This is a genomic window from Pseudoalteromonas sp. BSi20480 (genome assembly GCF_000241365.1).
GTDB lineage: Bacteria > Pseudomonadota > Gammaproteobacteria > Enterobacterales > Alteromonadaceae > Pseudoalteromonas > Pseudoalteromonas marina.
Map to the genome: position 1 here is coordinate 1 of NZ_BADX01000151.1, position 42,747 is coordinate 42,747.

A 42,747-nucleotide genomic window follows, 5' to 3' on the forward strand; every position below is an offset into this window, starting at 1 on the left:
AAAATAATCTCTAAAGCGTAGCGTCTCTTAAGCGAACCACCTCTTTGTGAGCGGTGTTTTGGTTATTAGTAGCGCACCGACTTCAAATAAGAAACACCCGCTAAATCAATGTAACGGATTTTTTGCTTTCTGGGGTTTAAAACACCAAACCTTCAACACTCAGATCGGGCGAGCAAAGTGACACCTGACACCAAAAAACATCGATTATAATTATAGTGTTCTTATTTCAAGAGCAGGATTACCAGCAACAACTGTATTCTCCTTTACATTTTTGGTGACGAGCGATCCCGCACCAATAACACTGTTATCGCCAATAGATACGCCTGCTAAAATAATTGCACCTGCACCAATCCATACGTTGTTGCCTATTATAATCGGTGCTGCAAAGTTTTCTTTATTCAGTCGCAGTGTAGGGTTAACAGCATGGGATACCGCTAGTAATTGAACATTGGGGCCTATTAAGCAGTCATCACCGATGGTAATTGCCCCCTCACTAATTGGAGCATCTAATACCGTACAGTTAATGTTTATGAAGCTACGATCACCAATAGTTATTTGATTACCATAATCGCAATGAAAACCTGATTCTATAATTACCCCTTCACCGCATTGAGCGAACAGCTCTTTAATGCGTTTTAAATTACCTTTACTTGGGCTTTTATTAAAGAGTCGGCATATTTCGCCAGTTTGCTTTCGTAGCGCTAATAGCGTTTTATCTAAGCTGTTAAATGACTGCATTAAGGCTTCTTTGATTGATTAACTGATCCTAGCGCTATTTTACCTTTATTATTCCTTGTTGAAAGCTGCTTTATTTTTGCTCGTTCACTTGCCATTTAACTAGTTTCGTTTAGAATTACACATCTTTCGAAACGAAACTTAATCTACGAGCTTTATGACTAAACGAAACACACAGCAACGCCGCCATTTAATACTTACTCAGATAAATGAGCTAGGTGAAGTGGCTGTTGAAAAGCTCGCTGAGCAGTTTCAAACATCTGAAGTAACCATTCGTAAAGATTTAACCGCGCTTGAAAAAAGCGGCTTGTTACTGCGCCGTTATGGTGGAGCTATTGCACTGCCTAAAGAAATCGTCACCGACGAAATAGACTCTAAACGCAAAGTAGCAATAGCTAAGGCTGCAGCAGCACTCATAAAAGATCATAACCGCATTATTATTGATAGCGGGCGCACTACGGCCGCTATGATCCCAGAGCTTGCAAATAAGCGAGGGTTAGTTGTAATGACCAACGCGATTAAAGTGGCGAGCCGTTTACTATCACTTGAAAACGAGCCAACACTTTTAATGACCGGTGGTACATGGGATCCACATTCTGAGTCGTTTCAGGGGCAAGTTGCTGAAAACGTATTATGCTCTTATGACTTCGATCAATTATTTATTGGTGCAGATGGCATAGATGTAAAGCGCGGCACGACTACCTTTAATGAGTTAGTTGGCTTAAGCCAAGTAATGGCAAAAGCAGCTCGCGAAGTAATCGTTATGGTTGAGTCAGATAAGATTGGCCGAAAAATACCAAATTTAGAATTACCGTGGAAAATAGTAACCACTTTAATAACCGATACTGGCTTAGCAGATGATAAACGCAAAGCGATTGAGGCGTGTGGTGTAAAACTAATTTGTGCAGAGATTATTGATTAGTAACTAAAAAGCGAGTTACTAGAATTAAAAAATTAATGGAGACACTATGTGTGGAATAGTTGGGGCAGTTGCAGAACGTCCAGTAAACAAAATTTTAGTTGAAGGCCTTAAACGTCTTGAATACCGTGGCTACGACTCTGCCGGTGTAGCACTTTTAGAAGGCTCTACACTAAATACTGTAAAAGCAGTCGGTAAAGTAGTTAACGTAGAGGCTGCACTTGAGAAAGCAGGTGTTAGCGGTCATACAGGTATTGCACACACACGCTGGGCAACACACGGCAGCGTTACTGAAGAAAACGCTCACCCGCATGTATCAAATAACCAGCTAGCACTCGTGCATAACGGTATTATTGAAAATCACGCAAGCTTACGCGCATCGCTTAAAGAAGAAGGCTACGAGTTCCTATCTGAAACCGATACCGAAGTAATGGTGCACTTAATTCATAAGCTTCGTAAGCAACACACTACGTTACTTGCATCTGTTCAAGCCGCAGTTAAGCAATTTGAAGGTGCGTTTGGTACCGTTGTATTTGATAAAGCAAACGACAATGAAATCATCGTAGCGCGCTCAGGTAGCCCACTTGTAATAGGTTTAGGCCTTGGCGAAAACTTTATTGCGTCTGATCAGTTAGCACTATTACCAGTTACACGTAGCTTCATCTTTTTAGAAGAAGGCGACGTAGCCCGAATTACACGTGATACTGTTGAAATTTTTGATGAAAATGGCGACGCTGTAGAGCGCGAAGTTATTGAATCAAATATCACGCAAGACGCTTCAGGCAAGGGCGACTACCGCCACTACATGCTAAAAGAAATTTACGAGCAACCACTTGCGGTACGCAATACCCTTGAAGGGCGTTTAAACGACGACCGCGTAGCAATTGACGCCTTTGGCGACAGCGCTCAGCAAATATTTAAAGATGTAAAACACGTACAAATTATTGCCTGTGGTACGTCATACCATTCAGGTATGGTTGCCCGTTACTGGCTTGAGCAATTTGCAGGCGTTAGCTGTAATGTTGAGATTGCCTCTGAGTTTAGATACCGCCAATCGTATGTACACGAAAACAGCCTACTTGTGACTATTTCACAATCGGGTGAAACAGCCGATACGCTAGCGGCATTACGCTTAGCTAAAGAGCAAGGTTACATGGCATCAATGACCATTTGTAACGTACCGGGTTCATCGCTTGTGCGCGAATCTGACCTTGCCTTTATGACTAAAGCCGGCGCTGAAATTGGTGTAGCTTCTACTAAAGCATTTACAACACAATTAGTTGGTTTGTTAATGCTTACTGCGTCTATAGCTCAAGAAAAACAACTTGATCAAAGTGCTATTGTAGATGCTATAAAAGTACTTCCTGCTAAGCTTGAAGAAACATTACTGCTTGCTGATGGCATTGCAGACCTTGCAGAAGAGTTTGCCGACAAACATCACTCACTGTTTTTAGGTCGTGGCTCGCAATACCCAATTGCAATGGAAGGTGCGCTTAAACTTAAAGAGATTTCGTACATTCACGCAGAAGCCTACGCAGCGGGCGAGCTTAAACATGGGCCACTTGCACTTATTGATGCCGACATGCCAATTATTGTTGTAGCACCAAACAATGAGCTATTAGAAAAGCTTAAATCAAACGTAGAAGAAGTACGTGCACGTGGCGGCATTATTTACGTATTCGCAGATAAAGATTCACACTTTGAGTCAGACGACACAATGCGTGTAATCAACGTAAACCACACTGACGACATTATTGCGCCAATTGTTTACACACTGCCATTACAGTTATTGTCGTACTATGTAGCCGTAATTAAAGGTACCGACGTTGACCAACCACGTAACTTAGCTAAATCTGTTACGGTTGAGTAAAATCAATAAGTTATTGTTTGTTAGTTAAAACTAAAAAGGCGCTCAACGCGTCCTTTTTTTGTACCTCAAAGCCTGTTAGATTAAATAACCCACTATTTTCAAAAGGATTAGTAATGCGTTTATTAGCCGTTATTTGTTTTGTTAGCTTTTTTGCTTTTAGTTCACAAAATGCCTTTGCACAATCTGGCACTAAACAGCAAAGTGTAGATTACTCTCAGTTCATGCACTCTATTAAATCGGCTGTTTTAAACGAAGAGCGTACTGTTGTAGTCCAGCTACCAAAGAACTACCAAGCTGAGCCAAACAAAGTTTATCCGGTCATTTATCGCCTTGATGGCGCGGGTAACATACCGCTTATAAGTGCTGTGATGGAGCGCTTGCAAAATGATAATCGTGCGCCCGAGGCTATTATTGTCGCTATTGAAAACAACAATCGACTCAGAGATTTATACCCCACAGTGAATAAAGAGCCACAAGGCCCGGTAGGTGAAGGCGGTGGTGCAGCAAAGTTTTTAGCATTTATTGAGCAAGAACTTATGCCCTTAATTAATAAAAGTTATCGTACGCACAATTATAATGTGATTGCAGGGGCCTCTGCTGCAGGCGTGTTTGCACTTTATACAATGCAAGCTAACCCTGATCTTTTCCAAGCGCATATTGCGTATAGCCCAGCGGTTTGGTGGAACTATGGTGCATCGGTAAAAGCAACTAAGGCGTTTATTAATAAATCAACAGACCTAAATAACTATGTCTACATTAATATAGGCGAAGAAGCAGGCATAATGCGTGAGCGATACAATGAACTTCAGCAAGCTTTGCAATCTAATAGCTTGCCAAATTTACGCTTTTTTAGTGATGCGTTTGATGGTGTCTCGCATAACCTGACTTCGGTTGCTGGTTCATTTAATGCCTATCACAACTTATTTTTGCCTAAAAAAATGCCCATAAGTGCTTTAACTGACGATGTAACCTCTATTGATGCTTATTATCAAAACTTATCTCGACAATGGGGCGAGCAGATTGCGCCATCGGATCGCGCTGTTAGATCACTCGGGTATAACTTAACGGGCAGCAAGCAATTTTCCCGCGCTATTGAAGTGTTTAGGTACAATATAAAAAACCACCCAAAATCAGTCGATGCGTTTTCAGCCTTATCTTATGGCTATGAAATGCAAGGCGATACTCGCCAAGCGCTTGAACAGATGGAATCTGCTTTAGCGATAGCAGACGACTCATATCCTTATATACATTACTTAAAAGAAACAAAAGCTAGATTACAAACGCAGCTAAGCAAAACGCAGTAATGTAAAAGGATAAAGCGCAGAAGGAGCCTGGGCTTACAGTTACCTTTACAACACGCAGCTGTTACCTATGAAAACATTTAAATCACTAATTCCTACTTAATAAGCGCTAAATACGCTAAGATTACAGGCTACTTTTTTAGCAATAAGCCCACAACTTTTATGACCTCAGCAACAAGCCCTAGCACTTTTAACGAACTTGGCCTTATTCCAGAGCTACAAGCTCGTTTAACCGATTTGGAATATAGCCAACCTACGCCAATTCAAGCTAAGGCGATTCCAAGTGTACTGGCTGGTAGCGATTTAATTGCGGGTGCAAATACTGGCTCAGGTAAAACAGCAACGTTTGCTTTGCCTATGTTGCAAAAGTTATTTTTAGAGCAAGGCGCTAAAAAAGCAGCGAGCAAAGGTAATTTTGTCACTGGGCTTATTTTGGTACCTACCCGTGAGCTTGCTACGCAGGTGGCCGATAGCGTTAAATCGTATTCTGCTAACTTTAATGGCGCGATTAAAACGGTGGCGGTATTTGGTGGTGTGTCGGTTAATACACAAATGCAGGCTCTACGCGGCGGCGCCGATATTATCGTGGCAACACCAGGGCGCTTGCTCGATTTAATCTCAAGCAATGCGATTAAGCTCGATAAGGTAACGACCTTAGTGCTTGATGAAGCCGACCGCATGTTAAGCCTTGGCTTTACCGAAGAGCTTACTGAGTTATTAGCGCTTATGCCTGCTAAAAAACAAACTATGTTGTTTTCAGCAACCTTCCCAGAGCAAGTCACACAATTAACGCAAGAGCTGTTAACCAGCCCAGTTGAAATACAAGTTCAAAGTAAAGACGAAAGCACGCTTGTACAGCGCGTATTTACAGTTAATAAAGGCGAAAAAACTACGGTTTTAGCGCATTTAATTAAAGCGCATAAATGGCGCCAAGCACTTATTTTTGTAAACGCTAAAAAAGACTGTGAGCACTTAGCAGGTAAGCTTGAAAAGCGTGGTATTAACGCACAGGTATTTCATGGTGATAAAGGCCAAAGTGAGCGTACTCGCGTAATAGAAAAATTTAAAGCCGGTGAAATAGAAGTACTTATTGCTACCGATATTGCTGCCCGTGGTTTAGATATTGCCAAACTGCCCGTTGTTATTAACTTTAACTTACCGCGCAGCCCCGCCGATTACATGCACCGTATTGGCCGAAGCGGCCGTGCCGGTGAAGTTGGCTTAGCGTTATCGTTAATTGATTATGAAGACTTTCATCACTTTAAAATAATCGAAAAGAAAAACAAACTTCGCTTAGAGCGTGAAGAAGTAACGGGTTTTGCAGTTAACCAAGCAAACCTTGATGCAGCTGATGCGCTTAAAAACGACAAGCCAATGGCAAAACCAGAAGGCACAGGTAAGAAAAAGAAGAAAAACAAAGTTAACCCAGAAGATGATGCATGGAGTGGTTGGCGAAATCGTTCTAAGTAAGGTTTTATAGTCACTTTATATTAGGCAGCTACCTTTATGAGGCGCTGCCTTCTTTACTGTTTGGGCACATAAAAGTGTAACTGTAGTTTATAAAGGGAAATTAAGTGAATTTACCAACCAAATGGCTATTGCTGCTTTGTGTATTAACTTGTTTTAAATTAAGTGCAAATACGCCATATGAAATTCCTAGAAGTAGCGTTATTCAGCTAACAGAACCTTCTAGTAAGCGTGTTTACCCTGTTTTTATTCAACTCCCTAAGTCATATAAAAATAAGCCAGGTAAAACATATCCAGTTATTTATTTAACCGATGCGCCGTATACCTTTCCTATAGTGGCAGGGGCTACACGGTTTCCTATGAATAGCGGCAAAATGCAGCAAGCAATTATTGTCGCCATTGGTTATGAAAAAGGGTCTATTGGATCTGCCAGTCGAATTAGAGACTACACACCTACCTTTGCAAAGGATTGGAAAAAACAAACAGGTAATGCACAAGGGCACATTAAGTTTATTAAAAGCACCGTGTTCCCTTATATTGAGCAAAACTACCGAGCAAGTCACACACAAAAAACCTACATAGGTAACTCGCTAGGCGGCTTATTTGGTGCCACTGTTTTATTTACAGAACCCGATTTATTTAGCCATTATATTATTGGTAGCCCGTCTGTTTGGTTTGATAGCAACGCAATCTTAGCGCTACAAGCAAATAAACCTAAAGTGCCTACAAAGGTTTATATATCGGTGGGAGCAAAGGAAATCCCAGCTTTTGGTGAAGGGCAAAATATGGTTGAGGGTGCCAAGCTATTGGTACAAAAAATTAATGCACTTAACAGTGACAACATACAATTAAAAAGTGTTGTTATTGAAGGGGCGAGCCATGTAACCGCATTTCCTACTACTGCAATACAAGGGCTTGATTGGGTGCTGGGAATAACAACGATCGACTCAAATATTTAATCATTCTAGCGTGCTAAATAGAGCGCTAACAGCGTTATGAATTTCTCATTTAGAACAACTACATGTCGATATTTATGCGTTGTTATCACGCTATTTATCTGTCGCTATAAATGCTTAATAACTTAACACGATTGGTGCAGCCAATAAGCCCTAAAGGGCACTAAAAGCTTAAGCGCTTTCAAGTTCCTGTTTCCAGTTTACCAGCACTTCAATAAACTCTGGGCCTATACCACAGCAACCCCCAATAACAGTTGCACCCTGAGCGTGCCACTTCTTTGCAAAGCCTAGGTATTCTGAAGGTGAAATATCACGATATGCTTGCGAGCCTTGATTGGCTTGATAGTCATGGGCAATAGGCGTAAAGCCGTTTGCAAAGGCGCCCAAAGCCACGGTTTTATTAAGCTTCGATAATACCTTATTAGTATCTATTAAGGCTTGTTCTATTACTTCGGGGATCGAGCAATTAAATAAAATACCTGCAACATTGTGATCAAGCAGTTCAGTTACGGCGTCAGTTACAAATTCGCCTGAGCGCAGGGTTGCTAGTTCGCTAACTTCATCATTTAAGGTAAATGCGTAATAGCATGGTTTGTTTGAATTTTTAAATACGCTTGCCATTACTTGTGCTTCTTCAATGCTAGAAATAGTTTCGCCAATCCATAAATCTACATACTCGTTTTGTGCTTCATAAAGTGTATTTAAAATAGTAAAACCACGCTTACGTTCAAATAGCTCCGGGCGGTAAGAGCCAAATACCGGAGGAAGCGAACCTGCTACCAGTATATTTTTATTTGCACTTTGAGCCGCTTTTTTTGCAATGATTGCAGCTTGGTTAGCAAGCTCGGCACCCTGTGCATCATAAAGCGCTTCGCCTAAATGAAACGGTACACAGGCGTAACTATTTACAGTAATTACTTCAGCGCCAGCATCTATAAACCCAGAGTGTGCTTGAGTAACAAAGTGTGGCGCTTCTATAAGTGCCTGTGCACTCCAAAGAGGTTGCGTAAACGGAGCGCCAATGCGTTTAAGTTCGCGGCCCATGCCACCATCTAAAATAATTACTTTTTTCATAATAAGCTTCCGCTGTTCTATACAATATGACGTCATTCAAGCATGTTTTGCTTAAAAATATAGTGAAACTTCATCAGGTTTAACATGAAAATAGCTCAATACTTTTTAATAGACACAAAAAAAGCGACTGCCTAGAGGAGTCGCTTACTTTTAAATAAGGATTAGCTTATTTGTAAAACGCTTCTACCTTGCCTTTTACTTTCATAAGCAATGGCTGACCGCGGCGATCTAACGCTTTAGGTGCTGCTACTTTAATCCAACCTTCGCTAATGCTGTATTCTTCAACGTCAAAACGTTCTTTGCCATTTAGAGTAATACCAATTTCATGTTCAAATACTTCTTCTACATAAAATTTGCTGCGTGGATTAATAGAAAGTTGATCTGGTAATTCAGGTTTGTTTGTATCAGTCATAATAGGGATCTGTATAGAATATATTGTGCGCTATTGTAGGCAATACAGGAGTTATGCTCAAGCAAGACTGAAATAAATGTTTGAAGGGGTTTTACTAATACTTATAAGAGGTAATTAAGGGGGTAATAAATGCGTTAAAAAACGCATTTATTTAAAACATGTTAAATGCTAACAATGTTTTCAGCTTGTGGGCCTTTTTGACCTTGAGTAACAGTAAACTGTACACGTTGGCCTTCAGCAAGGGTTTTAAAACCGTCGCCAGAGATTGCGCTGAAATGTGCAAACACATCAGGGCCAGACTCTTGCTCGATAAAACCAAAACCTTTTGCTTCGTTAAACCATTTTACTGAACCAGTAGTTGTAGTAGACATAATATGTATCCTAAAAAATTAATATAAGTGTGCCTGAAAAGAGGCGATTGAGCCGGAAAAAATAGTTAACTTGAGGATAACGCGCAGGATTATTACTAAAACAACGGGGTACTAACAAATAAAACAAAACTTCTTTCAAACTAGTATTCAAAATGGGTTATTGCTAACCCATTTAATTGTTTAGCAATTAGATGCTAACAATGTTCTCAGCCTGTGGGCCTTTTTGACCTTGAGTAACAGTAAACTGTACACGTTGGCCTTCAGCAAGGGTTTTAAAACCGTCGCCAGAGATTGCGCTGAAATGTGCAAACACATCAGGGCCAGACTCTTGCTCGATAAAACCAAAACCTTTTGCTTCATTAAAAAATTTAACTGTACCAGTTGTTGTATTAGACATAATAGATCCTAAAAATAAATAAAAGTGTGCCCTAAATAGGCAATTTAACAGGAAGAAAACGTGCATTTAACTGAGGATAACGCGAAGGATTATTACTAATATCAACGAGGTACTTACAAATAAACTGGGTTTTCATCAACCCGATGCCGAGCAGGATAACAGCATGTTTGATAATACACCAAGCTTTATTGTTATTTTATTTTTTAGCCTAGGGTAGTTTACTCTTTGTTGCGCCGTTTTTACTTATTATTACGTGGGTACGAGTCAGTAGATTAATGAAGAAGCAGTTATCGCGTTTACTACGTTACAAACCTCACGCCGCGATTAAATCGCCATTATATTCAACAAACTTCAATCCACAAAGATCAACACACCCTAGTTATTAGCAGTTAAAGCGCGGTTTATTAATCAAGTTGGATTTGGTAATGGTAATGATCGCTACGGCACTTGCTTTGGCGGTATTCTATGCGTTTACCTTCAATTGATTCGGTAATGCGTGACACTAATAACAGTGGTTCGCCAGTTTTAATTGCGAGCATTTTTGCATCAGTTTCGTCGGCTAATACCGCTTTAATACTGTCTTGGGTTTTATGTACGGTTTGATTAAATTTGGTTTGGTAGTAGTGGTACAATGTATGCGGAATATCGCTAATTTGATGTATATCAGGAAAGTAGCTTTGTGGAAGGTATATAGTCTCGCTCATACAAAATTCGTTATCAAGAATACGCCTACGCACAAGCTTGGTTACTTTGTCTTTTTTATTAAGTTGTAAGGCATCGATAACATCGTGTGTTGCGGGGCATAGCTCAACCGATAGAAGCTCTGCCTTGGGTAAGTCTGCACCTTTACCATCGGCCTGAAGCGGGAAAAATCTAAACAGTGCGTCTTGCGCAGTATGCTCAGATACAAAGGTACCAACACCTTGACGGCGGGTGACTATTTTATCGTCGGTTAGTAAGTTAAGGGCTTTACGAACAGTGCCTTGGCTTACATTAAATTCTTCAGCAAGGCGAAACTCGCTAGGTAATGATTCGCCAGGTACCCAGCGTCTTTCAACAACGAGCTGTTTAATATAATCAGCCACTTGTAAGTAAAGTGGTTGAAAAGCCAAGCTTGGGCCACTTAATTTGTGATCAAACATAGAGTTACTCATTGTTATTTACCGTTAAATTCAATCCACCTGTAGTTATAACATAGGTGGTACTTTTTGCGCATCTTTGCGTAAGCCCAATTAATTATGAGCTATTGCAATACAGCTTACATTTACATTGTTATTAAAAACAATTTGTTACGCTACAATAGCGCATATCTAGGAAATTTAAGATGCTCAGTATCTCGTTAGAACTCATATTGCTTATGGCGCTTTTTCTTGGCATTGCCACCATAATGCAAACGCTTAGTGGGTTTGGTTTTGGGTTGCTGGTGGTTGCCAGTTTTACGCTCTTAGATGTATTGCCATTAACGGCAACCACGTTTTTAGTAAGTCTGTTAGGTCTTGTTAACTCAACCATTGTGGTGATTAAAAACCGTAATGCGGTAAAAATCCCCGAACTAAAACTGATGCTGTACACGGGTATTCCGCTAATGTTGCTAGGGTTTGTTTTGCTTGAATATATGTCGGCGCATTTAACGCAGCTTTTAAACTTTATTTTAGGAATTAGTATTTTGCTGTGTTGTGGCTTAATGCTAGTTGGCCGTGAAAAAGTTAATAAGGAGAGCGGGCGTAGCTCATTTTTAATCGCAGGCGGCTTAAGTGGTTTGTTGGGCGGGCTGTTTTCAACCTCGGGACCACCGCTGGTTTTTCAGTGCTATAAACAAAGTTGGTCTATTGAGGCCATACGCAGCACATTGCTTGCTGTATTTACCATTAGCGGCTTAGTGCGTGTAGGTATTGCAACATTTGGCACCTTACCTGAGCCCGACATTATGTTTTTAATTGCAGCGGCAATACCTCTTGTGCTTTTAGTTACACATTTTGCCCGTAAATTAACCCATTACGTTGATGCAAAATGGGTTTATATAATAGCAATTACATTGCTCGGCTTAAGTGGTGTATCGCTGGTGGCCACATCAGCAGCGAGTATATTGTAAATTTAGTGGGTAACTTAACTTAAGTTTATTTACGTTGATATGGGAATTACAGTAGTTTAACTAGTGTCTTATGAACAGTTAGTGGTTGGTTAAGAAGCCCCTTAAATGCATTTGAATTACGTGAGCCAGACTTTGAAGCCACGGCTTGTTAGTACATAAATCAGCAATAAGACGATGCCTTTAGAGTATCGCTTATTGCTAAAAACTTAACAGACGAAAGCTATGCAACAACCTACAGTGGCGATAATTTCCGTTACCAAATACCGCGTGATGCAGAGCGCTACTTTGGGGTGTCGTTTAAGGCGCGCTTTTAATAGTTAAAAATTTTCCCTTGTATAACAACAAGCGCAGCGTTAAACCGCTGCGCTTTTTTGTGTCTTATTTTTGTAAATCTTTGGTCACTTTTTCTTCATTAAAACGTCCTTTATTAGTCATATGTATTTTCTATAGTGCAGCGGTTACTTATTTGAGGTTTTAGCTTCAAGCAAAAATAACCACTACATAATGGGAATAATAAAGGATGAAAATTAAAAAAGTCGCTGCGGCGGTTGGGCTAACATTTATGTTAAGCGCTGCAAGTCATGCCAATGTATTACCACAAAGCCAAACAGACAATAACTGGTATACAAACGCACAAACTACGTTAGCTACTAAAAATACTCTGGCACAAAGTGCACAAGTTACAAAAGCAAAAAACGTAATTTTATTTGTGGGTGACGGCATGGGTATTTCTACCCTAACGGCAGCACGTATTTTAAAAGGCCAACGAGCAGGCAACCCAGGTGAAGAAGGCTATTTAAGCTTTGAAGAGTTCCCGTATTCTGCGCAAGTTAAAACGTATAACGTAGATGCGCAAACGCCGGATTCTGCAGGCACAATGACCGCAATGATCTCAGGTGTTAAAACTGATGTAGGCGTAATTGGTGTAGATGAAGACATTGAGCGCGGTGTATGTTCAACTGTATCGGGTAACGAGCTTTTAACTGCAACAGAACTAGCTGAAATTAAAGGCCTTGCAACAGGGGTTATCTCTACAGCGCGTATTACCCATGCAACGCCAGCGGCCACGTATGCTAAATCGGCAGACCGTAACTGGGAAGATATTTCAGATATGCCAGAAGGGTCAGAAGCCTGTGAAGATATTGCATCTCAACTGGTTAACTTTGAAAAAAACCTAGAAGCGCGCTTTTTAGGTACCGACGTAGACGGTCTTGATTTTGTAATGGGCGGCGGTCGTCGTCACTTTTTACCAAAAGATGCTGCGGCTAATTCAAGCGATGCAACAAGCGCCGTTGAAGGCGATCGTACCGATGAGCGTAACCTTGTCACTGAGTGGCAAACACAATATCCAAATGCAACGTACGTCATGGACCAAGCAGGGTTTGATGCTATTGCCGATGACGCTACGAAAGTATTTGGCTTATTTAACGAATCGCACATGCAATACGAAGCTGACCGAGCAAACGACGTAGCAGGCGAGCCATCACTGACCGAAATGACCACAAAAGCAATCGACGTGCTGGGTAAAAACGACAATGGCTTTTTCTTAACGGTTGAGTCGGGTCGTATTGACCATGCGCACCACGCAGGTAATGCTTACAACGCACTTAACGACACCATTGAATTTGCCAATGCAGTTCAAGCAGCAATCGATAATACCAACCCAGAAGAAACCCTTATTTTAGTGACTGCCGATCACAGCCACGTATTTACTATTGCTGGTTACCCTAAGCGCGGTAACCCAATTTTAGGCCAAGTAGTGGCGGTAGGCCAAACAGCGCCAAGCCTTGCTGCCGATGACATGCCATACACTACAGTAGGTTATGCAAATGGTTTAGGTTTTAGAGACCTAGGTGATGAAACAAACGCTGATGCAACCTACGTAAGCGGCCCAGTAGCTGGGCGCGTTGAGTTAAATGGTGTTGATACAACAACCCCAGGTTTTCACCAAGAAACAACGGTGCCACTCGGTTCTGAAACACATGCCGGTGAAGATATTTCACTGCATGCTAAAGGCCCAGGTGCACAACTTGCTCAAGGCGTTATTGAGCAAAACGTTGTATTTCATCTAATTAACCAAGCTCTTGAATTAACTCAGCAATAATGGCGGCGAACATGAAAAAATTAACAGTACTTTCTTTAGCAGTAATGGTCGCGCTAGCGGGTTGTTCAAGTGATGACGATAAAAGTGATAACAACATTATCGCAGTAGACAACGCCATAGCCGTGGGCTCAGCGCAATGTATTAATGGCGGTGTAGAAACCCAAGTGGGCGTAGATACAAACGAAAATGGCGAACTCGATAGCGACGAAGTTAACTCATCTAACCTAGTGTGTAATGCGCCGGCAACGTCGCTAACTACTGAGCAATTAGCTAACCTTACAGGTAATGCCTGGTATAGCGACGCACAAACAAAGTTATCAGCAACGCAGCAAGCTAATACCGAAGCGGTTACAGAGTCGGGCAAGGCGAAAAATGTTATTTTATTTGTAGGCGACGGTATGGGTATTTCTACCGTTACGGCTGCACGTATTTTAGCGGGTCAGCTTGAAGGCGGCATGGGTGAAGACTACCAACTTAGTTTTGAAACCATGCCTTACTCAGGCTTTGTTAAAACGTACAACGTAGATGCACAAACACCTGATTCAGCAGGCACAATGACGGCGATGGTGTCAGGCGTTAAAACTGATGTTGGCGTAATCGGTGTAGACGAAGACATTGAGCGCGGTGTTTGTTCAACTGTTGCAGGTAATGAGCTGGTCACCTCGCTTGAGCTTGCTGAAATAGCAGGCAAAGCAACAGGCCTTATTTCAACGGCACGTATTACTCACGCAACACCCGCGGCAACGTATGCGAAGTCGGCTGATCGTAACTGGGAAGATAACTCTGATATGCCAGCAGGTTCAGACGCATGTGAAGACATTGCATCGCAACTTGTTAACTTTGAAGCTAACCTAGAAGCACGCTTTGCAGGCATTGATGTAGATGGTATTGACGTAGTAATGGGTGGCGGTCGTCGTCACTTTTTACCAAAAGATGCCGCGGCTAATTCAAGCGATGCAATTAGCGCAGTTGAAGGGGATCGTACCGATGGCCGTAACTTAGTAACCGAGTGGCAAGCTACTTACCCTAATGGCAACTACGTAATGGACCAAACAGGGTTTGATGCAATTAGCGACGATGCTACAAAGGTGTTTGGTTTATTTAACGAATCTCACATGCAATACGAAGCAGACCGTGCAAACGATGTAGCGGGCGAGCCTTCGCTTTCACAAATGACTGAAAAAGCAATCAACGTGCTTAACAACAACGAAAACGGCTTTTTCTTATCGGTAGAGGCCGGGCGAATAGATCACGCACACCACGCAGGCAATGCATACAACGCGCTTAACGACACCATTGAATTTGCTAAAGCCGTTAAAGCCGCTATGGACAGCACTAACCCAGAAGAAACGCTGATTGTGGTGACTGCCGATCACAGCCATGTATTTACTATTGCAGGCTACCCAAAACGTGGTAACCCAATATTAGGTAAAGTGGTTGCAGTTGGCCAAACCGAGCCAAGCCTTGCAGCCGACGACATGCCATATACTACAGTAGGTTACACCAATGGTTTAGGCTACAGAGACTTAGGCGATGAAACCAATGCCGACGCTTCTTACTTAGCTGCACCGGTTACAGGCCGTGTTGATTTAACAAATGTTGATACAACCACACCGGGCTTTCACCAAGAGTCGTTAGTACCACTTAGTTCAGAAACCCACGCGGGTGAAGATGTAGGTGTTTACGCAATGGGCCCAGGTGCACATTTAGTAACAGGCACAAACGAGCAAAGCTTTTTATTCCATGTAATGGACTTTGCCGCAGACCTAGTTAAAACAGCCGATGAAACAGTGGCTCAGTAAATAGAGCCTATTAAAAGCCCGCATTATTTTGCGGGCTTTTTTATGTCATAAAAATGCCATTGTTAGTGGTTATGTTATGGCAATAACAGTGACGTTAAATATAGAGAGCACCATGAAAACAGCATTATCATTACTCGCAACCATGTTGGTTGCCACACTAACAAGCGCCAGCGCAGTTGCCACTCAGTGCAACCTAAATAGCCAGTATTTAAAAGCCGACTACACAATTACCAACACCCACAAAAATAAGCAAAGTAGTCAGGTACTTACACTTTGGCGTAATAACCAGCAAGTCGCACATCAAAGCGATGTTACTACTGAGCTGTGGCAACATTTAGCTAATAAACAAATTCGTCCAATACGTTATTTTAATGCCCAACAACGCGGTATTGAGTATCAGCCATCGGAAGTGCGCGGCGTACAAAATTGGAGTGCTAAAAATCAGCTGGTGGATAATCACTTAATTAAAAAAATGACCCTTACAAAAACGCAAGGCACAGGCTGTGATGAGGTAAAAAACTACACCTACCAAGAGGGTGAAAATACCTACACACTTGCTTTTTATAGCCAAACCCAGCTTGTTAAATCTTTTAGTGTAAACAACACAAAAAACCAAGCAATCACGTTACTAAGCTTAAATAACGTAAGCTACAACAAGCAGCAAGTTACTTTGCAATTTGCACAGTGGGACCGCTTTCAAACCACCGATTACGCCGACATTGGCGATAACGAAAACGACCCGTTTTTAGCAAAAATGATAAACCTAGGTTTTATAGAGCACGGTGCAACAGGGTTTTATAACCAGCAAGGTGAAGCGATTCAAGGTGGGCACCACCACTAGGGTTTAGATGAGTTTTAATATGGTGTAAAACGAGCTTGCTGTGTTGGGGATAAATTTATACTTCAATCAGCAAGCTGTGGTGAGCTACCAATCACCCTGTAAAATTTAAAATACCCCTGCCCAAATAAGACCTCGAATAATCGGCTCTTCTTATAAATAAGCAGCCACTTACAGCCAAATATTTTTAATTGGCAAAAACTTGCGCTATTTGATACTAATAGAAGTCCACACAATAGGGACGTTTGCAAAAATGCCTCTTAACAAAGCTGTTATATTGGACTTAAATGCGAGCACTTTTAGTTATATGTTTTTTCTGGACTAACTCATTATTCGCCTGCGGTGATGATGAACTAGGTCAACTCGCATCTTTTGCAATAAATGAAGACTATAGCGTAGGTAACGTTACAGGCTATAATGTATATGTACCTGAAATGTTTAATAATTATTATTTAACGTCATTTACTCTAGTGATAAAAGATACTTTCTTAGGAGACTTAAACTTTACTGAAGCTAATAGTTATAAAGGTTATTACAAAGCTTTTTTTCAAGTTAATCCTGAAGAATTAGATTTACTAAATATAGTACTCGGTTACTCAACAACACAGGACAAAAAAGGAATTGTGATGTGTGGTGAAAGAATACAGTTAAATTTAAAAGAGTTGCTCAGAGCAAATCGGCCAGAAGCGATCATAGCAATACCACCGCCGTTAAAATAAAAATTATGTTCTTTTTTACAACGTCGCTCAGAAAGTTTGAAGTAGCTTGGTTGAGTTTTTTACGGCGCTTCAATTGTTCGCAATGTTTAAACAAAGTTAGGAGTTACTTTTAATGAGAAAGTACGTATTTAGTCTTTTATTTATCTTATTACTAGCCGGGTGTGATTTTGAAGTACCTGGAGCCGATGAAAGGTTTGGTACGCAAAACTTTGTATCTGCTATTTCTCTCATTGAACTACATAAAACCCGCAATGGCGTATATCCAAACACTTTAGCCGAACTGGATTTTTTAGGTGATTGGGATGGTATTTGGTTGTCCGCTGTTAAATATGAAAAAAATGATGACGGCTACAATTTATACCTTGAGAGAGGATGGGCTGGTAAGCCCTCATTAGAGTTTCCTGAGAGATTCAAGCAAGGTTTAGGTATTAAAGAAACCAATATTAAATGGGTAAAAAACTAATTACCAAAGCTTAAACAGTTGCTTATAAGGAGTTTGCATCGAATATGCGCATTATGAATTTTATTGAAAAAGCTAATAAGGTATTACTATTTATTGCTGCGTTAGTTGTAATTTTTGCTATTGGTAAGAGCCTTATTAGTGATCTTTTTAAAAGTGGCTATTCTGCGCCTAAGGTTCAGGTGATAGAACATAGTGCAGCCCTTGATGAAGAACCAAAGTTACAAAAAAATTATATTGGTCAAATCAAAGATGTTCACATTTTAGAAATCACATCTGACAAAATAGTAAATCAAAAACCTTACGGCGCTAATGCTGAAATTATTGTTTCCTCAGCACTGAATTTTAGTCGTAATGCAGTAAATTTAATGTTTACTAAAGCTGGCGAGAAAAACAAAGTGTTATTCAAAAATAACGTATTAATTGTAGGCTTTTCTCCGGTTCAATTAAAAGAAACCAGTTACCAAAGCGTTTTAAGTAAAAATATTTACTCAGTTGTACAAAACGATACAAACAAAGATGGCTTTTTAAATAGTGAAGACCAAAAAGAGTTATTAGTTTCTGAATACGACGGCTCTGGCTTGAAATCCATTATGGATAATATTGAGGGCTATCAGTTAATTAGTAATAATACGGCCTTAATTTATACCAAACCGGAGAGTGAAACACTTTATTATATTTTTGATGTACTATCAGGTGAGCTAGTTAAGCTTGATACACGCTTGTAGTTAGTAATTAACTTAAACACACAACCTAATTGTGCGCTGAAAGGCGTTTTATATGGACATGACAATGCTCAAATCTATTACTGTTACTAAAAAGAATTATACCGACTACGCTGATTTTATAATAAAAAAGTTGTGTGCGCCTAAAGATAATAAAGGTCTAGGGTTTATAAAAAATGTGATTGCATGGTTCGTGCTAACTGTTGTTTTTATGACTTTTTTTCAGGTTGAGTCTATTCGCCTTTCTGACTTTCATTGGCCAAGTGGGTTAATTGTGGCAGTGCCATTTTTAATATTGATTATTGTATTTTTATACAATAATCATAAATTAAAAAAGCAATCAATCCCCAATGAAAATGGCGTAATGATTGGCAATAAAACAATTGAGTTTCAAGCTGATGGTATTTGCGAAACTAATCATCTAGGACGTTACTTTTATAAATGGCAAGCCTTTGAATCAATAGAATAAAATAAAGGCGACTTATATATATTTGTAGACAAGCTATTGGCTTTAATAATTCCAGCTAGTGCTTTTACAAGCGAAGCCGAAAAAGAAGAACTAAAAGCTTTAATTAAAGCCTATATCTAGTTATGTATTAATTTATGAATATTTACAAAGCTTTAGCGCTTATTTTAATGCTTATACCTATTTCATCAATGGGAAGTGAAAAACAAGCTAACACTACCGATGAACAACAAGATAAGTATCTTGAGCATAGAGCTGCTTGGGAGAAAATGCTAAAAGAGCGCTATGACAAAGAGTTAAAGCACAACCCACCAATACCGCCTTGGATTAAATTTCCAGATTATCACCCAAGCGAAATTTTTTGGAGAATGGGGGAAGGCGAAAGCTACATAAGTGACTACGTCTTTACTTATTTTAAGTACGCTTCTAAAGCTGAAATAAATGCTTATAAGATTAAATATCCAGAACCCGCAGATTGGGGAGGAATATATAAGCGTTTTGAACACTAGCTAAAGTTCGGCTATGTTTTTAGGTAACTTATGTGAGTGTGGTATTTATTAAAAGTGCTATTAACTCATGCTAATAGCACATATCAATTTTTAGACACTACTCCAAATGAGCATCATCAGGCTTTTTAGGTTTATCAGCGAGTTCTGTTAGGCCGTCTTCACAGTCGCCGCTATCGCAGGTATTTAAATCGCTTTGTGCTTGCCTGTCTTGCTGTAATACTTGCTTTAAATCTTCCATACGTTGGCGCACGGCTACGCCGTAGCTGGCATCGTCGCCCCATAGTTCGGCAAGTTGTACAACCGCAGCGCGATCGTGTTCTCTAAACAGCTTACCGGCGCGCTCGGCGTCTTGTTTGTTGTTTCCAAGTAGCTCGAGTGCTTCTACGGCTAAATTAATAGCTGAGTCGACGGTTTCGCGGTTAAAGGCATCTACTTTTAAATTAAGTAATTTGTAAGCGTGGCGACGGTCTATTGCGCGGGCAACAATTTTTAATTGTGGGTAGTTTTTGTGGGCAAGCTCAATTATTTCAATAGTTTTGTCAGGGTCATCAATGGCAACAACCAGCATTTGTGCGGTATGAGCGCCTGCAGCTTCAAGGAGTTCTTGGCGGGCGGCGTCGCCATAAAATACGGTATTACCAAAGCGGCGTAGTAATTCTATTTGGCTGGGGCTGTGATCGAGTACTGTTATTTCGTAGCCTTGGGCGTGTAATAAACGGCCCATAATTTGTCCAAACCGTCCGTAGCCCGCAATAATAACGTGTTTAGCTGTGCTAATTTGTTCAGGCTTGTCGAACTCTGGCGCACTGGTATGGCTGCGCTTTTCGAGTTGTTCGTACATCATTAACAACAGCGGCGCTACTAACATGGATACGGCGACGACCAGGGTCACTAAGCTTGTTTGTTCTGGTGTTAAAATGGCCAGTGTTGTGGTTACGCTTAATAATACAAAGGCAAATTCGCCGCCTTGTGCAAGGGCTAATGCAAATAGTAAGCGCTGTTTTTTACTGATGTTAAAGGTAATGGCAAGGGCATATAAAATACAGGCTTTTACCACAATAAGTAATGCAACAAGTGCGATAACAGTTGAAAACTCACTAGCCAATAACTCAAAGTTAATAGAGGCACCTACGGTTATAAAAAATAACCCGAGAAGTAGGCCTTTAAAGGGCTCTATATCGGCTTCGAGCTCATGCCTAAATTCACTTTCGGCAAGGACTACCCCTGCTAAAAACGTTCCTAATGCTGGTGAAAGCCCAATACTTTGCATAACAAGAGCAATAGCCACCACTAAAAATAGCGCAAAAATAGTGAATATTTCACGCATGTGAGTTTTAGCTATGTATCTAAATAATGGGGCTGATACGTATTTACCACCGGCAATAATGGCTGCGATCACGCCTACTGATACAGCAACTTGTTGCCATACTGGCCAGTTGGCAATAATAGAATGGCTGATTTCTTTAGAGCTACTTGGTGGAGCAAAGGCAAGCAATGGCAGCAGTGCCAAAATAGGAATAATGGCTATGTCTTGAAATAATAAAACTGAGAATGCATTTTGGCCGGCTTCGCGCTTTAGCCAGCCTTTTTCTTCAAGGCTTTGCAGTACAATAGCGGTTGACGATAACGCGAGCATTAAACCAATAGCGAGTGCGGTTTGCCAAGGCATGGTAAAAAACCAAAAACAAAACGCAAAAATAACGGCGGCAGTTAGCACTACTTGCAGGCCACCGAGTCCTAATATTGAGTGGCGAAGCTTCCATAAGCGGGAAGGTTGCAGTTCAAGGCCAACTAAAAATAGCATCATCACTACGCCAAATTCGGCGAAATGCATTACATCGGTTTGATCGCCCACTACCCCTAATGCATAGGGGCCAATGAGTATGCCGGCAATTAAGTAACCCAGTACCGAGCCAAGGCCCACTCGCTTGGCGATAGGAACCGCCACAATAGCCGCAGCTAAGTATATTAACGCTATTTCTAACACGTGCTTACCTTATTAACGTTGAGATAAATAGCATGGCTTAGGTGCGTATAAAATACAATGAGTTATGTGGATATATGCTGTTATTTGTTGTGTGCGTTTTAAAAACGCACACAACAAGGCTAAATATTACATATGTTTATAATAGCTGATCTTGGATCGTCAGACGCTGAATAAAAAATAGTAATAGGCCAATTATAAGTGTTCTCAACGTTGCTTTCGGTTACCGTCACCTCAAATTTAGCAGTTGCTGGTAGGTCTATAAGCAGTTCGCTATCTAGGTAGGTGCTTCCTGATTTTTGCAAAACGAGTGCCTGAGTTTGGTTAAATTGATATTCAAAACGTGCAGAGGCTAGCAGTGTTTCGGTCATGTTAAAGTTTACGTTAATGGTATCTGGCCCGGTAAACTCAGGACATACAAATACGGTAACCTCCACGCTTTGAAATACGGGTAAACTGTTTTGTTCTAAGTCTATCGTAAAGTTATTTTGGGTAATTGCGGGAGAGTTATAGATGGCATTAGCAAGGCGCGGATCGTTGCTGGTTATAGTAATGTTTTCACCTTCAGCTAAGTTAAGTGTTTCGTTAAACTGACCTGCGCTATTTGTGGTGTACGGCACATTGTTAATTGTGAGTTTGGCATTACTAATTGCGGTTCGTTGCACGTTGGTAATTTGCCCTTTTATGTTGCCCGTTATTTGCGATGAATTAGTAGCTGTAACCGAAAACTGAGTAATGGCTTGGTAGTTGTCAACATCAGTTACCGTGAAAGTTAAGGTGTAGTTACCAGTTAGATCAGGTGTTAATTCGGTTATGTTTTGGTTGGTGCTACTTAAATTAGCAGATGAATCTGTTGGTGTAGACAGCTCCCAGACATAACTGAGCGAGGTACCTTCTGGGTCATAGCTTTGGCTTGCATCAAAGGTAACTGTACTACCAACGGTGCTATAACGGACTAGCTCACCGGTATACATAATAACGGGCTGGGCGTTTTGCGTAACATTAATAGTGAGTGTTTGCGTGTCTGAAAACTGCTCGCCATCATTGGTTTTAAGTGAAACAACAACTTGCCCTTCCGTCGGCGCACTAAGTGTGGGCGCTGAGCTACTTGTACTGCTTAATACAGCTTGATTTGACGACGAAACTATTTCCCAATGGTAACTTAAAACGGCGCCTTCAGGGTCGTAACTGGCTGAGGCATCTAAGATGGCTTGCTCGTCAACACTAATTGAAGGTTTGTAACTTACTAAGGTAACTGGTTTTTTATTATCCTTTGCATGTAGCACCGAGGTTGCTTGTGGTGAGCTGAGTTCACCGTCAGATACAACTAGGGTAACAACGTAATCGCCTTCAACATCAGCAGTAAGCGAAGGGGTAGCCGATGTGCTTTGCTGTAATTGCGCAGTGCTGTTTTCAGGCTTTGCTTGCAGTTGCCAATTATAAGTTAGTGGATCGTTATCGGGGTCGCTACATTGCAGGCATTGTAGGGTAGTTAATGTATTTAAGGTTATGTCTGCTTGTTCTGTAAGAACAGCAATAGGCGCTTTGTTTTCGGTGGCAACGGTTAGGGTTACTTGTGCGGTATCACTTAGGTTACCTTCATCGGTTACGCTAAGATAGATTATGTAATCACCTAACTCATTCGATGCAAAGCCTGCATTTTTGGCAATTGCATCAGATAAACTTGGAACGCTGTTCTCAGGCTTAGAGGTTATTGCCCATTGATAACTTAGCGTGTCGTTTGTATCCGGATCGGTACTTTGTTCACCATTTAGCGTTACGAGTTGGTTGGGTGAAAGTGTACTGTTTTGAACCGAAATCACGGCATTTGGCGCAGAATTTACAGTAAGCTGCTCACTTTTTATAAGTACGTTACTGCTGGCAGTATCGCCAACTGAGTTAGTAATAGTTAATTTAACGCTATACTCGCCTACTTTATCGGCAATAAATTGGCTGTTAACTCGGTTGCTGTTTTCAAGCAGTGTGGTGCTTGATGTCGGCTTGTTGGTAAATTGCCATTGGTAGCTATTAATTACCGCATTAGTAGCGGTGCTTTGTGCTGCTGTTAATTTAACTACATCACCTTGTTTTACAGTTTGTGTGCTGCCTGCGTTTGCAATGAGCTGTGCGTTTGAGGTAACGGTAATTTGTTTGCTTACTACAGAGCTTGAAATTTTGCCGTCGCTTACTACAAGTTCTAACGTGTAGTCTTGCGCCTGCGATACCGAAAATTCAACAGTGCGTTGGTTGTTGGTATTAAGCGATATGTTTTGTTGATTATTTGTGCTACTGAGTTGCCACTGGTATGTGAGTGTGTCGCCGTCAGGATCGCTACTATTTTCTGCACTAAAAATAATAGGTGTATTGATTTTATATTCTGATTGTTCAGTACTTATAACAGCCACAGGTTGCGCATTTGTGCTGACAGGAGGAGTGACTTGCTTAGTGTCAGAACTACCTGAGCCACAAGCAGCCAATGTAAACAAAGTGGGTAATATAATTAAAAGTGTCCGTTTCATATTAATATCCTTATAAAGTTGATATCAATATGTACCCAAAATAGATATAAAGCAAAAAATAAAAACAAACTTTTGTAGTTACTGTTAGGCGCTATGCAGTTATTTGGGTTTTAGTTGCTGATTTAGTTAAATAAATGCATTTACTATGAGTCAAAAAATTAATCAAAAATCCGCTTAAGTGACCGTATTACTGTTATGGTATCGTTTATATAACGGGCCGTATTTTTATTACAGGAATAACCTTTCTTTTATGATTTCGCTAAATAATGTGTTTTTTACACGCCAAGATGGTGGCACAAAACGACAAATAATTAATGATTTATCGTTAACTATTTTACCCGCTGCACACATTGCTTTACTGGGTGATAGTGGCTCGGGCAAAACAACATTATTAAATTTATTAGCCGGTTTACTGTCTCCTGATGCAGGAACTATTACGGTTAATGAGCAAAAAATTAGTGAATTGACTACCAGTGAGCTTGCACTTTATAGGCGTAAAATAGGGATTATTTTTCAGCATTACCAATTACTCAGTCCGTTAAATGTAAAAGACAACATGTGCTTTCAAGCAAGGCTTAATGGGTTATCGCCGAGCGACGATGAAGTAAATACAATGGCTAAAAAGCTAGGTTTAGAAGGCAAGCTTACAGCGATGCCTGAACAGCTATCAGGTGGTGAGCAGCAACGAGTAGGAATAGGCCGTGCGCTATTAAATAAGCCCAAGCTACTATTGGCTGATGAACCGACCGGCAACCTTGATGCGGCTCGCTCACTCGATATCGTTACGCTATTAAAAAGCTTGTGTGAAGAAGAGCAAATAATACTAATTATGGTCACTCATAGTCAGCAATTGGCTAATCAATTTACTACGCAACTATTTTTAAAAGATGGCCAAATTAATGGCTGAACTTAAACTTATATTAATAACGTATATGCAGTTTTATCGCCGCCATGTAGGGCTGTTATTACTGTTTTTTATTGGTTTTAGTTTAGGTGCGGCATTACTGACTGCAATACAAGGTTTAAACCTGGAGGCCGGTAAGCGCTACCAACAAACTACAGCGTTGATTGCAAACCCTGTGACGCATTTTATACGCCCTGTATTAGGTGAAAACAGGTTGCCCAACAGTATGTGGTCGCGCATTAGGGCCGCTGGTTTTACGCAGGTTCAACCCGTTTTAGAAGGTGTAATTGAAACCGATAAGCAGCAAAAGCTCGCACTGAGAGGTGTCAATTTATTGCAATGGCTTACACAAAATACCGACAGCTCAGCATCAGCATCAGCATCAACAGCAAACAATAGCTACTCCGGTTTTGAACAGCTACTAAATACTGTTTATATCGATCCTAAATTAATGCAGCGGCTAAATTTAAAAAACAGCCGTATTAATATAAAAATGGGCGATGCCACCCGCACTTTAACGGTAAGTGAACTGCAAGGTTTAGGCATGACCATGCTGGTGGACATTAGTCTTGCTGATAAATTACTGCGTGCAAATGGGGTGATAAGTTACTTTGAAGTAAGTGGTTTAAATAGTAAACAAGCAGCTAAGTTAAACGCGTTGCTAGGCGAGCAAGCACGCCTTGAAGCTGCGCAAGAGCAAGCTTTTGACGCGCTATCGGAGGCGTTTTTCTTTAATTTACAAGCGCTGGCATTGTTGGGTTATGTGGTAGGTGCGTTTTTAAGCTTTAACGCAATTAAGCTGGCATATAATGCGCGCGCTCACTTACAGCAGCAAATGTGGGTGTTGGGGTGTCAGCGGTCGGCGTTAATTAAGGCGCTGGCTATTGAATTAACGTTACTTAGTTTGTTTGCGGCTGTGTTAGGTGCGATATTAGGCGCGGCACTAGCAAACGCCTTGGTTATGGATGTATCGGCCACTCTTCGAGGGCTTTACCAACTAGATAGAAGCTTTGTAGTCAGCCTTGATAGCAGCATGGTTGCCAGTGGCTTTACACTTAATATTTTTGTTTTGTTAGGATTTTTAGCCAGCCAGTCGGCTCGATTAAGTACTGTTTTAGCGCGTATTAAATGGCCAATGTTAATACTTGCCATTACAGCAACCAGTTATTTAGCGCTAACGGCAAATACCAAAATGGGCGCCTTGTTGCTGTGTGTTTGTGTGCTACTGCTCTTTTTTGTGGTTACGCCACCGATAGTTAAAGCTGTATTTAAGCTGCCATGGCCTACGCAAAACCCGATTATTCAGTGGTTAAAAGCCGATAGCATAGTGCAATTACCTGCATTGTTGAGCTCAGTACTCGCTATTTTAATGGCGATGGGTGCCGCTGTAGGTATGCAAATTATGGTTGGCAGTTTTAGCGACACCTTAGATACACACCTTGAAAAACGCCTAAGCGCCGATTTGTACGTAAGGCCAGACCAAAACATTCAAGCATTAGGAACCAAACTGACTGAACTCCCAGAAGTTGAAAAGGTGGGCGTATATTGGTCAGCTAACAGTGAGCTTAAAACACCTAAAACCATGGTTGCTGTTGATGTTATGGCATTTGGTGCAACGGCCAGTTACAACCAACATCTTACTTTGTTAAACAATAAAGCACCTACATCTACAGTATTTGAAAAAACAAAAATGGGATTGTGGGTTGCTTAGTGAATGAACCCGCCTTGCTGCAGTACTCGCTTACAGTCGGTGACGTAATAACCCTAAGGCAGCATATTAATACACTAACGTGCCAAGTACGCGCTGCCTATTATGATTACGGCGAGCAAGGTTTAAATGTGGTAGTCACTACAACTGCGCTAGTAAATAGCAGCTTAAGTTACACCGAGTATGGTTTATCGCTATGGCTAAAGCCCAATAGCGACGTAGACGCCATAGCCGAATATATTCAAAAACAGCACCAATTAGATAGCCAACAAGTCATTGCCAATCAGCAGTTTAAGCGCTTTGCTAAGCAGTTATTTGGTAAAACTTTTTATGTTACTCAGGCGCTTAATATATTTATTATGCTGATTGCATTATTTGGTATGTGGGTGAGCTTTTTAACCCTGGGGCGGGGGCAATTGCAGCCTATGGCGGTATTACAAACGTTGGGTGTGACTCAACTGCAATTATTGGGTGCAAAAATATTGCAAGCCGCGCTTATTATTTTAACCACCTTGTTATTGGCTATACCTTTGGGACTTTGCCTTGGGTGGGTATTATTAACTTACGTAATGCCAATTGCCTTTGGTTGGACCATGGCCATGACCGTTAATTGGCTGCAATTAGGTGGTTTTACTGTGCTTATATTTATTTTAGCCTTATTTGTGAGTGCGTTACCGCTAATAAAATTAACGCGAAGCGCAGTTGCCGATAATGTCGCCAAGTTATAGGACTTACATGAATAGACTAAAAGCAGCCGTTATCTTTGTTTTTATTGGCACATTAAGCGCGTGCCAGCCAGAAGTAGAGCAATTAAGTAAAAATAAACCAATGCATAGCGGATTTGCACAGCAATTTGGTGAACCTGTAAATAAACACCAAGGGCTGAGCTTTCCACGCGACCATGGGGCGCATCATCAGCAAGGTATTGAATGGTGGTATGTTACTGCTAATTTAAAGGCCGATAATGGCGACACCTTTGGTGTGCAATGGACTTTATTTAGGCTCTCTGTTGATGATCAAAACACTGCAACTGAAACGTCGCCATGGTGGAACGGGCAGCTGTATTTTGCTCACTTTGCAATACAATCAGATACCCAGCACCATGCGTTTGAAAAGTATGGTCGCTCGGGGCAAGTTAATATTACTGCGCAGCCATTTGAGGCTCGCTTAGATGATTGGCAGTTAGCAAGTAAAGAGGCAGCATTTTTACCGCTTAACTTGAAGGCGCAGCAGGAAAATTACAGCGCTAATTTGGTGCTGGCTAATAGCCCACTTGTAAAACATGGCGAGCAAGGTTACAGCCAAAAAACGCATCAGGGGCATGCCTCTTATTATTACAGTTATCCGTTTTTACAAGCCAAAGGCAACATTACATTTGCGGGTGAAACGTATCAAGTAACCGGAGATGCTTGGTTAGACAGAGAGTGGTCTTCGGCGTTAATTGATCCGAGCCAAAATGGGTGGGACTGGTTTAGCATTCAGGCTGATGATAAAAAGCAGGGTGGTTTGATGGCATTTTGTATTCGTAATGGCAAGCAAAGTTATGATTACTGCAGTGCATCGCACATTACTTCCGGTGGGGTTGTGCGCGCTATTGCAAATAATGACGTGACCTTACAGGTATTAAAAACATCTGAGCTTACAACCCAAACGGCGCAAACAACGCCAAGTAATAAATCCTACCCTATTAAATGGCAGCTTAATGTTGAGGGGTTTGAGCCTATAACCATTGAAGCGCGTAACCCCGATTCACGTAATCAATTGAGTATTCCCTACTGGGAGGGGCGAATTAAAACCCAAGGTGGTTTTAAAGGTAAAGGTTATGCAGAGTTAGTTGGCTATTAGTGGGTTATAAAGTTTTTAAAAAGAAATGCACTTAAGCCCATGCTAAGTGCATTTTATTATTTAAAGCTTGATACACCTGATCTTATTGGTTGTATTTTACAGGGCCGTTAATATTATCAATGCTTACATCGCCCGAGCCTGCTTCAGTAATAGTCAATGATTTTGCATGATTAACACGAATACTGCCCGAACCATCTTCGATGGTAACGTTTGCATCAACATGCTCAATGGTTAAGTCGCCCGAGTTATCTTCAACGTCTACAGCGCCATTAATATGTTGTATTGCTATGCTGCCCGAACCGTCTTCAACGGTTAATGTACCACGTACATTGCTTACACTCATATCGCCTGATCCATCATCAATATTTGCATTGCCATTCACGTTATTAATAGTAATGCTACCTGAGCCATCGTTAAGCTCTAGGTTGCCGGTAATGCTTTGAAGCGAAATATCACCCGAGCCATCGTCTATGTTTAAATTTTTAGCGCCATTGATTGATAAGCTGCCTGAGCCATCTTTTACATCAATATTATTTGTCATGGCGTTAATAGTTATATCGCCCGAGCCATCATCAATATCTAGCTTAAGGTTGTTAGGGACGGTGACCACTAAATTAATGCTTGGCGATTGACCGCTGTAAAAGCTAATTCCATTATTACTTGTATTTTGGGCAACAAGCTTTGCTTTGGTTCCACTCTGATCGAGTGTGAGTTCGTATTCGTCGTCAATATCGGCTGTGTAAATAGTGGCGTCAACATTAATACTGGTTGCTGTTGATGAGCCCATTATTTTAAGTGAACCTGCGCCGCTTAATACGTCTAGATATTCAAGGTTATTGCTAGGTAATGTAAGTTGTTGTGTTTGTTTTACCGATGCAACGCTTGGCGAAATATGAAACACGCAGCCACTTAATAATAAAATACCGCTAATTAGCGAAAGTGGTTTAGCAATGGTAGATACAGTTGATGAGCTCATGGTTAGTCCTTTTAATGTGACGTTATTTGTTAATATAACAAGACTAGAGCAATAATGGGGCCTAAATTTAAGTGTTTGTTTTATAATGAATTTGATTTTTTGCTAAAAATTAAAAGACTAATTAGTGGTTAAAATTACTAACTATTAATAAAAAGGATGCATAGCGCATCCTTTTTGTTTTAACGACTGGTTTTAATTATACAAATTAAAAGCTATAAGTAATGTTACCGTATAAAAAGCGGCCATCTAAACTGTACGGTGTATAGGGTGTGTACGGGAATATTTGGCTAAAGGTAGAGTAACCAATGTTATCGACCGTAGCTTGCGGGTATTGGTCAAATAAGTTATTGGCACCCAGTGCAAATTTCCATTCGTCATTAGGACGATATGCCACTTCTAAATCGGTTATCCATTTAGCGTCTAGGTATTCATCGCGATCGCTTGTTGTGGAAATATCAGCAACTTCACCGTAACGTGTTGAACGTAACGTTGTTTGCCATTCGTTAAAGTTCCACACGGCCGACAGATTCAGTTTGTTGTCTGGTGTGCCTTCTTCAAAACGACCTACTTCACGGCGTGCAAATACAACGTAGTCGTCACCTAAAGAGTTTAGTTGTTCAGGATTATCGTCAACGTGTGTCACTTCGGTGTCGTTAAAGTTAGCCGCTGCGTTTAAGCGCACATCGCCAAAGTTATCTAACTGAAGTAGGTAAGTTGCAACAATGTCTACGCCTTGCGTGCGCGAGTCGATTGCGTTAGTAAAGTAGCGTACGCTTTCGGTATTTAACTCACCAGCATCCGTTAAAATTTGTTGTACTGCGGCACCGCTCAAATTTTCAGAGAGCACAATACGGTCATCAATATCAATACGGTAGGCGTCAACCGTTAAGCTAAAGTTACCTTGGGTGTATACAAAGCCAGCAGTTAAATTAACTGAGTCTTCAGCGTCTAACTGTTTTGCGCCAAGGGCTTGCGCTGCGGGTGCATCTGTTGGGAATAGGCCTACTTCAAACGCTTGGTTGTTTTCAAGTACGGTTGAAATTTGGCGATACGAGCTTTGTGCAAGCGATGGTGCACGGAAACCTGTGCTAATTGCCCCACGTAGCGATAAGTTTTCGTTTACGCTGTAACGTGTTGCAAGTTTTGAGGTAAAGGTGTTGCCAAAGTCGCTGTAATCTTCGTAGCGGCTTGCTAAAACCATGTTCCAGTTTTCGGTTAGGTAGGTGTCAAACTCAACAAATAGTGCAACGTTATGGCGGCTTTCATCGGTTACGCTTTCTGGACCAAAACCCGAAAGTACCTGTGCGCCACCGGCAGCAATTGGGTTGCCATTGCTATCAAGTGCAGTAATGTAAGAGGCTTCTTCACCCTGTTCTATTTTATAGCTTTCGTGGCGGTATTCAGCACCTAGAGTAAAAAATACGTCGTCAGGTAATCCTAAATCAAGGGTTGTGCTTGCATCACCATTGACTATAAATTGGTCATAAACTAGTGCGCCGTTATCAAATTCGGTGGGGCTGGTGGCACCCAAAGACGTATTTAAGCTATTTACAACGCCAAATGCAAAGTCGTTGCGGCCATAGTTGGTACTTACATCCCATGTCCAGTCGCCCGTTTCACCTTCTAGACCTAGGGCAAATGAGTAGTCTTCAACATCGGTTTCAATTTGCGGTAAAAAGCCATCTGGGTAAAGTGCTAATACGTTACGGCTGTCTTGCGCACGGCGGTAAAAGCCACCTGAGTTACCTTCTCGTTTTGAGTAGCTACCAAATGAATACAGGTTTAGGCTGTTATCTAGCTCGTAACCCATATTGTAAAATAAAGCGTAATCTTCAAGGTCAGCTTTACCAAAACGATGGTTGTAACGGTCAATAGTAAATTCGCGCGGGTCTAGGCTGCCATCGTCAAGGCGGCTATATTGCTCGCGAGGGTCAAAACCAGAGCGTTGTGTTGGGCTGTTATCGCGGTATTCAATCGATACGTTTACAAAGCCGCTGTCTGATAATGCAAATCCAGAGTTAGCGCTAATAGTGCGTGTTGCGCCATCGCTAATTTCGCGGTCATCACCTAGGTTAAATGCAAGGTCGCCGTTTGCATCTGCATAGGTGCTTTCTAAGTTCGGTGCGCCCGCCATTTGTGTATCGTATTCACCATAGGTTACGCTTACACTGCCGCCTTCAGAGGCATCCTTTAAAACAATATTAATCACTCCAGCAATGGCATCAGAGCCGTATTGCGCTGCAGCGCCATCGCGAAGTACTTCTACGCGCTTAATGGCTGATGTAGGGATCATGTTTAAATCTACCGCAGTAGATCCTCTACCTACAACACCTGCTAAGTTTAAAAGCGCGCCAGAGTGACGGCGTTTACCATTGATAAGCACTAAAGTGTGATCGGGCGCTAGGCCTCGCAGTACAGCAGGTTTTGCGTGGTCTGTTCCATCACCTAAAGTGGCACTTGGAAAGTTAAAGCTAGGCACTTGGTTGGCAAGAACTTGGCTAATCTCAAGTTGGCCTGTGCTTGCCATGTCGCTGCTAGTAATAATATCTACTGGCACTGAGCTTTCAGCAATACTTCGCAAACTACGGCGAGTACCTGTTACTGAGATTACTTCGATATTCTCTTGTGCCTGAGTATCTTGCTCTGCTGCATTAGCTGTAACAAAAGAGCCGCCAAGTGCAGAGGTTACGGCCAGGCTAAGTGCTAATTTATTGGCTGATAAACGCTTAAAAGTCATTTATGTTCCTTAAGAACGTCGTTGTTTTGGTGAGTTTGAAAAAGGAGCGAATCATATAGAAGCGCTCAACTACGTGCAAAGATAAAAACCATCTATGTTATTCACGTTTTTAATAAGTAAGGCCACTGTTTACGTACGTTACAGACGGTTAGATCGTTACTGTTGTAATCTTGTGGCGAATGGTTGAGAAATCAATAAAAGTAAAAGAGAGATTGAAAAAAGTGATAAGCATAAAAAAGCCAAGTTAAAAACTTGGCTTAGAAAATACGTTTAAATAAATGCCTAAAAAATTACTCAGGCGCAACTTCAAGTGTTGTAAATAATGCATAACGACCTGAGTCTACGCCCTCTTCATTTACATCAACTTCAGTGGCGGTTTCAATTAAATAGATACCCGGTGCGTTCCATGTTGTTGTAAAGAAGCCGTTTTTATCGGTGGTTACTTTTACTTCGCCACGCTCGTTACGGTAGCGAGTGTCGCCTCTTAAAATATTTACTTCAATACCTTCGCCTGCAGGCTTCCCGTCTTGTAGTAATTGAAAACGCGCTTGCTCGCCTACAAATAAATCGTTTGGATGGGTTGGGCCACTTAGTTCAAGGCCTAAACCTAATAATGCAGGCTTAGATGTACCGTTACGGCTTACAAAGGTGTCTACCGTTGAAATCACTTTAGTGGTGCGTACGCCTTGAGCATTGCTAGGTAATTTAGCGTCTGTTTTTTTGCCAAATACACGTTTGCGTTTACCTTCTTCATCTTTATAAAAGGTCATGTACATTGGCTTTTGTGTCATTGCAATGTGGTAGGTGCCCTGTTCAGTTAAACTAACTGCGGCTGAGCTTTTGCGTTTTAAGTAATAAGCACGAATAGTGTCGCTAACCGGCTCGCCGTTTGGCATAAGCGCCATGAGTAATGTGTCGTCCCATTGAGCGTCTTTCTCTTTTGGCTTAAAGGCTTTGTCGGGGGCAAACATTTCGTTAGAAATACTCGCATCAATCATTACATAATGCGCTTTATCGCCAGAAAGTGAGGTGTGTGATGGTAATAACCAACGGCCATGTGCGCTGGCTGATGTAGATACCAGCGCTGATAAGCTAAGTGCGCCAATTAATGCTGTTTTTAATAAATTAATTTTCATTTTTCTGTCCTTTAAATTCGAATTATAAATAGCTACTACTTAGCGTTTACGGTAACAAAACTGGTTGAAAACTCTTTTTTACCATCGATGGTAATTTTACCTGGCTTTGTTAAATCGAGTTCGAGGCGTTTGTAATCACGGCCTCCTTCTTCACGAACAACTTCAATATTTAACAGGTATTTACCAGGTGCTACGGCGTTGCCGTCTAAATCTTTACCTTGCCAATCAATTGTATAAGTACCAGCGCGCTTAGTGGCGCCACTTATACCGTCAAAGTTAATATTGGTTTTACCTGCTTTACGCCACCATTGGCGTAAGTCTTTAAACCACTCGGCTTTTTGAACCCAAAGTGCAAGCGTTGTTACGTGTTTGCGCTCTGGTGTTTCTAGCCATACGGCAACGTACGGCCGGTGGTAAGGTTGTACGTCAAGATCGGGTAGGGTGAGTTCAATTTCTAGCTGTGGCGCTTGTGCCTGAGCCGTTGTTTGAAATAACGCTGCAACCATTAATAATGCTGCGCTAAATACAGTACTAACTTTTAACATTAAGACACTCCTTTAATTTGTGGTACCCAGCATAAATAAATAACCAATGGCGTTGCGATGCCTAAAACGGTTATCCATATACCTGCTAAGCGTTTTTTTCTGTTTTGAAACAAAATAATCATGCCGGTGATGGCAAAAATAATCATCAACACCGCTGAAATATCAATTACCCAGCTCCACACTGCACCGCTATGTCGACCTTTATGTAAATCGCCAATAAGGCTTAAAAAGCCGCCTGTTTGGTAATCGAGGTTTAGCTCGCCAGTTGCAAAGTCAAGCTCAGCGTAAGCAAAACCGGCCGGAAGGGGGTAGTCGAGCATGACAAGTGCGTCTTCTTTCTCCCATTCAATACTTTTTACCTTGGTGAGTGAGTATTGTGTAGCTAGATAGGCTTCTATTTCTGGGTACAGCGAAGGCAGTGTATTTAGCTGTGCGTTGGCTTTGGTTACAAGCTCAGCTGGAATAGTTGCAGTGACGTGCCCGTTACTTTTATCGTTTTTAAGCCAGTCAACATGGTTAAGTACAATACCACTAACACAAAATAGAATGAGTAAAAAAAACAAAGCGGTAGAAATGTAAATATGTAGGGCACGGCTTGTACTGTACAAAGCTCGCTTATTAATAAACGACATAAATAATTTAATGTAATAAAATTTATCACATGATAATGATTTGCATTACTTATTACAAATTTACTTACGTAACTTTACATTAATATTTTAAAAACCCTGAATTCTGGCTAAATAATTTTTAAGCTAGTTAGTGCGTTTAAACGAGGTTTAGTGCTGAGGGGGTTGTGAGGGTCTTAAAATAAGGTAAATCATAACCGCAATTTCTATTGCTGCTACAAGGTATACAACCCAATTAGGTGCTGTTGAGTTAAGTAAAAGTATAAAGCCAGTAAGCATACCAATAGCGGCAAAGTACTTAGCTTTAGTTGGTACCACTTTGTGAGCTTGCCATTGCTGCAAGGTAACACCATAGCGAGGGTGATTAAGTAACCAATTTGCAAGTGCAGGTGATGAGTGAGTAAAACAAGTGAGCGCCAAAATAAAAATAATAGTCGTGGGCATGACCGGAAGCATAATGCCTACAATGCCTAGCGCCACTAAGGTTAAGCCTAGCATTTTTAACCCTACATTTTTATAACAGATAAGTGACGATTTTATATTCATTGACGACGCTATAGTGAGTGGCGACTAATTTAAAGTGTAGGCCAATTTTACATTTATTATAAAGCTAAAACGCTATTCCAATAAAAAAGGACATACCCAGTATGCCCTTTTTTGTAGACTAAACAGTAGTTATTAAAAATAATAACCAATGTTTATATTAAAGCGTTTTTCTGTTTCGCTGCTGTCACCGGCAATCGATCCACCAACGAAAGGTTGGTTTTTAGCATGTACAAAATCAAAGTAGGTAAACAAGCCGCCAGCGGCTACAGAAACACCCGTTACGTTCATCCACGTATCTGCGCTGTTGTCAGATTTATCGTAGATAATCCCGTAATCGTTATAAAACTGTAGGCCTGTCACGGGGCCCCACTCAACTGGCATGCTGTAAGCGATGTTTGCATTGGTCATGGTTGCTTCTGCGGCAATACTGTCGTAAAACGAGTAAGCACCTACGGCCATACGATCAATATTATCTATGTCGTAGTTGTATTCACCATGTTGAAGTTGAAAGTTCCATGCATCAATATTGCTATTTAGGTGCATAGCCCATGCATAATAGTCGCCCGCGCGGTCATTACCGTCATGTAACCCGCCAGATAACGCAGAAAAACCTAACTCGGTTGTGCCGCCGTCATGTTCAAAATGGTAACCGTAACGGCCCGAAAACGTATTGTATTCGCCTATTTGGGTTACAGGTTCTGCGTAAATGCCGTCTTCTGGGGCTCTTACGCCAACTACATCGTATGAATAGCGATCGCTGCGGTTGTCAACGTAGCCATCTACGCCACCAAGCTCATCGTTTTTGAAAAAGCCAAGATCTAATTGCCAGTTATCTGCAATTTTACGTTTAAACATGATGCCTAAATCGTGATCATCTTCTAAACCGATGTAATAGGTGGTGTTAAAAAACCAGTTGTGAGAATTATAAGGCCAGTTACCAAAGGGTACTTTGGTGATACCTGCTTGTACTTGCCAATCGTCTGCAAAATCGTACGCTGCATAAGCATATTTTACTTGCGGTCATGTAATCAAAAAGCGAATTTCTGCGTTAAGAATAACGTCGCCTACATCACCAGAAAAATTAAGTCTAAAAACGTCAAAATCGAAGTCGCCGCCGCGGTCTTCGTTATCGTCATCATACGATGCATAACTAAAGTTTGTACGAATAGCACCGCCGACCTTTATGCCGCTGCTTTTTTCTTTCGGAGCTTCTGCCACCACAACGTTTTGGTCAGCTTTTTTCTCGATAAGTGCAACTTGCTCTTGGTGTTTTTCGTTAATTTTTTGCTGTTTAGATTTTTCTTCAACTAGTTTTTGTTCAAGCAGCTTCATTTGCTGCTGTAGTTGTTTTAATTGACTTTGAAGCGTGTCGATATCGGTGGCGTAAGAAGTACTCGAAACACTACCTAAAATAAATGCGAGCGATAATTTTGAGAGTTTGGTCATATTAGCTGCTTCTTTTCGTTTGGTTAAAAATAAAAACCCAAGATATTAATAACACATTGGGTTAAGAGCTTAGTACAAAACCATTATATTTTTTATTGTTCGTTTTTTATTCTTTAGGCGCTTGTGTAAGTGCGCCCACTTCAAGCAAAGGAGATGCATCTAATTTATCTGCATCCATCATGGCTGCAATACGCTGCATAGATGAAAGTAATAAAGACTGCTCCCATTCAGCCAGACCAGAAAACTTTTCTATGAAGTGTTCTTGTAATGGTTGAGGGGCTTTAAGTAGTAATTCTTTCCCTTTTTCGGTGAGGTGTAAGCTCACTCGACGTTTATCCATTTGGCTTCGAACGCGTGTGACCAGATCTCTGCTTTCAATTCTGTCGAGAATATTAGTTACGGTCGCTGGGCTTAAATTTACATTTTGCGCAATGCGGCTAGCAGTGATGCCATCAGTTTGAGACACTTCGTGCATTATAAGCAGTTGTGGGCCAGTTAAGCCGGCTGTTTTATTAAGTTGCTTTGAGTGTAAATCAATCGCTCGGATCACTTTACGTAAAGATACCAATAACTCGTCATATTTTTGCATGTGTTTATCTCGTCGAAAAGCGATGCTTTGCCATAATCGCGAAATGTTACACATCAAATAAATTGAATTCAAATTAAAAATTTAATTTTTTACTGCTGTTACTCGTTTTTATTAATTAGAGTAGAAACTAATTTACCTTAAAGCAATACCCCTTTAATTAAGGGTTTTTTAATAGGTGGGAGTGCTTAGTTAAGCATTTTAGCTACGTTTGAACTATTAAATACACGGCTCAAATTGCTTTTTTACAATTCATTTTATGCGTTTAGTGTGTAATTAGTTAAAGTATAGATTAAGTAAGTGCATGATATACAACTATCAATATGCTCACAATGATTGTCTGAATAAGCAAAAACTTATTTGCTTGGTTTATACTTTACGTTATATGTAAGAGTATTGAACGTTGTGATTATTAATATTAAAGGGAAAGGCATGAAATTATCGCCATCAGTGAGCATTGAACACACCGAAACCGGTCTTGAATTTATTAATATTGAAAGTGATTTGTGCGATGCAAAAATATTTTTGCAAGGTGGTCAAATTACGCAATTTACACCTAAAGGTAAGCAACCTCTTATTTGGGTGTCGGGTAATGAAACGTTCTCAGAAGGCATGAGTATTCGCGGTGGTATTCCTATTTGTTGGCCTTGGTTTGGGACACATGCTAACGGTGGTTGGCCTGCACATGGTTTTGCCCGAACCAGCTTGTGGCAAGCTGATGAGGTTAATGAAACTGAGGAATGTATTACTGTGAGCTTAAAACTACCCATGAAGTTGGTGAACGCTGAATATTGGCCGCATCAGTCGGCATTGAAGGTGGAATTTGTTTTAAGTGATTCGCTTGAGGTGAGACTAACCACAACAAACTTAGGCGATACGGCGTTTAGCTATACACAAGCGTTGCATACATATTTTCCAACGTCAGATATTACTAATACACATGTTGACGGCTTACAAGGCGCGCAATATATTGAATTTGCTGAAGGACCTTTTACGCAACAAGCGGTTGTTGGATTTGAACGTGAAACCGACATGGTTTATACCCAAGCCGCACCTATTCAATACATAAATACCCCCGAGGGAGTTATTAAAGTTGGGCGAGCAAACTCTAGTTCGTGTGTGCTTTGGAATCCGTGGATTGAAAAATCAAAGCGCTTGTCTAATTTTGCTGACGATGAATACAAAACCATGTTATGCCTAGAAGCCGCCAATGTATTAGATGATGCTGTTACCCTTGCACCACAGCAAAGCCACACGTTGGTAACATCTATAGAATGGGTAAAATAAGGGATGCCTAATTAGGCTTTGTGTACGAATAAAATAATAAAAACAGTATAGGAAATAGTGTGTTTAACAATCAGCAAATAACGGATTTACCACAGCATAAAAACATTGAATTTAAAGCGCTTGCCGATAAAGCGCTGCTGCATGCACAACTTAACTGGTTAGTGTTTTATATTCCCTTTAGCGCAATATTAGCCGCAATTTGTTACTTCAACGAAAATTTTGCGAATAACGCGCAAACGTACTTATTAATTGGTATGCCTATTTTAATTCTCGCTTCTATGCTTTACAGCGTTGCGAGTATTAAATTGCAAGGTGTGGCTATGCGTCAGCACGACATTGCGTTTAAAAAAGGAATTATTTGGCAGCGGGTTACTATTTTACCGCTAGCGCGCGTGCAGCACATTGAAATACACCGTGGCCCCATTGAGCGAAAACTGGGTTTAGCCAGTTTAAAATTGTATAGCGCCGGTGGTATGAGTGCCGATTTGCAGGTAAGCGGGCTTACACACACGGATTGTAAAAATATGCGCCAGTTTGTTCAAGATTACCGCCAAGAACAAACGTCTACTCAGGCTGTACCAGCCGATGAGTGATTTTACACCTCATACCACACAAACGGATGCTGGCCAGGCGCCATTGTGGCAAAAGGTATCGCCTTGGGCACTTGTGTATTTTGTTGTCCATTTTGGTGTGCGTTTTGTGCGCGACGGCATATTTAACCTATTACCGCTTGGTTTTGTATTTGTTACACAAGTAGAAAACAAACTCTTCTGGGGGCAAATTGCAGCAGCAGTGGCTGTAAGTGCTTTGCTTTTATACTCGGTTTTATATTACAGAAACTTTAGGTTTTGTATTTCAAGCGATAACGAAATACTACTCAATAAAGGCGTTTTTAAAAAAGAACGTTTAACGCTTAAATTTGAGCGAGTACAAAATGTAAATATTGCTGAGCCTTTTTACTTTAAACCAGTAACGCTGGTTAATTGTATTTTTGATGCGGCAGGTAGCGCGGCTCAAGAAGCTGTATTGCCGGGCGTAACCCAAGGTTACGCAGAGCAAATGCGAAAGCAAATATTTGCTTACAAGGCCCAACAGCAGCTTGAGCCAGACAGTGAAGTAGAAACAGACGAGGCTACTGAGCAAAGTAGTTTGTTTATTTCTAACAAAGAAATAGCCAAGTTTGGTTTAATGTCAAACATGGCTATTTTAGCGCTAGCAGCCATTGCACCACTCATAAATGTGGTAGCCGATGTGCTTGAAAAGCAATTAATCACAAAAGTAGAAGGCTTTTACGAGCAAGAACTTGGACTTGTAGCCAGTGCAGCGTTATTTGCTATATTCACAATGTTTGTACTTGTGGTACTTATTGCCGTTTTGCTTTCGGTGGGAATGTCGCTGATTCGTTTTTATAATTATCAGCTTTATTTTAAAGGTAAAAAGTTTAAACGCATTGCCGGTTTATTAGAGCGCCACCAGTTATCTATGAGCTTAGATAAAGTGCAGTCGATTGTCATTAAGCAAAATATTATTGCCCGGTTACTTAAGCGCTTTACCGTTGAATTTTTGCAAGCGAGTAGCGGTGGTGCAATGGCGGGTATGGCCGCTAAAAAAATAAACAAACCTTAGTTTTACCTGTATTAAATAACGAGCAAGTAAACAGCGTATGCCAGTGGATTTACCCGTGGTTTAACAACAGCGCACTGGCATTTAAGCAGGCAGAGCGAGCACTTTGGTATAAAAACTTAGTCTTGTATGCATTGTTACCTAGCTTACTTGTGGCTGTGTTTTGTTATTTTAATGAGTTTAATTACTTTATCAGCGTGGGTGTGCTTACTGTATTTGCTGGCTTAGTTACCTTGTCGTATCAACGTTATGGTTACTATTTACATGAAGATGATGGCCGATTTTACATGGTTGTACGTAAAGGCATGATTGGCGTACATTATCGCGTGTTTGAACTATATAAAGTACAAAGTGCTAGCAGCGAAAGTACCTATTTAATGCGAAGATCAGGATTGAAAAGCCTGTATATACAACTTGCTCATGGCTTTGCGTTTATGCCATACATAAAAGAGCAAGACGCTGATTTTGTGATTGATTTTACGCTTAAACAGGCTGAGTCAGACACTCGTAGTTGGATGTAATTTCTGCAAACAATAAAGTATGTGCGAAAACACATTTGCACATGCTTTATTACACTTTTTTACTGCAAACTCAGTGAGTTTAATAATACTCTAAGCATTATTGAAAATGCTACTTAAGGGATTATTGTGAAAAAGTCACTCATTGCCTCAGCTTTGTTGCTCGCTGCCCCCGCGTTCGCTGCGGATTGGCAAACCATTCATACCGAGCATTTTAATGTGCACTACAGCATTGAGCATATTGATTTTGCTAAATCGACCGCGGTTGAACTTGAAATAGTTCGCACGAAAGTGCTTGAACAACAAAATCGTGCACTCGATGAAATAGTCGATGTTATCGTGTTTGACCCCTTAAATGCGGCGAACGGGTTTGCCTTGCCTACATCAAGCAACCCAGTAATGGCACTTTTTACTACCCCGCCGCAGTCTGATACGGTGATTTCAAACAGTTCTGGTTGGCAGCAGTTACTGGTGTTGCACGAATACATTCATTTAGTGCATTTGGCCCAGCCTACACGCAACCACTGGCAGCAAAAAGTGCGCGGTTTGTGGGATATTTACGATTTAACCTACAGTGATACGCCGCGCTGGGTTGCTGAAGGGTATGCAACGTTAATTGAATCTAAAATGACCGGACGAGGGCGCTTATTTGATAATTACTCTGAGTCGATATTACGTGAATTTGCTCAACAAGGTGCGCTACCAACCTATGGGCAATTGAATAGTGATAATGGTTTTATGGGTGGCTCTATGGCCTATTTGATGGGCAGTCGGTTTTTATATTGGCTAGAGCAAACATTTTCTGAGCAAATACTTGATAGTGTATGGACCCGAATGCAGGCAGTTAAGTCGCGTGATTTTGATGAAGCATTTGAAGGTGTGTTTGGCCAAAGCGCAGCGAAGCTATATCGCCGTTTTATTGCTGAATATACGTATAATGCCATGCAGCAAGAGCAAGGAGAGCAACCACTTGATAGTGAGCTATGGCTAGAGCTTGATTTATACGCAAGCAATCCAGCACTTTCACATGATGGCAGCAAGCTTGCAATAGTAGAGCGTGATGCCAAGCGTAATACTAAGCTCGTTATTTATAGCACCGAAGATAACACCAAAGCGATGGAGAGCTTTGAAAAGGCACAAAATGAGTTAATTAAGCAAGACCCACTCGATATACCAGATTCGCCACCGAGCGTGTTTAAGCGTGAACAAAAGCAAGTGCTTAATCAAATAAATCGGGCAGGTATAGCCAACCCGCAATGGGTAAATAGCACGACACTGTATTTTAATGCTTATAGTACTGAAGAGTCGGGCATTTATAATCGGGTGTCTGATATATTTAGCTATAACATTGAAACCGGCAACGTAGAAAAGCTAACCGAGTTTGCAGGGCTAAGACGCTTTAATGCAACAAGCGACGGTAAAGCAGTGTATGCAGAGCAAATACGTGATGGCTATTCTGAATTAGTAAAAGTTGATATCAGCACCGGCACCATAACGCCGTTGTTCAAAAAAAGCTTAAATACTGCATACGATTACCCCACGCTTAGCCCCGATAATAAAAAATTAGTTTATTTATCAGCTTCTTTAAACGAAAACTGGCAAATGTATATACAAGATGTTGATGGTGGTATTAGCCGGCCTGTACCTATGCCAAACGGGTATCAATATTTAACTCAACCTAGCTTTAGTGACAATGGCGAATCAATCTATTTTGTTGCGGGATTAAATAAAACGACTGATATTTATAATTACCATATAGCCAGTAATACCCTAAAGCGTTTAACACATGGGCAAGAAGCGGTTGCCCACCCCATTGAAATGCAAGATGAAACGCTGCTTTATTTATCGATTAATGCCGACGGCCCTGATGTAAAAAGCCTAGCGAATACCAGTATTAAAACGACGGTGACCGATTTAGCTGCTAATAGCAAAGCCCCGCTATTAATGGTTAATGAGCACACGTTGCCAGAGGCTAAAGTATACACGCAAGAAGTTGGCGAACAGCGCGATTATGCGGTACTCGATCAGCACGCAACCTTTGCGTTGGGCTCTCAGTATTTTTCAGCATCGACCAGCTTATTAAGTATGGGTATTAAAAGCAGTGATTTATTAAAGCAGCTAGACCTGCAAGCCGGTTATAGCATTGACTTAAACGATGATGCATTACATGGCGGGTTTGTAAACGCTAAATACAATGCGCTTGATGTTAAGTTTAAACTCGCTTTGTATGACTACAACTTAGATACCTCACGCCAATATCAAGCTTTAAGCCCAAGCAATTTAAATAACGAAATAGATGCTCTTGGTGGGTTTGTAGCAATGAGTTATCCACTTAAGTTTGGCCAATTAAGCTTAACCCCTGAGCTTGCTTATAACTATACTGATTACAAGCAAAGCCATACTCGTTGGACGCGTGTCGGTTTTGCTCAACGTTGGCAATATGACCGCCAAACGTTTGCTATAGGACAGCGTGTTAATGCTCGTTGGTACGAAGGTAAAGGTGAAAACAATTGGCAAGGTTATGATCTCGATGCGAGCGTA

At 41.0% G+C, this 42,747-nt stretch carries 37 protein-coding genes and 2 pseudogenes; 23 read left to right on the forward strand and 16 right to left on the reverse strand.

What is annotated here, in order from left to right:
• Window positions 1-210 precede the first annotated feature (210 nt).
• Window positions 211-738, reverse strand: coding sequence for a sugar O-acetyltransferase (locus tag P20480_RS03940; RefSeq protein ID WP_008131857.1), 528 nt, complete (start codon window positions 736-738; stop codon window positions 211-213).
• Between the two features lie 154 nt (window positions 739-892).
• Between P20480_RS03940 and P20480_RS03935 the strand changes: the two genes are divergently transcribed.
• The 5 genes from P20480_RS03935 to P20480_RS03915 all read left to right on the forward strand — a co-directional run bounded on the left by P20480_RS03935 (window position 893) and on the right by P20480_RS03915 (window position 7,251).
• Complete coding sequence (locus P20480_RS03935; protein ID WP_008131858.1) at window positions 893-1,657, forward strand: DeoR/GlpR family DNA-binding transcription regulator; 765 nt, start codon at window positions 893-895, stop codon at window positions 1,655-1,657.
• Between the two features lie 46 nt (window positions 1,658-1,703).
• Entirely contained in the window at window positions 1,704-3,524 is a 1,821-nt protein-coding gene (gene glmS / locus P20480_RS03930) for a glutamine--fructose-6-phosphate transaminase (isomerizing) (protein ID WP_008131859.1), read from the forward strand.
• A gap of 113 nt (window positions 3,525-3,637) precedes the next feature.
• Window positions 3,638-4,828, forward strand: a complete 1,191-nt coding sequence (locus P20480_RS03925; RefSeq protein ID WP_008131861.1) for an alpha/beta hydrolase-fold protein — start codon at window positions 3,638-3,640, stop codon at window positions 4,826-4,828.
• Window positions 4,829-4,987: 159 nt separating this feature from the next.
• The gene (locus tag P20480_RS03920; RefSeq protein WP_008131863.1) at window positions 4,988-6,295 is read left to right on the forward strand and encodes a DEAD/DEAH box helicase; all 1,308 of its coding nucleotides are present in this window, start codon (window positions 4,988-4,990) and stop codon (window positions 6,293-6,295) included.
• A gap of 104 nt (window positions 6,296-6,399) precedes the next feature.
• Window positions 6,400-7,251 (forward strand): alpha/beta hydrolase, encoded by an 852-nt coding sequence (locus P20480_RS03915; RefSeq protein WP_008131865.1) that lies wholly within the window; start codon window positions 6,400-6,402, stop codon window positions 7,249-7,251.
• Between the two features lie 168 nt (window positions 7,252-7,419).
• Here P20480_RS03915 and P20480_RS03910 read toward each other — a convergent pair whose 3' ends face one another.
• From P20480_RS03910 to P20480_RS03890, 5 genes are all read right to left on the reverse strand, one after another.
• Window positions 7,420-8,322, reverse strand: a complete 903-nt coding sequence (locus tag P20480_RS03910; RefSeq protein WP_008131867.1) for a homocysteine S-methyltransferase family protein — start codon at window positions 8,320-8,322, stop codon at window positions 7,420-7,422.
• Between the two features lie 166 nt (window positions 8,323-8,488).
• Window positions 8,489-8,734 carry a DUF3297 family protein gene (locus P20480_RS03905; RefSeq protein ID WP_006792550.1) on the reverse strand — a complete coding sequence of 82 codons (246 nt, stop codon included), beginning with the start codon at window positions 8,732-8,734 and terminating at the stop codon, window positions 8,489-8,491.
• A 161-nt stretch (window positions 8,735-8,895) separates the two neighbouring features.
• A complete protein-coding gene (locus tag P20480_RS03900; RefSeq protein ID WP_006792549.1) occupies window positions 8,896-9,105 on the reverse strand; it encodes a cold-shock protein in 210 nt (69 codons plus the stop codon).
• Between the two features lie 187 nt (window positions 9,106-9,292).
• Entirely contained in the window at window positions 9,293-9,502 is a 210-nt protein-coding gene (locus P20480_RS03895; RefSeq protein ID WP_006792548.1) for a cold-shock protein, read from the reverse strand.
• A gap of 404 nt (window positions 9,503-9,906) precedes the next feature.
• Window positions 9,907-10,656 carry a GntR family transcriptional regulator gene (locus P20480_RS03890; RefSeq protein ID WP_008131874.1) on the reverse strand — a complete coding sequence of 250 codons (750 nt, stop codon included), beginning with the start codon at window positions 10,654-10,656 and terminating at the stop codon, window positions 9,907-9,909.
• 170 nt (window positions 10,657-10,826) lie between these two features.
• Here P20480_RS03890 and P20480_RS03885 point away from each other — a divergent pair, with 170 nt between their 5' ends.
• The 10 genes from P20480_RS03885 to P20480_RS03845 all read left to right on the forward strand — a co-directional run bounded on the left by P20480_RS03885 (window position 10,827) and on the right by P20480_RS03845 (window position 19,217).
• A complete protein-coding gene (locus P20480_RS03885; protein ID WP_008131875.1) occupies window positions 10,827-11,594 on the forward strand; it encodes a sulfite exporter TauE/SafE family protein in 768 nt (255 codons plus the stop codon).
• Window positions 11,595-12,114: 520 nt separating this feature from the next.
• Window positions 12,115-13,698, forward strand: a complete 1,584-nt coding sequence (locus tag P20480_RS03880) for an alkaline phosphatase (protein WP_008131876.1) — start codon at window positions 12,115-12,117, stop codon at window positions 13,696-13,698.
• A gap of 11 nt (window positions 13,699-13,709) precedes the next feature.
• Window positions 13,710-15,500: an alkaline phosphatase gene (locus P20480_RS03875; RefSeq protein WP_006792538.1), complete on the forward strand. Its 1,791-nt coding sequence runs from the start codon at window positions 13,710-13,712 to the stop codon at window positions 15,498-15,500.
• A 112-nt stretch (window positions 15,501-15,612) separates the two neighbouring features.
• Window positions 15,613-16,341, forward strand: a complete 729-nt coding sequence (locus P20480_RS03870) for a hypothetical protein (protein WP_033025783.1) — start codon at window positions 15,613-15,615, stop codon at window positions 16,339-16,341.
• A gap of 284 nt (window positions 16,342-16,625) precedes the next feature.
• Complete coding sequence (locus tag P20480_RS03865) at window positions 16,626-17,057, forward strand: hypothetical protein (protein ID WP_008131882.1); 432 nt, start codon at window positions 16,626-16,628, stop codon at window positions 17,055-17,057.
• Window positions 17,058-17,169: 112 nt separating this feature from the next.
• A complete protein-coding gene (locus P20480_RS03860) occupies window positions 17,170-17,520 on the forward strand; it encodes a hypothetical protein (RefSeq protein WP_008131883.1) in 351 nt (116 codons plus the stop codon).
• 44 nt (window positions 17,521-17,564) lie between these two features.
• On the forward strand, window positions 17,565-18,245 hold the full coding sequence (locus P20480_RS03855; RefSeq protein ID WP_008131885.1) for a hypothetical protein: 681 nt from the start codon (window positions 17,565-17,567) through the stop codon (window positions 18,243-18,245).
• Between the two features lie 52 nt (window positions 18,246-18,297).
• Window positions 18,298-18,711 carry a hypothetical protein gene (locus P20480_RS03850; protein WP_008131886.1) on the forward strand — a complete coding sequence of 138 codons (414 nt, stop codon included), beginning with the start codon at window positions 18,298-18,300 and terminating at the stop codon, window positions 18,709-18,711.
• 18 nt (window positions 18,712-18,729) lie between these two features.
• Window positions 18,730-18,831 carry a hypothetical protein gene (locus P20480_RS20130; protein ID WP_349304530.1) on the forward strand — a complete coding sequence of 34 codons (102 nt, stop codon included), beginning with the start codon at window positions 18,730-18,732 and terminating at the stop codon, window positions 18,829-18,831.
• A 14-nt stretch (window positions 18,832-18,845) separates the two neighbouring features.
• A complete protein-coding gene (locus P20480_RS03845) occupies window positions 18,846-19,217 on the forward strand; it encodes a hypothetical protein (protein WP_008131888.1) in 372 nt (123 codons plus the stop codon).
• 97 nt (window positions 19,218-19,314) lie between these two features.
• Here the strand turns inward: P20480_RS03845 and P20480_RS03840 are convergent, their stop codons facing one another.
• On the reverse strand, window positions 19,315-21,204 hold the full coding sequence (locus P20480_RS03840; RefSeq protein ID WP_006792530.1) for a monovalent cation:proton antiporter-2 (CPA2) family protein: 1,890 nt from the start codon (window positions 21,202-21,204) through the stop codon (window positions 19,315-19,317).
• A 119-nt stretch (window positions 21,205-21,323) separates the two neighbouring features.
• On the reverse strand, window positions 21,324-23,720 hold the full coding sequence (locus P20480_RS03835; RefSeq protein WP_008131891.1) for a PKD domain-containing protein: 2,397 nt from the start codon (window positions 23,718-23,720) through the stop codon (window positions 21,324-21,326).
• Between the two features lie 250 nt (window positions 23,721-23,970).
• Here P20480_RS03835 and P20480_RS03830 point away from each other — a divergent pair, with 250 nt between their 5' ends.
• From P20480_RS03830 to P20480_RS03825, 4 genes are read left to right on the forward strand one after another with little or no spacing between them, the layout of a single operon-like run.
• Entirely contained in the window at window positions 23,971-24,627 is a 657-nt protein-coding gene (locus P20480_RS03830; RefSeq protein ID WP_008131893.1) for an ABC transporter ATP-binding protein, read from the forward strand.
• Complete coding sequence (locus P20480_RS18620) at window positions 24,620-26,335, forward strand: ABC transporter permease family protein (protein WP_008131894.1); 1,716 nt, start codon at window positions 24,620-24,622, stop codon at window positions 26,333-26,335. Before P20480_RS03830 ends, P20480_RS18620 begins: the two co-directional genes overlap by 8 nt.
• A complete protein-coding gene (locus tag P20480_RS19940; protein ID WP_008131896.1) occupies window positions 26,335-27,060 on the forward strand; it encodes an FtsX-like permease family protein in 726 nt (241 codons plus the stop codon). Before P20480_RS18620 ends, P20480_RS19940 begins: the two co-directional genes overlap by 1 nt.
• A 7-nt stretch (window positions 27,061-27,067) precedes the next feature.
• Window positions 27,068-28,177 carry a lipocalin-like domain-containing protein gene (locus P20480_RS03825; protein ID WP_008131897.1) on the forward strand — a complete coding sequence of 370 codons (1,110 nt, stop codon included), beginning with the start codon at window positions 27,068-27,070 and terminating at the stop codon, window positions 28,175-28,177.
• Between the two features lie 82 nt (window positions 28,178-28,259).
• On the opposite strand, the gene P20480_RS03820 is transcribed toward P20480_RS03825, so the two are convergent.
• The 8 genes and pseudogenes from P20480_RS03820 to P20480_RS03790 form a co-directional block, all read right to left on the reverse strand.
• Entirely contained in the window at window positions 28,260-29,153 is an 894-nt protein-coding gene (locus tag P20480_RS03820) for a DUF4097 family beta strand repeat-containing protein (RefSeq protein ID WP_008131898.1), read from the reverse strand.
• 205 nt (window positions 29,154-29,358) lie between these two features.
• Window positions 29,359-31,890, reverse strand: a complete 2,532-nt coding sequence (locus tag P20480_RS03815) for a TonB-dependent receptor plug domain-containing protein (RefSeq protein ID WP_008131899.1) — start codon at window positions 31,888-31,890, stop codon at window positions 29,359-29,361.
• A 290-nt stretch (window positions 31,891-32,180) separates the two neighbouring features.
• Entirely contained in the window at window positions 32,181-33,026 is an 846-nt protein-coding gene (locus P20480_RS03810) for a DUF4198 domain-containing protein (RefSeq protein ID WP_008131900.1), read from the reverse strand.
• A gap of 35 nt (window positions 33,027-33,061) precedes the next feature.
• On the reverse strand, window positions 33,062-33,571 hold the full coding sequence (locus P20480_RS03805; protein WP_008131901.1) for a DUF2271 domain-containing protein: 510 nt from the start codon (window positions 33,569-33,571) through the stop codon (window positions 33,062-33,064).
• Window positions 33,571-34,203 carry a PepSY-associated TM helix domain-containing protein gene (locus P20480_RS03800; RefSeq protein ID WP_008131902.1) on the reverse strand — a complete coding sequence of 211 codons (633 nt, stop codon included), beginning with the start codon at window positions 34,201-34,203 and terminating at the stop codon, window positions 33,571-33,573. Before P20480_RS03800 ends, P20480_RS03805 begins: the two co-directional genes overlap by 1 nt.
• A 147-nt stretch (window positions 34,204-34,350) precedes the next feature.
• On the reverse strand, window positions 34,351-34,746 hold the full coding sequence (locus tag P20480_RS03795) for a YbaN family protein (protein WP_033025773.1): 396 nt from the start codon (window positions 34,744-34,746) through the stop codon (window positions 34,351-34,353).
• A gap of 132 nt (window positions 34,747-34,878) precedes the next feature.
• Window positions 34,879-36,192 (reverse strand): annotated as a pseudogene (locus P20480_RS18625) (porin).
• Between the two features lie 106 nt (window positions 36,193-36,298).
• Complete coding sequence (locus P20480_RS03790) at window positions 36,299-36,781, reverse strand: MarR family winged helix-turn-helix transcriptional regulator (RefSeq protein WP_008131907.1); 483 nt, start codon at window positions 36,779-36,781, stop codon at window positions 36,299-36,301.
• Between the two features lie 429 nt (window positions 36,782-37,210).
• Here P20480_RS03790 and P20480_RS03785 point away from each other — a divergent pair, with 429 nt between their 5' ends.
• The 4 genes and pseudogenes from P20480_RS03785 to P20480_RS18635 form a co-directional block, all read left to right on the forward strand.
• Window positions 37,211-38,065, forward strand: a complete 855-nt coding sequence (locus P20480_RS03785) for a D-hexose-6-phosphate mutarotase (RefSeq protein ID WP_033025775.1) — start codon at window positions 37,211-37,213, stop codon at window positions 38,063-38,065.
• Between the two features lie 59 nt (window positions 38,066-38,124).
• Window positions 38,125-38,658 carry a PH domain-containing protein gene (locus P20480_RS03780; RefSeq protein ID WP_008131910.1) on the forward strand — a complete coding sequence of 178 codons (534 nt, stop codon included), beginning with the start codon at window positions 38,125-38,127 and terminating at the stop codon, window positions 38,656-38,658.
• Window positions 38,651-40,209 (forward strand): annotated as a pseudogene (locus P20480_RS18630) (PH domain-containing protein). Before P20480_RS03780 ends, P20480_RS18630 begins: the two are co-directional and overlap by 8 nt.
• 126 nt (window positions 40,210-40,335) lie before the next feature.
• A partial coding sequence (locus P20480_RS18635) for a TolB family protein (RefSeq protein WP_033025777.1) occupies window positions 40,336-42,747 on the forward strand: 2,412 nt, incomplete at its 3' end.

Excerpts from the sequence above, each read along its gene's own strand:
- P20480_RS03855 (WP_008131885.1), top strand. The coding sequence starts at position 17,565 with ATGCGCATTATGAATTTTATTGAAAAAGCTAATAAGGTATTACTATTT.
- P20480_RS03900 (WP_006792549.1), bottom strand. The coding sequence starts at position 9,105 with ATGTCTACTACAACTACTGGTTCAGTAAAATGGTTTAACGAAGCAAAA.
- P20480_RS18620 (WP_008131894.1), top strand. The coding sequence starts at position 24,620 with ATGGCTGAACTTAAACTTATATTAATAACGTATATGCAGTTTTATCGC.
- P20480_RS03785 (WP_033025775.1), top strand. The coding sequence starts at position 37,211 with ATGAAATTATCGCCATCAGTGAGCATTGAACACACCGAAACCGGTCTT.
- P20480_RS03865 (WP_008131882.1), top strand. The coding sequence starts at position 16,626 with ATGCGAGCACTTTTAGTTATATGTTTTTTCTGGACTAACTCATTATTC.
- P20480_RS03810 (WP_008131900.1), bottom strand. The coding sequence starts at position 33,026 with ATGAAAATTAATTTATTAAAAACAGCATTAATTGGCGCACTTAGCTTA.
- P20480_RS03870 (WP_033025783.1), top strand. The coding sequence starts at position 15,613 with ATGAAAACAGCATTATCATTACTCGCAACCATGTTGGTTGCCACACTA.
- P20480_RS03835 (WP_008131891.1), bottom strand. The coding sequence starts at position 23,720 with ATGAAACGGACACTTTTAATTATATTACCCACTTTGTTTACATTGGCT.
- P20480_RS03895 (WP_006792548.1), bottom strand. The coding sequence starts at position 9,502 with ATGTCTAATACAACAACTGGTACAGTTAAATTTTTTAATGAAGCAAAA.
- P20480_RS03860 (WP_008131883.1), top strand. The coding sequence starts at position 17,170 with ATGAGAAAGTACGTATTTAGTCTTTTATTTATCTTATTACTAGCCGGG.
- P20480_RS03790 (WP_008131907.1), bottom strand. The coding sequence starts at position 36,781 with ATGCAAAAATATGACGAGTTATTGGTATCTTTACGTAAAGTGATCCGA.
- P20480_RS03940 (WP_008131857.1), bottom strand. The coding sequence starts at position 738 with ATGCAGTCATTTAACAGCTTAGATAAAACGCTATTAGCGCTACGAAAG.
- P20480_RS03820 (WP_008131898.1), bottom strand. The coding sequence starts at position 29,153 with ATGAGCTCATCAACTGTATCTACCATTGCTAAACCACTTTCGCTAATT.
- P20480_RS03925 (WP_008131861.1), top strand. The coding sequence starts at position 3,638 with ATGCGTTTATTAGCCGTTATTTGTTTTGTTAGCTTTTTTGCTTTTAGT.
- P20480_RS03825 (WP_008131897.1), top strand. The coding sequence starts at position 27,068 with ATGAATAGACTAAAAGCAGCCGTTATCTTTGTTTTTATTGGCACATTA.
- P20480_RS03805 (WP_008131901.1), bottom strand. The coding sequence starts at position 33,571 with ATGTTAAAAGTTAGTACTGTATTTAGCGCAGCATTATTAATGGTTGCA.
- P20480_RS03815 (WP_008131899.1), bottom strand. The coding sequence starts at position 31,890 with ATGACTTTTAAGCGTTTATCAGCCAATAAATTAGCACTTAGCCTGGCC.
- P20480_RS03845 (WP_008131888.1), top strand. The coding sequence starts at position 18,846 with ATGAATATTTACAAAGCTTTAGCGCTTATTTTAATGCTTATACCTATT.
- P20480_RS03935 (WP_008131858.1), top strand. The coding sequence starts at position 893 with ATGACTAAACGAAACACACAGCAACGCCGCCATTTAATACTTACTCAG.
- P20480_RS03875 (WP_006792538.1), top strand. The coding sequence starts at position 13,710 with ATGAAAAAATTAACAGTACTTTCTTTAGCAGTAATGGTCGCGCTAGCG.
- P20480_RS03850 (WP_008131886.1), top strand. The coding sequence starts at position 18,298 with ATGGACATGACAATGCTCAAATCTATTACTGTTACTAAAAAGAATTAT.
- P20480_RS03800 (WP_008131902.1), bottom strand. The coding sequence starts at position 34,203 with ATGTCGTTTATTAATAAGCGAGCTTTGTACAGTACAAGCCGTGCCCTA.
- P20480_RS03885 (WP_008131875.1), top strand. The coding sequence starts at position 10,827 with ATGCTCAGTATCTCGTTAGAACTCATATTGCTTATGGCGCTTTTTCTT.
- P20480_RS03905 (WP_006792550.1), bottom strand. The coding sequence starts at position 8,734 with ATGACTGATACAAACAAACCTGAATTACCAGATCAACTTTCTATTAAT.
- P20480_RS03920 (WP_008131863.1), top strand. The coding sequence starts at position 4,988 with ATGACCTCAGCAACAAGCCCTAGCACTTTTAACGAACTTGGCCTTATT.
- P20480_RS03880 (WP_008131876.1), top strand. The coding sequence starts at position 12,115 with ATGAAAATTAAAAAAGTCGCTGCGGCGGTTGGGCTAACATTTATGTTA.
- glmS (WP_008131859.1), top strand. The coding sequence starts at position 1,704 with ATGTGTGGAATAGTTGGGGCAGTTGCAGAACGTCCAGTAAACAAAATT.
- P20480_RS03795 (WP_033025773.1), bottom strand. The coding sequence starts at position 34,746 with ATGAATATAAAATCGTCACTTATCTGTTATAAAAATGTAGGGTTAAAA.
- P20480_RS03910 (WP_008131867.1), bottom strand. The coding sequence starts at position 8,322 with ATGAAAAAAGTAATTATTTTAGATGGTGGCATGGGCCGCGAACTTAAA.
- P20480_RS03830 (WP_008131893.1), top strand. The coding sequence starts at position 23,971 with ATGATTTCGCTAAATAATGTGTTTTTTACACGCCAAGATGGTGGCACA.
- P20480_RS03890 (WP_008131874.1), bottom strand. The coding sequence starts at position 10,656 with ATGAGTAACTCTATGTTTGATCACAAATTAAGTGGCCCAAGCTTGGCT.